This window comes from Ancylomarina sp. 16SWW S1-10-2 (assembly GCF_009669305.1).
Taxonomy (GTDB): Bacteria; Bacteroidota; Bacteroidia; order Bacteroidales; family Marinifilaceae; genus Ancylomarina.
This window is the reverse complement of record NZ_SADB01000002.1, coordinates 1-57,671: the sequence shown is the minus strand read 5'-3', so window position 1 is coordinate 57,671 and position 57,671 is coordinate 1. Positions and strand designations below refer to the sequence as shown.

45 protein-coding genes (1 of these 45 running past the window's edge) are annotated in these 57,671 nt (G+C 33.7%); 28 read left to right on the top strand and 17 right to left on the bottom strand.

Translation table 11 applies throughout. The features are described from left to right. From EMN46_RS02325 to EMN46_RS02315, 3 genes are all read right to left on the bottom strand, one after another. A protein-coding gene (locus tag EMN46_RS02325; protein WP_154199067.1) for a Nif3-like dinuclear metal center hexameric protein crosses the window boundary here: on the bottom strand, positions 1-847 show its 5' portion. 248 nt of this gene lie to the left of the window's left edge; only the first 847 of its 1,095 coding nucleotides appear in the window; it begins with the start codon at positions 845-847; the stop codon falls past the left edge of the window. 39 nt (positions 848-886) lie between these two features. Next, complete coding sequence (locus EMN46_RS02320; protein WP_368667485.1) at positions 887-1,222, bottom strand: MerR family transcriptional regulator; 336 nt, start codon at positions 1,220-1,222, stop codon at positions 887-889. Positions 1,223-1,352: 130 nt separating this feature from the next. Continuing rightward, positions 1,353-2,321 carry a M23 family metallopeptidase gene (locus EMN46_RS02315; RefSeq protein WP_154199066.1) on the bottom strand — a complete coding sequence of 323 codons (969 nt, stop codon included), beginning with the start codon at positions 2,319-2,321 and terminating at the stop codon, positions 1,353-1,355. A 130-nt stretch (positions 2,322-2,451) separates the two neighbouring features. Between EMN46_RS02315 and alaS the strand changes: the two genes are divergently transcribed. Beyond that, positions 2,452-5,085 carry an alanine--tRNA ligase gene (alaS, locus tag EMN46_RS02310; protein ID WP_154199065.1) on the top strand — a complete coding sequence of 878 codons (2,634 nt, stop codon included), beginning with the start codon at positions 2,452-2,454 and terminating at the stop codon, positions 5,083-5,085. A 108-nt stretch (positions 5,086-5,193) separates the two neighbouring features. Here alaS and EMN46_RS02305 read toward each other — a convergent pair whose 3' ends face one another. From EMN46_RS02305 to nrfH, 5 genes are all read right to left on the bottom strand, one after another. Continuing rightward, the gene (locus EMN46_RS02305; protein WP_154199064.1) at positions 5,194-6,615 is read right to left on the bottom strand and encodes a P-loop NTPase fold protein; all 1,422 of its coding nucleotides are present in this window, start codon (positions 6,613-6,615) and stop codon (positions 5,194-5,196) included. Between the two features lie 82 nt (positions 6,616-6,697). Beyond that, positions 6,698-7,474, bottom strand: a complete 777-nt coding sequence (gene ccsA / locus EMN46_RS02300) for a cytochrome c biogenesis protein CcsA (RefSeq protein WP_154199063.1) — start codon at positions 7,472-7,474, stop codon at positions 6,698-6,700. A gap of 69 nt (positions 7,475-7,543) precedes the next feature. Continuing rightward, positions 7,544-8,935 (bottom strand): cytochrome c biogenesis protein ResB, encoded by a 1,392-nt coding sequence (locus tag EMN46_RS02295; RefSeq protein WP_154199062.1) that lies wholly within the window; start codon positions 8,933-8,935, stop codon positions 7,544-7,546. A 145-nt stretch (positions 8,936-9,080) separates the two neighbouring features. Beyond that, on the bottom strand, positions 9,081-10,592 hold the full coding sequence (gene nrfA, locus EMN46_RS02290; RefSeq protein WP_154199061.1) for an ammonia-forming cytochrome c nitrite reductase: 1,512 nt from the start codon (positions 10,590-10,592) through the stop codon (positions 9,081-9,083). Positions 10,593-10,608: 16 nt separating this feature from the next. Further along, positions 10,609-11,148: a cytochrome c nitrite reductase small subunit gene (nrfH, locus tag EMN46_RS02285; RefSeq protein WP_229130247.1), complete on the bottom strand. Its 540-nt coding sequence runs from the start codon at positions 11,146-11,148 to the stop codon at positions 10,609-10,611. Positions 11,149-11,936: 788 nt separating this feature from the next. Here nrfH and ccsA (EMN46_RS02280) point away from each other — a divergent pair. Continuing rightward, positions 11,937-14,996: a cytochrome c biogenesis protein gene (gene ccsA / locus EMN46_RS02280; RefSeq protein WP_154199059.1), complete on the top strand. Its 3,060-nt coding sequence runs from the start codon at positions 11,937-11,939 to the stop codon at positions 14,994-14,996. A 455-nt stretch (positions 14,997-15,451) separates the two neighbouring features. On the opposite strand, the gene rlmB is transcribed toward ccsA (EMN46_RS02280), so the two are convergent. Next, the gene (gene rlmB, locus EMN46_RS02275; RefSeq protein WP_154199058.1) at positions 15,452-16,195 is read right to left on the bottom strand and encodes a 23S rRNA (guanosine(2251)-2'-O)-methyltransferase RlmB; all 744 of its coding nucleotides are present in this window, start codon (positions 16,193-16,195) and stop codon (positions 15,452-15,454) included. A 186-nt stretch (positions 16,196-16,381) separates the two neighbouring features. Between rlmB and EMN46_RS02270 the strand changes: the two genes are divergently transcribed. From EMN46_RS02270 to EMN46_RS02250, 5 genes are all read left to right on the top strand, one after another. Then, a complete protein-coding gene (locus EMN46_RS02270) occupies positions 16,382-16,876 on the top strand; it encodes a hypothetical protein (protein WP_154199057.1) in 495 nt (164 codons plus the stop codon). 157 nt (positions 16,877-17,033) lie between these two features. Next, positions 17,034-19,151 (top strand): prolyl oligopeptidase family protein, encoded by a 2,118-nt coding sequence (locus tag EMN46_RS02265; protein ID WP_154199056.1) that lies wholly within the window; start codon positions 17,034-17,036, stop codon positions 19,149-19,151. A gap of 140 nt (positions 19,152-19,291) precedes the next feature. Then, complete coding sequence (locus tag EMN46_RS02260; protein WP_229130243.1) at positions 19,292-19,927, top strand: deoxynucleoside kinase; 636 nt, start codon at positions 19,292-19,294, stop codon at positions 19,925-19,927. 102 nt (positions 19,928-20,029) lie between these two features. Further along, positions 20,030-21,754, top strand: a complete 1,725-nt coding sequence (locus EMN46_RS02255) for a tetratricopeptide repeat protein (RefSeq protein WP_154199054.1) — start codon at positions 20,030-20,032, stop codon at positions 21,752-21,754. A 214-nt stretch (positions 21,755-21,968) separates the two neighbouring features. Beyond that, positions 21,969-22,775 (top strand): hypothetical protein, encoded by an 807-nt coding sequence (locus tag EMN46_RS02250; protein WP_154199053.1) that lies wholly within the window; start codon positions 21,969-21,971, stop codon positions 22,773-22,775. Between the two features lie 130 nt (positions 22,776-22,905). Here the strand turns inward: EMN46_RS02250 and EMN46_RS02245 are convergent, their stop codons facing one another. Then, positions 22,906-23,436 carry an RNA methyltransferase gene (locus EMN46_RS02245; protein ID WP_154199052.1) on the bottom strand — a complete coding sequence of 177 codons (531 nt, stop codon included), beginning with the start codon at positions 23,434-23,436 and terminating at the stop codon, positions 22,906-22,908. Between the two features lie 419 nt (positions 23,437-23,855). On the opposite strand from EMN46_RS02245, the gene EMN46_RS02240 reads away from it, so the two are divergent. From EMN46_RS02240 to EMN46_RS02230, 3 genes are all read left to right on the top strand, one after another. Then, entirely contained in the window at positions 23,856-25,742 is a 1,887-nt protein-coding gene (locus EMN46_RS02240) for a DUF262 domain-containing protein (RefSeq protein WP_154199051.1), read from the top strand. 544 nt (positions 25,743-26,286) lie between these two features. Beyond that, positions 26,287-26,499 (top strand): PLD nuclease N-terminal domain-containing protein, encoded by a 213-nt coding sequence (locus EMN46_RS20355; protein WP_154199050.1) that lies wholly within the window; start codon positions 26,287-26,289, stop codon positions 26,497-26,499. 225 nt (positions 26,500-26,724) lie between these two features. Next, a complete protein-coding gene (locus tag EMN46_RS02230) occupies positions 26,725-27,408 on the top strand; it encodes a 4-hydroxythreonine-4-phosphate dehydrogenase (protein ID WP_154199049.1) in 684 nt (227 codons plus the stop codon). 80 nt (positions 27,409-27,488) lie between these two features. On the opposite strand, the gene EMN46_RS02225 is transcribed toward EMN46_RS02230, so the two are convergent. Then, positions 27,489-28,778, bottom strand: coding sequence for an arginine deiminase family protein (locus EMN46_RS02225; RefSeq protein WP_154199048.1), 1,290 nt, complete (start codon positions 28,776-28,778; stop codon positions 27,489-27,491). Positions 28,779-29,186: 408 nt separating this feature from the next. Between EMN46_RS02225 and EMN46_RS02220 the strand changes: the two genes are divergently transcribed. After that, complete coding sequence (locus tag EMN46_RS02220; RefSeq protein ID WP_154199047.1) at positions 29,187-29,840, top strand: DUF4294 domain-containing protein; 654 nt, start codon at positions 29,187-29,189, stop codon at positions 29,838-29,840. A gap of 1 nt (position 29,841) precedes the next feature. Here EMN46_RS02220 and EMN46_RS02215 read toward each other — a convergent pair whose 3' ends face one another. Next, positions 29,842-30,417 (bottom strand): hypothetical protein, encoded by a 576-nt coding sequence (locus EMN46_RS02215; protein ID WP_154199046.1) that lies wholly within the window; start codon positions 30,415-30,417, stop codon positions 29,842-29,844. Between the two features lie 216 nt (positions 30,418-30,633). Further along, positions 30,634-31,287, bottom strand: a complete 654-nt coding sequence (elbB, locus tag EMN46_RS02210; RefSeq protein WP_154199045.1) for an isoprenoid biosynthesis glyoxalase ElbB — start codon at positions 31,285-31,287, stop codon at positions 30,634-30,636. A gap of 161 nt (positions 31,288-31,448) precedes the next feature. On the opposite strand from elbB, the gene EMN46_RS02205 reads away from it, so the two are divergent. From EMN46_RS02205 to EMN46_RS02195, 3 genes are all read left to right on the top strand, one after another. Next, a complete protein-coding gene (locus EMN46_RS02205; protein WP_154199044.1) occupies positions 31,449-32,093 on the top strand; it encodes an MBL fold metallo-hydrolase in 645 nt (214 codons plus the stop codon). A 91-nt stretch (positions 32,094-32,184) separates the two neighbouring features. Next, positions 32,185-33,099 carry a DMT family transporter gene (locus tag EMN46_RS02200; RefSeq protein WP_154199043.1) on the top strand — a complete coding sequence of 305 codons (915 nt, stop codon included), beginning with the start codon at positions 32,185-32,187 and terminating at the stop codon, positions 33,097-33,099. 139 nt (positions 33,100-33,238) lie between these two features. After that, positions 33,239-34,906 carry a nucleoside kinase gene (locus tag EMN46_RS02195; protein ID WP_154199042.1) on the top strand — a complete coding sequence of 556 codons (1,668 nt, stop codon included), beginning with the start codon at positions 33,239-33,241 and terminating at the stop codon, positions 34,904-34,906. Between the two features lie 592 nt (positions 34,907-35,498). On the opposite strand, the gene smpB is transcribed toward EMN46_RS02195, so the two are convergent. Continuing rightward, positions 35,499-35,945 carry an SsrA-binding protein gene (smpB, locus tag EMN46_RS02190; RefSeq protein WP_154199041.1) on the bottom strand — a complete coding sequence of 149 codons (447 nt, stop codon included), beginning with the start codon at positions 35,943-35,945 and terminating at the stop codon, positions 35,499-35,501. Positions 35,946-36,176: 231 nt separating this feature from the next. On the opposite strand from smpB, the gene miaA reads away from it, so the two are divergent. Continuing rightward, a complete protein-coding gene (gene miaA / locus EMN46_RS02185; protein WP_154199040.1) occupies positions 36,177-37,091 on the top strand; it encodes a tRNA (adenosine(37)-N6)-dimethylallyltransferase MiaA in 915 nt (304 codons plus the stop codon). 23 nt (positions 37,092-37,114) lie between these two features. Here the strand turns inward: miaA and EMN46_RS02180 are convergent, their stop codons facing one another. Beyond that, positions 37,115-37,744, bottom strand: coding sequence for an isochorismatase family protein (locus EMN46_RS02180; protein ID WP_154199039.1), 630 nt, complete (start codon positions 37,742-37,744; stop codon positions 37,115-37,117). Between the two features lie 146 nt (positions 37,745-37,890). Between EMN46_RS02180 and EMN46_RS02175 the strand changes: the two genes are divergently transcribed. The 12 genes from EMN46_RS02175 (at position 37,891) to lpdA (ending at position 55,081) form a co-directional block, all read left to right on the top strand. Then, positions 37,891-38,955 carry a sensor histidine kinase gene (locus EMN46_RS02175; RefSeq protein ID WP_195715162.1) on the top strand — a complete coding sequence of 355 codons (1,065 nt, stop codon included), beginning with the start codon at positions 37,891-37,893 and terminating at the stop codon, positions 38,953-38,955. An 82-nt stretch (positions 38,956-39,037) separates the two neighbouring features. Next, on the top strand, positions 39,038-39,739 hold the full coding sequence (locus EMN46_RS02170; protein ID WP_154199037.1) for a LytTR family DNA-binding domain-containing protein: 702 nt from the start codon (positions 39,038-39,040) through the stop codon (positions 39,737-39,739). Between the two features lie 179 nt (positions 39,740-39,918). Then, a complete protein-coding gene (locus EMN46_RS02165; RefSeq protein ID WP_154199036.1) occupies positions 39,919-40,752 on the top strand; it encodes a hypothetical protein in 834 nt (277 codons plus the stop codon). Between the two features lie 192 nt (positions 40,753-40,944). Further along, positions 40,945-44,070, top strand: coding sequence for an ATP-binding cassette domain-containing protein (locus EMN46_RS02160; protein WP_154199035.1), 3,126 nt, complete (start codon positions 40,945-40,947; stop codon positions 44,068-44,070). Positions 44,071-44,136: 66 nt separating this feature from the next. Then, on the top strand, positions 44,137-45,528 hold the full coding sequence (locus EMN46_RS02155; RefSeq protein ID WP_229130242.1) for an aminopeptidase C: 1,392 nt from the start codon (positions 44,137-44,139) through the stop codon (positions 45,526-45,528). Positions 45,529-45,762: 234 nt separating this feature from the next. Next, positions 45,763-46,866, top strand: a complete 1,104-nt coding sequence (locus EMN46_RS02150; RefSeq protein WP_154199034.1) for a pyridoxal phosphate-dependent aminotransferase — start codon at positions 45,763-45,765, stop codon at positions 46,864-46,866. Positions 46,867-46,901: 35 nt separating this feature from the next. Continuing rightward, positions 46,902-47,882, top strand: a complete 981-nt coding sequence (locus EMN46_RS02145) for a lytic transglycosylase domain-containing protein (protein ID WP_154199033.1) — start codon at positions 46,902-46,904, stop codon at positions 47,880-47,882. Positions 47,883-47,979: 97 nt separating this feature from the next. Further along, entirely contained in the window at positions 47,980-50,817 is a 2,838-nt protein-coding gene (uvrA, locus tag EMN46_RS02140; protein WP_368667490.1) for an excinuclease ABC subunit UvrA, read from the top strand. Between the two features lie 142 nt (positions 50,818-50,959). Then, complete coding sequence (locus EMN46_RS02135; RefSeq protein WP_154199031.1) at positions 50,960-51,829, top strand: metal ABC transporter solute-binding protein, Zn/Mn family; 870 nt, start codon at positions 50,960-50,962, stop codon at positions 51,827-51,829. 120 nt (positions 51,830-51,949) lie between these two features. Then, the gene (locus tag EMN46_RS02130) at positions 51,950-52,687 is read left to right on the top strand and encodes a metal ABC transporter ATP-binding protein (RefSeq protein ID WP_154199030.1); all 738 of its coding nucleotides are present in this window, start codon (positions 51,950-51,952) and stop codon (positions 52,685-52,687) included. Positions 52,688-52,729: 42 nt separating this feature from the next. Continuing rightward, positions 52,730-53,563, top strand: a complete 834-nt coding sequence (locus tag EMN46_RS02125) for a metal ABC transporter permease (RefSeq protein WP_154199029.1) — start codon at positions 52,730-52,732, stop codon at positions 53,561-53,563. Positions 53,564-53,686: 123 nt separating this feature from the next. Beyond that, positions 53,687-55,081, top strand: a complete 1,395-nt coding sequence (gene lpdA, locus EMN46_RS02120) for a dihydrolipoyl dehydrogenase (RefSeq protein ID WP_154199028.1) — start codon at positions 53,687-53,689, stop codon at positions 55,079-55,081. Between the two features lie 639 nt (positions 55,082-55,720). Here lpdA and EMN46_RS02115 read toward each other — a convergent pair. Beyond that, complete coding sequence (locus EMN46_RS02115) at positions 55,721-55,978, bottom strand: Txe/YoeB family addiction module toxin (protein WP_154199027.1); 258 nt, start codon at positions 55,976-55,978, stop codon at positions 55,721-55,723. Continuing rightward, entirely contained in the window at positions 55,978-56,229 is a 252-nt protein-coding gene (locus EMN46_RS02110; RefSeq protein ID WP_154199026.1) for a type II toxin-antitoxin system Phd/YefM family antitoxin, read from the bottom strand. The genes EMN46_RS02115 and EMN46_RS02110 overlap by 1 nt, the downstream gene beginning before the upstream one ends. A 927-nt stretch (positions 56,230-57,156) precedes the next feature. Here EMN46_RS02110 and EMN46_RS02105 point away from each other — a divergent pair. Next, on the top strand, positions 57,157-57,671 hold a 515-nt coding region (locus EMN46_RS02105), incomplete at its 3' end, for an IS30 family transposase (RefSeq protein WP_195715161.1).

Below are 57,671 nucleotides of genomic sequence, written 5' to 3'. Positions count from 1 at the left end.
GGGCTATTTTTCTAATTTTATTTTTTACAATTGGCGTATGACGAATAGCTCCACAGTGGAATAAATCTTTCAACTTTTTCATAAATTCAAGACTATCCATAGGTGTTTCTAATTCACCAATCATACCCAAACCAACTTGATGATTTTTATTCTCCAATGAATAAATATCATAAGCAACCTCTTCATAGGGATGTGCGCGTAACAATGCGCTAATAACTTTTCCTTGTAAATGTTTAGGAAAAATGGTCTCTATACGTACCTCTGATTCATAATGCAACTCTCCAGCCTTGCCAACATACGGCTTAGCCAAATCGTTAGCTCTAAAAGTTCCTTCTCCTTTTGTATTAAAACTGCATGAGTCATAATTACCTATTCCACCAGCTCCAGATTCAAATAAAGAAGTTCGGACTTCATCTGCTTTATCAGATGGTACATAAGTCACTAGTTTCTTTAAATCCTCATTTACTGGATCTAAAACCTTACGATTTACAAGACCTAACACATCACACATTTTATCACTCACGCCTCCTATTACAGAATCTAAATTGGTATGAGCAGAATAAATCGCAATATTATTTTGAATAGCTAATATGACGGTACGTTCTACGTAATTGTTCCCATTAAAGCGTTTTAATCCTTTAAAAACAATTGGATGATGTGATATGATAAGATTTAATCCTTTTTCGATAGCCTCTTGAACAACTTCCTCAACAACATCTAAACAAATTAGAGCTCCCGTTAATTCCCAATCATATTTCCCCACAATAAGACCAGCATTGTCGTAAGACTGCTGATAAGATAAGGGTGCTATATCCTCTATCGCAGCTACTATATCTTTTACTTTCAATTCTATAAAATTTAGTGATTATCTATCTAACAAGGCAATTCAGATATTTTCTTTCATCTCAAGCAGAAGAGCTTTAATATCCTTAAGCCTCGATACAACTTCGAAATTATTCTGAGTATCTTCCTTATTTTCCTTTAACTTCAACTTAGCACCATTGAGAGTCATTCCTCTTTCTTTTACCAGATGATAAATCAAATGAAAATTATCAATATCGGCCTTGGTAAAAAAACGATTCCCTTTTTTATTCTTCTTTGGCTTTATAATATCAAACTCTTTCTCCCAATAACGTATATGAGAGGTATTAACCGAGAACATCTCAGCAACTTCTCCTATGGAATAATAAAGTTTTTCTATTTTCGTTTCACGATATGGCACAGCGACTCTTTTTCAAACAATTATGACAGATGCTTAATTTATAAGCTTTTACTAAATTAAACAAAAAAATGACACGAAGTTAAATTTTTCGTGCCACTTTTTTATGTTTGCTAAAATCTTTTTGATAGAACTAATCCATTGTTTGACCAGTATTAGCAGCAAAGGCTACCATCCGATCATATTCATCAGCACTTAAGTCGTTAAAATAATAATTTATTGGATCCACATGTCTGCCCGATTTTCTAACTTCATAATGAACATGAGGCCCAGTAGATTGACCTGTATTGCCTAAAAAAGCAATTACTTCGCCACGTTTTACTTTTTGTCCACGTTTTACATTATACCCATTTAAGTGAGCATACAAAGTTGTGTAACCAAAACCATGATCTAAGATAACAGTTTTACCATAGCCTCGGATTTTACCAACCTTTTGAACTACCGCATCGCCTGTTGCATAAAGAGGCGTTCCTGTTTTTCCCGTAAAATCCATTCCATCATGAAATTTACGTGTTTTATAAATTGGATGAACTCTCCATCCGTAACCAGCTGATATTCGATTAAAATCTTTAATAGCAATTGGCATAATAGCGGGAATAGCTGCTAAGAGTTTAAACTTATTCTTAACCATAGATTCAACTTCATCGTATGATTTGGTTTGAACGTATATGGATTTTGAAAGCTGATCTAACTTCTTAGCCGTAGAGATAACGAGATCGGCATTATCCATATTTTCGAGATTTGCATAACGATTAACACCACCAAATCCTGCTTTTCTAACATTACTATGGATGGGTTCTGCTTCGAAAATCACACGATAAATATTATCGTCACGTTGTTCTAAATCACCTAAAACAACACGTGCTTTATTAAGATCATCATTTAATCTTTCGTAATTAGAAAGTAATTTTTGATTTTCACGCTGAAGTGAACGTTCCTTTGGAGAGCCAAAATAGTTGAATAAAATAACAACCATTATAACAGCAAGTACCAAGCTAGAAGCTATATGTTTTAAAAAACCTAATACTCTCGTCTTAAAGCTCGATTCAACTTTTTCATAGCTAATAGACTCAGGATTAAATTGATATTTGGTTTTTGCCATGGATTAATATTCATTTATTTTTTTCAGAAAAACACTCAATTTTTCTTCACACATGTGAACAAAATTAAGGAAATAATCTAACTTTGCAAGCTAAGCATCGAAATCCCATTGATTTAAAATATATGAGTATATGAATTCTAGCGAGATTAGACAAACCTTTTTGGATTTCTTCGAGTCCAAACAACATAAAATCGAATCATCAGCAGCAATGGTGATCAAAGATGACCCAACATTGATGTTCACAAACGCTGGTATGAACCAGTTTAAGGATGTTTTTTTGGGCAACTCCCCTATTAAGTATAAGAGAATTACTAACTCTCAAAAATGTTTGCGAGTTTCGGGAAAACATAACGACTTGGAAGAAGTTGGGCATGACACCTACCACCATACCATGTTCGAAATGCTAGGAAACTGGTCTTTTGGTGACTACTTTAAAGAAGAAGCCATAAATTGGGCTTGGGAACTTTTAGTAGATGTATTTAAACTGCCTACTGATCGTTTATACGCTAGTGTTTTTGAAGGTAACGAAGAAGATAAGATCGAACGCGATAACGAAGCTTCATCTTATTGGGAAAAGCACCTTCCTTTAAGTCATATCATCAATGGAAATAAAAAAGACAATTTCTGGGAAATGGGTGATGTTGGTCCTTGTGGCCCTTGTTCTGAAATTCATATCGACCTTAGAACTGATGAAGAGAGAAAACTTGTTGATGGTAAAGATCTAATTAATATGGATCACCCTCAGGTTGTTGAGATATGGAACTTAGTTTTCATGCAATTCAACCGTAAGGCTGATGGTTCATTGGAAGCTCTACCTCATCGACATGTTGATACAGGAATGGGATTTGAGCGTCTTTGTATGGCAATGCAAAAAAAACAATCGAATTACGATACTGACGTTTTTCAACCAATTATTCAAGCCATTGCTAAAATGTGTGGTAAGACTTATGGCGAAAACGAAGAAGTTGATATCGCTTTGCGTGTGATTGCTGACCATATTAGAACAATTTCATTTGCAATTACTGATGGTCAATTACCATCTAATAATAAAGCTGGTTACGTCATTCGTCGAATTCTTCGTCGTGCTGTGCGTTATGGTTACACTTTCCTTGATTTGAAAGATCCTTTCATGTACCGCTTGGTTGAGGTTCTTATTGATGTAATGGGTAAGCATTTCCCAGAACTAATCAAGCAAAGAGATTTGATCGAGAAAGTCGTAAAAGAAGAAGAAAATTCTTTCTTGAGAACTTTAGCAAATGGTATTAAATTACTTGACCAGATTATAGAAAAAACAAAAGCAGACGATTTTAAAGTCGTACAAGGTAAAGTTGCATTTGAACTTTACGATACTTACGGTTTCCCATTAGATTTAACTGAATTGATTCTTAAAGAGAACGACCTTGTCGTGAACAGAAGGGAATTTAATGATGCAATGGAAGCTCAGAAAAACCGTTCCCGTTCTGCTACAGCAATGGAAACTGGTGACTGGATAGAGATTCTAAAAGATGATGTAGAAGAATTTGTAGGTTATGATTATATAACAACTGATGTAAAAATTACGCGTTACCGTAAAATGAATATCAAAGGAAAAGATTTATTCCAACTGGTATTCAATATTACACCATTCTACGGCGAAAGTGGTGGACAAGTTGGTGATACAGGTTATATCGAAGCAAATGGAGAAAAAATCTCTATTACTGACACAAAAAAAGAAACTGGTTTAATCATACATATTACTGACGAATTACCTAGCGATCCGACTCTAACTTTTAAAGCTGTTGTAGACGCAAATAACCGTCAATTAATTGCAAATAATCATACCGCTACTCACCTATTACATGCTGCACTTCGTGAAGTATTAGGAAGTCATGTTGAGCAAAAAGGTTCTTTGGTTAATTCTGATCATTTACGTTTCGACTTTGCTCACTTCCAAAAGTTATCTGAAGAAGAAATTGCTAAGGTTGAAGAAATCGTGAATCAAAAGATTCGTGAGAATGCAACGACCGAAATCAAAACTGATGTTCCTATGCAGGAAGCTGTTGATTTAGGTGCTATGGCTCTTTTCGGAGAGAAATATGGTGACTTAGTTCGTGTTGTGAAAATAAACAAATCCGTTGAGCTTTGTGGTGGAACTCACGTTAAGGCTACTGGACAGATTGGTTTATTTAAGCTTACTTCAGAAAATGCTATTTCTGCTGGTGTACGTCGTATCGAAGCAATTACGGCTATTAAAGCAGAAACGTATATCAATGATAAACTAAACACACTTAAAGAGATTGAACATACTTTTAAGTCGAATCAAAATCTTCTTAAAAATATCGAAGCTTTAATTACTGAAAATTCAGAAATGAAAAAAGGTCTTGAGTCTTTCCATAAGGATCAACTTAAGCTTGTGAAAAATGCTTTAAAATCTGAAATATCTGTAACCAACGATGTCAATTTCATCAGCAAAAAGATGAATGTGAAATCTGCAGGTGATATTAAAGATATTGCCTTCTCTCTTAAATCGGAAGTTGATAACTTGGTATTTATTGCTGGTGCTGATCTTGGTGGTAAAGCTAACCTGACTATCATGTTCTCTGACAACTTGGTTAAGAAATATGATTTGAATGCTGGAGCAATTGTTCGCGAGGCAGCTAAAGAAATTAAAGGTGGTGGCGGTGGCCAAGCATTCTTTGCATCAGCTGGTGGTAAAGATCCACAAGGACTTGATGCGGCTATTAATACAGCTAAAAAAATGATTCTACACAAGATTGAAGCTTAATCTCAAGCTTTAATTTTAGATATCTAAAAAGCGACTGCCCAATGGTGGTCGCTTTTGTTTTATTATAGTTTTGACGCTGATTTTCACAGATGAAATATGATTGATAAATCACGCCTTAATATAAGCTGAAAATTTTTGATTAAGTATTTTTAATTCGTCATATAATACATCACCTGAATTTCTCACATCAATATTATCAAATGTTAAATTCACCACTAGATCACCTACAATATGCTTATTAATTGCAATTCTAGTGTAGCTACTTGCACCTTTAGAGGTAGGAATATTAATTATGTCTGTACCAATATTGCAATTTTCACTAAAATACATTGCAACTCCAATAATCGACATAAAGTGATTTAAATTTCCACCATATAATGGGCTGGAAACAGATATGAAATTTAAATTTAATCGTTTGAGAATCACTAAAAATCTTGTAAATGAATTAACAGATGATATCTGGACATCCTTATTTACTAAATTTACATCTATTATTTCTTCGTCTATATTAGTAATTAGTCTAACTTTTTCACGAATACTTAACCTCTCTATAGCAGCTTTAACAGGTTTCATATTAAGAAGGAATTCTTTAGGAATCTGAAATAAAGCAGATAATGAAGCATTAACGAAGTCATATGATATTTGTTCTAATGTATATTTAAATTCCTGCCTTGTCACAAATTTTGTAATATATCCATTGAAATCAGTCCCAGATCCATACAAATGATGAAAAATGGTCCTCACATTCTCAATATCGAAAACAGTAATAATATGATCGAAATTAAACTTGTTATTACCAACTCCAACTTCAATCTCTTTTAGCAAAACAACTTTCCTATCGATATGAGCAGTTAAAACATTAAGAATTCTAAAAAGATGGGCAGGGTCTATTCGATCTAAATCATCAATAACTAAGACAACTTTCTTTCCCTTTTTCTGAATTGCTTTAATAATCCTTGTAATCAACTCTGAAATAGAATCATACTCAGCTACACCAGTTTCTTGCTCAAATTTTGAAAGGTATTTTTCTATTAGTTCGCTTTTACTAGCTTTAAAGTCGGTTTTATCATCTTTATATTTCTTTAGATGCTTAAGAGATTTCTGAATGATTTTGGCAGGAACTTTAACTGCTGGAACATCACTTAAAATATCAAGAATAATATCAGCTCCATTATTAAACAGATAGTTTTGAGCGTAAATACTTTCATCAAAGAAATCTTCATCCTCTATTAAATCATTTGCTAACAAATGAATTAGAATATCTTTCTTGATTAACTCGAAGATATCTTTATTATCTGCAACCTGATAATTGACTGGGAAAATCCTAATAGCTTCAAATTCATCTTTGTGTTCCTCAAAGAACTTATTCAAAAAGTATGTTTTACCATCACCAAATTTTGCAGAGAAGATGATTCTTTCATTATAGCTCAGGTGATTATAAAAATCTAGAAGTGATTTATCAATTGGAATTACCTTTATTTCTGGTTCTAATGAAATTTCTTCTGCAACTTGAATGAGATCTTCTGCCATGAGTTTATTAAAATTACGTTTCACTTAACGAAACATAAATTTAATAAATAAAATAACACAATCATCAGTAAACTTAAGATGGCTAACTATAGGTATGAACGGAGAATTGTGCCGATGGTAAATAGTTGACTCCAAACCAACAGACCAGCAGAATCACAAAAGCTAGGGCAAGAATCCAAAGTGATGATTTAAATACGTTCGGCATATGGTAACGGCGATGGATATAGATCAAATACCCTAACCAGGTGATAAAAGCCCATGTTTCTTTAGGATCCCAAGTCCAATAGTGCCCCCAAGCTTCTTTTGCCCACAAGGCACCAAAGAGTAAACCTAAACTTAAGAAGGCAAAACCTAGGTACACCAAATTATCAGCCATAAGCATGACTTTACGATCTAGTGATTTATAATAATGTTGATACAAACCACGAACAGCAACCAAAGATGATGCAGCCAAAAAGGCATAGGCAAAAATATACACAACTACATGCGGTACGAACCAAGGACTCTGAAGAGCTGGCATAAGGGTTTTAGAGTAATTTTCGGGATGTATGTAGTTTATTCCAAGGAAAAGTAAAGCTAAACCCAAGCTGTAGAAAAGCATCCAATTGTAACGCCAACGCATATAGGTTATCATGCCAATGACTGGAAGAAAAAACGCGTACAACAAACGTGTTTCACCAAGAGTCCGTAAGGGTGGTCGTTCTAACTTAATCCATAAGAAAACAATAAAAGCACCTATGCATGTAATTCCTAGAATGATGAATAATCGTTTTAAAAGCTCCTTTTTGTATAGCACAAGAGCTAATAACCACAATAAAGTGCTGCTAAGTAAAACGAATATAAAGTTGGACCAAATCATGGTATAATGAATTAAAGAGTATTTATAAGTATTTATAAGTATTTATGAGTGCCTAAAGTTATTTATTACTCATGACTCTATTTTTGCTTCTCGTCCCTTCCAAAACATATAGATAGCACCAATCATCATCATAAAGACGCCTAAATAAACATAGGGTTGCCATGGATCGCGTACAAGTTCTAAAATCGATTTATCGGAATACCGACCCATCTTATCGTCATAACTCAATTGATATATTTTCCATCCGTTTACGGTGACAGGTTTATTTACCTCAAGCACAACATCACGTTTTTTACCATCGGGTGTCATAAATGTAACATCAGAATAAAAACGTTTAGGCTCAGGAACAGTCATCACCAAAGAAAGTTCATCGTTAAGTTTTAATGATTCGTGTGGACGATTGAAACTACCACAAGATATCCACCCTTTTAAAGTATCATTCTGTGCTGATATAACTTGAACCTTGGCAGCTGGAGCAGCACCAAAATCAGATAGTTTGTAATATCGATTGCCTGCCCTACCCGATGTGACATAGAATTCTTCCACCTTAACCTTCCAAGTTTGCAAATCGCAGACTAAGCCTTTTTCTATCATGATCATTGATGGCTTTTGAGCCTCGTACAATTCCCCAGATTCATTTTCCACAATAGCCAACTTCGGATTAAACTCATCAATTTGAAAATCGTTGAGCTTTATAGCCAATGGCATTTCATAATACCGATTTTGCTCGTCGTAAGAACGCCATTCCATTTTATGTTCATACACATCCATTTTTAATCGACGCAAATCACCAGAACCTAAACCACCCGCAAAAATTACAATCCATAATCCCCAATGACTAAATATAAATCCCCAATTTTTAAGCTTAAATGGGAATGTCTTTTTTAAACTGACGAAGCCAAGAATAATCAACAAAAAAAGATTGATCATTAAAAATGGATAAGAGCTCGTCATTTGATTAAAGCCCAATTGCTGAACCAAACCATTCTGACCACTTGGAATTTGAGGTAGAATTCCCATTATAATAACGAGAATACCAAGCACCGAAATTAAACTTATAGTCAATGGAATACTCGACAGAAAAGAATGGATCTTAGTCTTCCTAAAAAAGAAATGATAAAGAATTATGAGAACAAATAAGCAGGATCCTAATATGATATTTATGGGAAATACTAGAGTCGATGGCGTTTGGGGCAAAACCAACTCGAATCCAAATCCAATACATAAAATACCAAATAAAATAGTGAAGCTCTCAGCATATCCCCAAGGCTGCTGCCAAATAGGTTTCTTTATTGACATATGACGTATATAATTAGACTTTTGGAATTCAATTTTCTTAATATCATTTTTTACTTTACCTAAATAGGAATGAAACAAAAAATCAATTTGTTGAGCTTTACCTAAATAGGAATGAAGCAAAAAATCAATTTGTTGAGCTTTACCTAAATAGGAATGAAACAAAAAAGCAATTTTTTAAGCTTTACCTAAATAGGAACGGAGCAAATAATCAATTTCTCAGGCTTTACCCATATTGGTATCAATTATCTAAAATATAGAAAAAATGCTACCCAAATTGGGCAGCATTTTAATAAATATCTATCTCATATTATTTCTTAACCTGATAAGTACTTTCACGCTCCTCAGCTTTCTTTTCCCACTTAGGAATAAGATTCTTCTTAAAATCTGCTTTTTCCTTATTCAACTTATCCATATCCAAACCAATATATTTCTGAGCTTTGGCTTTTGTAGTGATATCAGGATAAGCAACTTCCTTGTTAAAATCGTACTTCGCAAATATTCGAGCTAAGGAAAGTCTAGCTTCTTGAGCCTGAACAATACCTGTAGAAATCACACGGCCTATTTCTGTTGGAGCATGGAAAGATCCACCATGAGAAGCCGCTGCATAATCCCAACGCCATTGTCCGTGACGAATATCCATTAATACAGGCTTCATCTCATCTTCTGTAGCGCCCAAATCCCAGGCTTTCTTAGCTTCAACGTGAGCACGAACCAATAGTTCTTCCAATTTATCACGATTTTCAATAATCTGATCCTGACGTGTATAAACATTCTTGATCAACTTCTCAGTTTCTTCACGATGACAAACCTGACATGAGTTGGCAACATTATTTAATGGAGATTGAATATGATGATCAGTAAATTTCTGTCCGCCTTCTGATTTATATGGCATATGACAGTCTGCACAAGCAACACCACGATCGGCATGAATACCCATTGAATATATTTCGTAACCAGGGTGCTGTGCTTTCAACATAGGAGTCCTACTCAACTGATGAGTCCAATCCGAAAAATTAATATTGTCGTAATATTCTTCCATTGCCTCTGCGGTAGTTCCATTATCCCAAGGTAAAGTCAAATAATTTGCTCCTTCTACTCGTTTCTTATCAAAATAGTACTCAACGTGACACTGGGCACATACTAAAGAACGCATCTCTTGATGAGTTGCCTCTTCGATATCTTTTCCTTGACGTTGAAAAGCTTCAACTAAAGCTGGACGAGTGATTTTCAAATTCATTGTTTCAGAATCGTGACAATCACCACAACCAATTGGGTTTACAACTTCGTGACCTTTTCCGGCCCACTTGCCTTTATAAAATTCCGCAACCCCAATTTCGTTCATCAAACGAGGTACATCAGGACCCTTACAAGTCCAACAAGTTGCTGGCATAGGACCATCATTTTCATCTACAGGTCCACCAGTTCGTAAAATATTTCTCACATCTTTAACTGCATAGTAGTGACCACGTGCTTGGTTGTATTCTTTTGAAAAGCTATAACCTGCCCAAAGCACAACCAATCTAGGATCAACTTCTAGCATGTCAATCATTGCATTACCATTATATTTACTTCTAAATGAAGTATCCTTAGTATTATAATAAGTTTCAAATTCGCGAGGGAAATTCTCACCCCAAACCTCATTACGAGGCTCCCACTGATTATAATTAACCTGCGGTATATAAGCAAAAACAGATTCAGCTCTTCTTTCCATTATGGAATTAGCCAAAATTCCCAACAAGAAAACAACAATTAGAGAAGTTACGAAAATAAGCCACCCTAACATCGGTTTTCTTTTTACAGATTCATTTATAGGCTTCATAGTTTATTTTTTAGATTTATTTGGTATCAGTTTCATTTAAATATTCTTTCATCCAATCGGGTATTGGACTTGAAGGTACAGGAACTCGTGCGTTTGGAACACTCGAAAGACTATTAACCCTTCCATGCGGTACTTCCCTATGACACTCCCAACACGCTCTATCTTGAGTATTCTGCGTGTGCTGTGGAACTTGAGTTGCTAATTTAGGATCGGTCAATGTTTGACTATGACAACGAATGCAGTTATTATGAACGACTTCGCTTCCTTCATCCAAAATAAAGATGACCTCTGGTTCCATTCTTAAGGCAAATATTGATGCATGCCTTAAACCGTCTTTTGCCTTAAATAAATACTTATTAACCACATTATTGTGCGGTACATGACAGTCGTTACATGTGGCAACTTCACGATGCGAACTGTGCTGATAGGTCGCATATTGCGGAGCCATAACATGGCAATTGACACAAGTTTTAGGTTCATCAGAAAGATAAGACAGTGCCTTTGACAAATAAAGCACATGAATAGCTAAGCCGACAAAAGCACCCAAGACAATCATCACGGGGAATCTCCATTTTGGTGGAGGGCTTAATAATTTGAATAGTTTTACCATTGGCTATTAGATTCATTGTGACTAAAAATTACTATCCTCGCCTTTTATAAACGATCAAAAAGATCAAATCATTTTAGATAATTAGGTTTTAATACTATCGTCATCGATCACCTGTTTGGAATTTTGCCAAATTGACTTTCATACAATCTCACATAAAGATTAAAACAAACGCTTAATAACATGACTATGTGAACCAAACATAAATTCACCTTTTGAATAATTTAAACTACCGTAAACATTATACATTCCGACATCATGTAATTGATGTCTACTGCTTACAATCTAAGCCTACGAAACAATATTAAACCTAAATATCAATTCTAATTTAAATTTGTAAAAGGAATAAAAGCTTCTATTTTTCATTACAAAACGAAACCCAACAAACTGTCATTCAAGTTCCTAATATTTTACATCATTTACAATACTAAAGAGTACAAAGATGTATTTCAACAAAAACAAGGCTTATTAAAACTCATTATTTAAAACACGAATACTCTTTCTTTAACTGAATATCAATTATTTAGGAAAAACAAAGATCTATCTAACAGACTACTAATTAGTTCCATTCTTAATAAGCAAATTATCCTATTGTGCCCATCTAATTAGTGCAAGACTATTTTCTGAAATGTCTATTTTTTATAGTTCTATTAAAATGAAAATCTTATATTCAAGTCCATAAAAAAATTATTTCCATCCCATATAAACATAAAAGGTTCTATTACAGATATTATTATATGAAAAAACGATTCAATTTTCTCTTCTCAATGCAAATGATGGGAACTTTAATTGCAGCTTTTGCTATTTCTATTGGTGTAGCTACATTTATCGAAAATGACTTTGGCACACAAGCTGCTAAATCTGCGGTTTACAATGCAACTTGGTTCGAAATATTACTCTTTTTTATAGCCATAAATTTAATCGCCAATATTAAGAGATATAAACTTTATACCAAAAAGAAATGGTCAATGGGACTGTTTCATCTTGCATTCATTATCATCCTTATTGGTTCGGGAATTACAAGATATGTGGGTTACGAAGGCAGTATGCACATTAGAGAAGGAAAAACATCAAGCCAAATAACTACTACCGACAACTATGTCAACATTATAGTTGAAGGAGAAGGCGAAAAAGCTGAAGAATCGACAAAACTAAACATGAGCTCATTAAGCTCGGTTAATATTAATGAGAACTTATCTCTAAACAACAAAGATATTGAGCTTAGTCTTAAGCATTATATTCCTAACGCATCAACCAGTCTGATAAAAGAAGCTGGCGGCATACCCGTAATTACCTTTGTAAGTTCTTCGGACAGTCAAATGCAAAGCATGCAAACTTTCACTCTTGATTACAACAGCAACAAAACTATTGGTGAGAATGTATTCGCATTTGGTAATGAGGAAACAGAACAAGCTACGAATTTTTCTTACACTGATCGTTTAAGAATGAAAAGTCCCTATTCTATTACCGAATTAAATATGATGGGTACTGATACGATCAAGCTGGAAAGCAACAAATGGCACATCATTAGTCCTCGCAAACTATATGATATAAATGGAATACATTTAATCATAAAAGACTTTTTCCCATCAGCTAAATATAAGTATGTAAGTACTCCTGATAAGAAAGCACCAACAGTTCTAATCTTTAATATTAAAAGTGGCGAGCAAGAAAAAGAACTCATCGTAAAAGGATTTAAGAATTATGTGGGAACTCCTGAGAAAACTCAAATTAATGGTTTAGACGTTTCGGTATCTTATGGATCAATGCTCATCGACTTACCATTTTCTATCCAGTTAAATGATTTTCAACTCAAACGCTATCCTGGTTCTAAAAGTCCGTCTTCATTTGCAAGTGAAGTCACTTTAATTGATACTTTAAACGCTGTAAAGAAAGACTATCGCATTTATATGAATAAGATTTTAAAATATCGTGGATTCCGATTTTATCAATCGTCGTATGACGGTGATGAAGGTGGAACAATCTTGTCGGTGAACCATGACCATTTAGGAATGATGGTAACTTACTTTGGTTATTTCCTAATGATTGTTGGTATGGCTTGGTCGCTGCTTGCATCGGGAACGCGTTTTAGAGCTTTGAGTAAAATGAAAAGTAAAAGTCTAAAAACAATTTTAATTCTAGTTCTTGCCCTAGGAGGAAGTCTAACAACTTACGCTCAAAATCAGAAACGAACTGAAGTTCCCTTGGAACAAGCTAAACATTTTGGGGAATTGGTTGTGCAAGACAATACAGGTCGATTTGAACCGGTAAACACACTTGCAAGTGAAGTTATCCGTAAAATTAGCAAGAAGAGTAGAATAGATGGTTTAAATGCTGACCAAGTATTCCTTAGTATGATTATAGATCCTCAAAACTGGGAAGAAACACCTCTTATAAAAGTTAGCAACTCCGATTTAATTAATGAAATTGGTGGAAGTGGCAAATATGCTAGCTTTAATAGTTTTCTTGATGCTAGCGGCCAATATAAACTTAGAAAAAAAGTACGGGATGCCTATTCTCGTAAACCAGCTAATCGAACTTCTTACGACAAAGAAATTATTTCGGTAGACGAAAGAGTTAATGTTAGCTATATGGTTTTCTCGGGTGAATTCTTAAAACTGTTTCCAGATCCCCAAGACTCAAACCATGCTTGGTATCAGCCTAAAGAATTTATTCAAGTTAAAGGGAAGGATTCATTATTCATCAAGAATTCAATATCCTTGCTAAGCCAAGCGATGACATCTAAAGATTACGATTCGGTTGACACCTACATTAAGGGAATAAAGAAGTTTCAAAAAACACATGGTAAAAATGTAATGCCTTCGGAGAATAAACTTAAGACAGAAATACTTTACAACAAAGTCAATATTTTCAAGAGGTTATTCCCTTACTATCTTTTAATTGGTTTTATCTTGATTATTGCTTTGGTAGCAAAAATCATTAAGCCAAATATGTCAATCAAATGGCTATTTCGAATTTCATTTGCTATTCTAAGTGTTGCTTTTCTGATACACACAATTGGTTTGGGTGCTCGTTGGTATATTTCTGGTCATGCTCCGTGGAGTAATGGTTTCGAATCAATGACTTATGTCGCTTGGGCCTGTCTTCTAGCAGGATTTTTATTTACGCGTAAATCAAAGTTTGCTTTGGCTGCAACATCTCTATTGGCTGGACTAAGCTTATTCGTTGCCCACTTATCGTGGATGAACCCTGAAATTACAAACCTCGTTCCAGTTCTTAAATCGTACTGGTTAACTATTCATGTTGCTATCATTACAGGTAGTTATGGTTTTCTGGCATTAGCTGCTATTCTTGGTATGATTAGCCTCTCATTAATGATACTGAAAAACAAGAAAAATGAGACTAGAATAGATACTACAGTCCTTGAATTAAGTCGAATTAATGAAATGACAATGATTATTGGCCTTTACACTTTAACTATCGGAACTATTCTTGGTGGTATTTGGGCAAACGAATCATGGGGACGCTATTGGGGATGGGATCCCAAAGAAACTTGGGCTCTTGTTAGTGTGTTGGTCTATAGCTTTGTTCTCCACATGCGCCATATTCCTGGTTTAAAATCCATTTTCACTTTCAACTTAGCTTCCATTTGGGCATACAGCTCAATTCTCATGACTTACTTTGGAGTAAACTATTATCTTGCGGGACTTCACTCCTATGCAAAAGGTGATCCTATTCCGATACCAAATTGGGTTTATTATACAATTGGAATACTTATTGCGTTAAGTATAGCTGCCTATTACAATTATCGGAAATATAAAGCTGTTGAAAAGTAAAATATTTTTATCAACATAAGTAATACGACAGATGTAATGACGAAAAAATAAACATGTTTAAATAAGCATATTATTAATGTCCTTACCGGACGGGATTGTACTTTTTTCTTGAAATAAAAGTACCAAAAATTCAAGACTACAACACTCGGTGACCCATTACGCATCAAAGTCTAAAAAGACTGAACTCGCTCGTTCCTCACTCAAACATCATTCTTTTTTTAACGACTTTTTCAGCGATGGGTTCCCCACCTACGTTGTTGATGCCAGAAAAAATAAGGAAGAAAACCAAACACTATTCATATTTGATTCAAAAGCTTAATTAAGATCTCTGAGTGAAATTATAAACATGTCAATAATCACACACAAATACTTAGATTGAAAAAAAAGTCATTCGGTTTTAAATCGAATGACTTTTCTTATTTGAAATATTTTGCTTTGTTAGCTAGGCTAACATTTTATAAACTTCTTTGTCTTACCGCTTCATAAATCATAAGTGAAGCAGCAACAGATACATTTAATGATTCAATAGATCCCAAAATTGGAATCTTTACTTGTTCATCAGCAAGACGTAATAAAGCATCTTCGATACCAACATCCTCTGATCCCATAATAATAGCTGTTGCCAAAGTCAGATTAGCCTCAGTGTACATGATTTCTCCTTTTTCAGTAGCTGCTACAATACGAATACCTTCTTTCTTAAAATTACGAACCAAAGTTTTTAAGTTTTGTACACGACAAACTGGAATATTGTATAAAGCACCTGCCGATGTTTTAATGGCATCAGGAGTTACCTTAGCCGAGTTTTTGAAAGGTATTACAATAGCCTGTACACCTGCACACTCAGCAGAACGAGCAATTGCACCAAAGTTTCTAACATCAGTAATTTGATCTAGTACCAAAATCAGAGGAATTTTTCCGCTCACCATTATCTCTGGCAATACATCTTCAATTTCTTGATAAGGAATTGGTGCAATAAGAGCAACAACACCTTGATTATTTCTTTGATCCAATGCATCAATCTTCTCCTTAGGAACAAATTGATATGGTACATCTTTTTCACGAACCAATTCGAAAAACTCATTGTACAATGGTCCAGCAAGACCGCTACGAATCAATACTTTCTCAATTTCCTTTTCGCTATTAATCGCTTCCATTGCTGCTCTAATACCGAACAGCATTTCTTGTCTTTGCTTTGCCATTTATCTTCTTATTTTTCTATTTTTCTGAGAGGACAAAGATAGTAGGTAAATCCCAATCATACAACTAAGTAAATACATATCCCAAAAATCATTATAATGATAGTTTTAAACAAGCCGTCAGCTAGTGATCAAGTCATGAACGATTCTCTCTTTATTTCATTAAATTTGTTCAAAATATTTTATTCTATGCAAAAATCTTGGCTCAACAGCATCCATACAAATATTGATAATCAAATTGAACTTTATATTTCAGTTAAGGATTATCGTTTTTATCAAATCGAAAAACTAAAACGAATTGCCACCTTACTTGATCATGTAAAGCAAAAGAATTGTTTAGACTGCAAACACGCTAAAATAGAATTAGAAAACATTGTAGATGAACTTGATCGGTTGATTAATAAATCTGGTGTAAACCGAAGTGAATACGAAAAAAGAGTCGAGAAAATAATCATGCATCTTAAAGACACGCATCAAATTTACCAAGCACAACATTTTACTTATACCTACTCTGGCACGCATACGCTAGTTGGTATTGCTCTTGGTCTGGTATTAAGTTACGGCATATTTTATAGTTTTAACCCTCATATCTTTGTTGCATGTGCAGGTATGGGAATGCTTATTGGAAATATTCGTGGCGCAAGAAAAGATAGATATCAAGCCAAAATGGGACGCCAATTGTAACCCATTTATCGTCTTCAATAAACATCTAACTCTTGCTAAGCATTTTATATTGAGTAATTAGATTTAAATTTCTTAATTTAGACAATCGATTCAAAGTCAGACAAATATCCAACTGACCAGAATAATCTAATCTCAAGTTTAATTTTAAATTCAAAGCATGAAGAAATTAATTATCCCATTATTCTGCTGCTCAATAATGGTTTCCTGTTCAAACGAAAGAACAAAAATGAACTACCCTATTTCAAAAAAAGTCGATACGACTGATACTTATTTTAAAACAAAAGTAGCCGACCCTTACCGTTGGTTAGAAGATGATAATTCTGACGAGACTAAAGCTTGGGTTGTAGAACAAAATAAGGTCACCGATAAATACTTAAAAGCCATTCCTTTTAAAGCTAAAATAAAAGAACGATTAACCGAGGTTTGGAACTATCCAAAAGTTGGAGTTCCCTTTAAAAAGGGAGATTTATACTTCCATTACCGTAATGATGGCTTACAAAACCAATCGGTATTATACGTTCAAACAAATTTGGAAAACGAAGCTCGTATTCTTCTCGACCCCAACAAATTATCGGATGATGGTACTGTTGCACTTGCAGGCATATCGGTTTCAAACGATAGTAAATATCTTGCCTATTTAATTGCTCGTTCCGGATCGGACTGGAACGAAGTGTTTGTTAAAGATATTGCAACAGGTAAAAATGTTTCAGATCACTTAATGTGGATTAAATTCTCAGGCGTTTCGTGGTATAAGGATGGCTTTTTTTACGGCGCTTACGATGCCCCTGAAGCAGGTACGGAATTGTCAAATTCAAACGAATACCATAAAATTTACTACCATAAATTGGGCAGCAAACAGTCGGAAGACGAGCTGATATACGAAAACCCAGAATTTCCAAAACGTTTATATGGCGCATCGGTTACCGATGATGAGAAATACCTGATTCTTTCGGCCATGTCGGCATCACACGGGAATGCACTCTATTTTAAGGAGCTTGACAAAAAAGGATCGGAATTCAAACTGATTACTGACGAAATGACTTTCGATCACAATATTATTGATGATGTAAACGGAGGTTTGTTAATGTATACCAATAATGATGCTCCAAAATACCGTTTAGTATCGGTTGATGTTAAAAATCCATCAAAAGAAAATTGGAAAACTGTTATTCCCGAAAAGGAGAATGTTTTAAGCAGTGTGAAACTGGCAGGAGGTAAAATGGTAGCCAACTACATGCAGAATGCCTATTCGAAAATTGAAATTCTAAACATAGATGGAAGCTTCGATTATGAATTAAAGCTACCAGGAATTGGTACAGCTGGTGACTTTTCAGGAAAAAAAGATGAAGACACAGCTTTCTATAGCTTTGAATCATTCACATCACCTGAAATTGCTTACAAATACAATTTTAAAACAAAAAAATCAGAGGTATTTTACCAACCAAAAATAAACTTCACTCCTGAAGACTTTGTCACCGATCAAAAATTCTACACCAGTAAGGATGGGACAAAGATTCCCATGTTTATCATTTATAAAAAAGGTACAAAACTAGATGGAAACAACCCTTGCCTACTATACGGCTACGGCGGATTTAATGTTAGTTTAACGCCTTATTTTACACCACGCCGCTTGGTATGGCTAGAGAATGGAGGCATTTATGTTGTTGCTAACTTACGTGGTGGTGGCGAGTTTGGTGAAAACTGGCATCAAGCTGGTACAAAAATGAACAAACAAAATGTATTTGATGATTGCATTTCTGCAGCTGAATATCTAATTGCAAACAAGTACACAAACCCGGAAAGATTAGCATTAAAAGGAGGTTCAAATGGCGGTTTACTTGTTGGAGCTGTAATTAATCAGCGTCCCGATTTATTTAAAGTAGCTATACCCGAAGTTGGTGTTATGGATATGCTCCGCTACCATAAATTCACCATTGGTTGGGCTTGGGCTGGCGATTACGGAACAAGCGAAGAAAGTGAAGAGATGTTCAACTATATCTACAAATATTCGCCTATTCACAATATAGCCAACAAAGATTATCCAGCTGTAATGGTTACAACTGCCGATCATGACGATAGAGTTGTGCCTGCTCATTCTTTCAAATACATGGCAACATTACAAGAGAAATATAAAGGAGATAATCCTGTTATCATCAGAATTGAATCGAATGCAGGACATGGAGCTGGTATGCCAACATCGAAACAAATTGAAGAATATGCTGATATTTGGTCATTTATTTTCTATAATATGGGCATCGATCCGAATATAGAATAAACCCAGATATAAAATCTGGATACATTAAGAATAGCCATTTTGATTTTTTTATCAACATGGCTATTCTTATTCTTTTAAAAAGTTTATTATTTAAACTTCATTTTATATTTTTACGAGTCCAAATCAGAAACACATATTTAATGGATTATAATTTTATCGTCATCGAAGGAAATATTGGTGCCGGGAAAACCTCTTTATCAAGCAAAATTGCTTCAGATTTTAATGCTAAATTAATTTTGGAACAGTTTGCAAAGAACCCTTTCCTACCTAAGTTTTATGAGGAACCTGAGAAATATTCATTCCCTCTTGAAATGTCTTTTTTGGCAGATAGATACAACCAACTTAAAAATGAGTTAAGTGAACAAGATCTATTTAAATCGTTCACTATAGCTGATTACTACTTTATGAAATCTTTAATTTTCTCTAAGCAAACGCTTAAGGATGATGAATATAAGCTGTATAGTCAGTTTTTCCATATCATATATAACTCTTTACCAAAACCAGACCTTTATGTTTATTTACATTCTGATGTAGATAAATTATTGAGCAACATAAAAAAAAGAGGTAGAAATTATGAACAGGAAATTACAGCTGATTATTTATTAAAGATACAGAACAGTTATTTTTCTTTTTTTAAACAACAACAAAACCTAAATTTCCTCGTTATTGACACCAATAACATTGATTTTATAGAGAACGATTCAGACTACACGAAAATTTGCGATGTAATCTTTAATAACAAACACGAGAAGGGTCTCAATAGAATCATAATTTAACAAATAAACATTAAATCATAAATATTTATTTGCTGAATTATTTTTTGTAAATTTGTTACCGTACCTTTTAATTTATTACAACAACATATTTAAGTTATTATCATGAAAAGAATCAAGTTTAATCACGTAGCTGCTATACTACTAGCTGGCGCCTTACTTTCCGGATGTGCAGGAATGAGTAAGATGAAAAAAGATGCAAGTGACATTGACTACAATGTAACTCCTGAAATTTTAGAAACACATGCTGCCAAGGTAGATGTTGCAGTTAGCGTAAGAATACCTGCTAACTATTTCAACAAAAATGTAACTTTAGTTGCAACGCCTGTATTAAAATACGATGGTGGAGAAAAAGCTTTCGAACCACAAACATTGCAAGGTGAAAAAGTTCAAGGAAATGCAACTGTTGTACCTTATGCAACTGGTAAAACTATCAATTACAAATCATCTATCGATTACGATAAAGCGATGCGTATTTCTGAGCTTGAAGTAAGAATTACTGCTCAAAAAGGTGAAAAATCTTTAGATTTCGATCCTGTGAAAATTGCACAAGGTGTAATTGCTACTGCAACTCTTGTTCAAAACGATCCTGCTAACATTATTGGTAAGGATGCTTTCCAAAGAATTATTGCTGAAACTAAAGAAGCTGATCTTCATTACCTAATCAACAGCGCTAACGTTCGTTGGTCAGAAATGAGAAGCGAAGATATTAAAGCTTTAAGCGACTATTTCAAAACTGTTGAAGGCGACGCTAAAAAAGAATATAAAGGAATTGAAGTTTCTGCTTATGCATCTCCAGATGGTAAAGAAGATTTTAATGAAAAATTAGCTGGTAAACGTGAAGTTTCTTCTTCTAAGTATGTGAAGAAATCAATGAAAAAAGCAAAACTTGCTGATTACACTAGCGAAGAATTTTTCAAATCGAATATCACTCCTGAAGATTGGGATGGTTTCAAAAAATTAATGCAAGCTTCTAACATTAGAGATAAAGAATTAATTCTACGTGTTCTTTCTATGTACTCAGATCCTGAAGTACGTGAAAAAGAAATCAGAAATATTTCTTCTGCTTTTTCTGAAGTTAAAGATGAAATTCTTCCTCAATTAAGAAGAGCTAAATTCTTAGTTAATGTTGATAACATTGGTAAATCTGACGAAGAAATTAAAAATCTTGTTAAAAATAATCCTGCTGAATTAAACGTAGAAGAAATGCTTTACGCTGCAACACTTACAAAAGTAGCTAGCGAAAAATTAGCAATTTACGAAACAGCTAAAAAACAATTTGCTAGCGATTGGAGAGCACATAACGATGCTGGTATGATTCTTTTTGGAATGGGTAAAACTGAAGAAGCTAAAGCTAACTTCGACAAAGCAGACCAACTTTCTGCTAACAATCCTGTTGTTAAAAATAACTTAGGTGCTATTGAACTAGTAAAAGGTAACACTGCTGAAGCTGAAGTATTATTTGGAGCTGCAACTGGTGCTGGTAAAGAAGTAAACTACAACTTAGGTATCGTTGCTGTTAAAAAAGCTCAATACGATTTAGCTACTCAACAGTTTGGTGACTGCTATGCAGTAAACTCTGCTTTAGCTAACATTCTTGCTAAAAAATACACTGTTGCTCTTGAAAAATTAAACAAGAACACAAGTGACGATGCTATGGTTGACTACCTTAAAGCTATCGTTGGTGCAAGAACTAACAATAATAACTTGATTTTCTCTAACTTGAAATCAGCTATTGCTAAAGATGCTTCTTTGAAAGCTTTTGCTAAGTCTGATCTTGAATTCTATACTGTTTTTGAAAATGCAGAATTCAAAGCTATTGTTGAGTAATTAAACTCATACATAAAGTACACAAAAACGGCTCTTTTCAGAGCCGTTTTTTTTATCCCCCAACATTAATTAAACAGAAGTAAAAATTCAAAACTGGCTTTAAAACATATCACTTTCTAATAGATATTTTTATATCTTACATGCCACTTAAATTTCACCATTTGTTAATAGGAAAGCATCATTTTAAACAAATTGAAATCAACGCAAGTCCAATATGGAAATTACTATCCCCAAGAAACTAACTAATAATTTTCAGAGCCACCTATTCTTTACAGAATTACAAGCCTCTACTAAACGATTGATTCAAGACGAAATTATTCTAAATTTCGAAGAAACTAAACTCATAGAATCCAATCTATTCGCGGTATTAGGAAGCCTTATTATGGATCTTGAAAGGCGTAAGAATAAAGTGCGTTTAATTAATTTCCAAGACTCCATTCTCAACCTTTTTTATACCAAGAAGATGATTAAAGGTGGAATGAAAAAAGATGTATGGAAAAGCCTTATTAAATGTCAGTTTTTTAAAAGTGACGACGAAAGTGAACTAACAGATTACCTAGAAAATAAAATATTCCCTGAACGTCCTGATGTTGCTTTAAACCCACAACTAAAGATGGCAATTGAACTTTGTGTGGCAGAAATATTCAGAAATGCCTTTACGCACAGTAACCGTAAAGAGGTATTTATCTCCCACTACGTATCGGTTCACAACAAGAAGCTTATTATTAGTATTGTTAGTAAAGGAGTAAATATACAGCAGTTGGCTACATCGGTGCTTAAACAAGCTCAAAGTGGCATGGGAGCTATTCAATGGGCTGTTCAATCAGGAACCACATCAAAACCATTTAAACACAAAGGCATGGGTTTATTTACCATTCGTCAGTTTATAGAGCAAAACGATGGCAAAATTCAGATTATTTCGGGGAATGGTGTTTGGAAACAAGTGAAGAAACGACAATTTTCGAAGCTTACTCGCAAAGAGTATCCAGGTACAATTGTAACACTGGAATTCAACGTTTAAACTACAGTCCAAATAAATTTCACGCAAAGCTCGCAGAGAAAAATATATGATAACGCAAAGATTTAACAACAGTAGATTATCTCTTTGCGACATCTGCGAAAAAACTTAGCGCTCTTTGCGAGAAATAAAACTAGTATCTTAATTTCGAGAATAAGTCCCAAAGTACAATACCACAACTTACCGAGATATTGAAAGAGTGTTTGGTTCCAAACTGTGGAATTTCAATGCACGACTCCGAAGCATCAACAATAGTTTGTTGCACGCCTTTTACCTCGTTACCAAAAACAAAGGCATATTTTTTAGCTGAATCAATTTGAAAATCAGGTAATGAAACCGAGTTCTCTGCTTGCTCAATAGAATAAACATCGAAACCCTTAGACTTTAGATCAGCAACTGCATCTTCTGTCTTCTCAAAGTATTTCCAAGCTACAGAATCTTCAGCACCCAAGGCTGTTTTGTGCAAATCGCGATGTGGTGGCGTTGCCGTAATGCCACACAAATAAATAGCCTCAACCAAAAGAGCATCAGAAGTACGAAAGACCGAACCAATATTGTTTAAGCTACGCACATTGTCCAACACAATGATAAAAGGTGTTTTCTCTGCCGTTTTAAACTCATCAATACTTTTGCGATTCAATTCGCTATTTTTCAACTTCCTCATCTTGCTATTTGCTTTTGATTATGGCGCGAATTTAATACTAAAAAACTAAACCACCCTATCTGCCTACAAAAACATGGGAAACACTATCCAAACGATCTCTATATTAATTAGCTTCTCTAATTTTAAAGATTGACAGACTTAACCAAGAATAGCAATCCGAACGAGTTTGTAACCTCTAATGCGAAAAATAAACCTATATAATACCCATAGTCTCAACGGCATTGTCCAACTATGTTTTATCCTTTATTTGTCAGTATATATATCATAAAAGGAAACATAACGAAATCATAATTCTCTTTTTTTATTAACTTCGACAAACGAAAAGATGAAACACTTTTGAGTTGTTATTATTTATATCAAAGAAGCAGAACAATTATCTTATGATAGTTAATTAAGAAATAAACAAAATATATAATACAATGGACAATTACAATTTAGATACAGGGAAACGATATATTAAAGATATTTTTGCTCCAGAATGCTTTTATAATATACCGGAATATCAAAGGCCTTATGTTTGGGGGAGTGACCAACTTACTGCCTTACTTGATGACTTAACATCCGCGATAGAAAATGATGATAATAAGGAGTATTTCTTGGGGTGCATGATATGGAATACTAAGAAGGTAACCACATCTGGAATAGATTATATCTATCAAGATATTCTTGATGGGCAACAAAGATTTATTACATTATTCTTACTTCATGGAGTAATTAGAGATATGTCTGATGATAAACGCTTAAAAAAGAAAGTACTTACTAGATTAAGACAAGAAGAAGACGTTTATGATGGAGTACCAGAAAGAAACCGAATTGTTTTTGAGATAAGAGATGATAAGGATTTCTTAGATAACTATTTATTAGCGGAAGGAGGGACTAATAAAGAAGATGAAATCTTAAAAATATCTGAAACTAAAAAAATATCTAAATCAGTTAAAAATATGGCATTAGCCATTTTATCCATGAGAAAATGGTGGTATGGAGTAAAAAAAATGAAAAGTAACGAAGATGAATATCAAGAATTTATACAACAATTCTTCCAATATCTATCTTCAAAGGTTTTAGTTCTTTATTTAGCTACTCCAAATAATTTAGATGATGCATACAATTTATTCACTGTATTAAATAGTCGAGGTCTTCAACTTCAAGTTAGTGATATCTTGAGAGCTCAAAATTTAAGAATCATTTCTGATAATAAAGAAAGAAAGAAATATGCTGAAAAGTGGGCAAGCTTTGAAGACAATATTGGAGCACCATTCTCTGGATTCGACGATTTTCTTTGGTCTTTAGTTTTTATTAACATGAAATACCGAAGCGATGATAATCAAAGCCTTCCTAAAGCTTTTGAATTTATGTGGAAACGTAATATACTAAAGAAAGGAATCTCAACGTTTGAATTTGTTGAAAGGTATGTGGATCACTACGAAGCCATTACAAATGGAAGTATTACATCGAAATCAACAGGCTGTTTATTCTCTAACTTAAATTTAATTTTAACATCTGTTTTCGGGAATCAATATATGACCCCCTTGATGTATTATAGAGATTGTTTTGGCGAATACAGAATAATCGATTTTATAATTAAATTAGATAACCTTCTTTCTATACCATGGTTAACAGGGAAAAGAACCTCTCAAACTCGTGTTTTTATTCTTCTTAGAAAAATGAGCGAGTTTAAAGGAGAAAATTATGATAATGCATCAGTTGAAACTGCAGCAGATAGATTTTTAGATAGTAAATATTTAAGATATGACTACCAGGATGAAAAAGCTGCTACGAAATTAGATGTAAATGAATTATTCCAAATATTGGATACAGAAAATTGGGGTAATTATGCAGGTACTAGAATTAATAAAACAAGATATCTTCTTCTTAAACTTGATTTATTACTAGGTAACTTTAATACTAGCTTGCAATTTAATAAGCATAATTCTTCAGTAGAACATTTAATACCTAGAAAAATTGCAAATACTTCATGGGATATTAACGAGCAAGAACATGCTGAATGGCTTCATAGATTAGGTAACCTAGTGCTAATTGATCGAAGAAAAAATGCATCCCTCAGCAATCGTATATATTCCGAGAAAAAAGTTAGGTATCAAGGTGCTATAGAAACTAGAGCAAATACTAATTTTATTTTTATGACTAATAGTGAGTGGAATATTCATTCAACAAAACTAAATCATTATCGTGTAATTGAACTTCTTAAGGACTACTATATAGGAAATAGTGTTGAAGCAGTAATCGCTATTAAGAATAAGGTATCAAAGCATGATAGTTCATTAATTAAGATGCCTTTAAACTAAAAACAACACACAATACGCGCTCATATAACATATTCGGGCAGAATGTTTTAGAATATTTTTACTTTTAATGAGCAACGGCAAGATAGCCATTTTGAATAGTTATAGTTAAATGGAATCCTAAAATAGCTACCTTGCCTTTTTATGAATTTTGAAACATAAATCAACTAAGTCTCCTACGTTACATAGGACCACAGTAAACATTATAGAAAAAGCCTGGAGACTTGAAAGGATGCCAATTGATAGAATCACACTTGTTCTTGAAAAGAAAAAAGATTTGAAGAAGCTTTTGAATTACTTGAATGGTACAAATCCTTTAACGATTATCGAGGTTTAACATATGAGTCACAAAAAATGATAGAAAAACGATACGAAAGATTAAATAATAAATTGAATAAAAAGGAATAAAGCACAAAAACACAACAAAAGCTAAATTTCATGGGCGATGATGCGCAGTTAGAAAGCTTTCCAGTTTGTAGCTTAGTTCAAGAAAGAGACTTAAAATCAATAATTATTAATATCTTAAAACAATTTAAAAACTAAATATATGGGACTCGTTACACCAGAATTAGGCACAGCAATTTGGCTAATATTGTTATTACTAACAATGTTATTTCCACTTATCTGTTTAATAAGCATACTCAGGAATAAGTTTAAAAATCAAGACAAACTAATATGGGTTATTGTAGTCATCTTTCTACCCTTTCTTGGCCCATTACTTTATTTAATAATGGGTAGAAACCAACGAATCATCAATTAGAAATAGTTATCACACGATTTCTTAAATGTAGGAAACACATCTTATAGCAATCAATTAAAAGAAAGCCTTGCAAATCACAGATCTGTAAGGCTTTTTCTATAGTATATTATTAGCTTACCAACAAAACACTTCTTCGATTAATTATTGATAAAAATAAATAAAAGAAAACTTAATAAAACATTACTTTTGTTTATACAAACAAACACTAACAAACATAAAGGACAAATGAGTACAAGAAGTATCGATTTTATATTTATGCTGACTAAGGATGATCAGACTGTAACTGATGCAAGAGCATATATAAAAGAAATTGCATCGGAAGGTGTTAAGCATATGGGTTTCAAAGATATTGGTTTACCCTTAAATGAATTAAAAGAAATTACCAAAGATTTAAGAAATGAAGGTGTTAAGGTTTATCTTGAAGTGGTAAGCTTGGATGCTGAGAGTGAAAAACGATCAGCTAAAATAGCCATAGATTTAAACGTTGATTATTTATTGGGTGGAACTCGACCTGAGCTGATTGCTCCAATAGTTAAAGATCACAAGCTAAAATATTACCCTTTTGTTGGGCAAATTGAAAGTCATCCTAGCATTCTTAAGGGTACTATTACCGAGATTGCAAATCATGCACAGCAAATTTCTGCTATAGACGGCGTAGATGGTTTAGATCTTTTAGCCTACCGATTTACAGGTAAAGATGTTCCTTTATTGATTCGTGAGGTTTGTAAAAAATCTACAAAACCAGTTATTGTAGCGGGTAGCATCGATAGCAAGGAGAGAATTGAGGTTGTTAAAACCACTGGAGCTTCTGGCTTTACTGTTGGAACTGCAGCCTTCGGCATGAAATTCCCATCAATAAAAGCAGGCATTGCAGGACAAGTTCAAAGCATCTTAGAAATGAATGCCTAGTAAAATAGAAATAACGAAATAAAAAGAAAGCCTTGCAAATCATAGATCTGCAAGGCTTCTTTTATAGTATATTATTGGGTTTACCAGTTAACCGATTTACGACGAATTGGCATCGTCATACAGCGAGCACCACCACCACCGCGAGGTAGTTCTGATCCTTCAAGTGTAATCACATACTTTTCGTAGTCAGCCAAGTTAATTTTATGACTTATGACATCGTCAGCAGGAATAATATCAAAACCATTCTTATCCATTTCATCCATAGTATGAATGTTACGAGCATATCCAACAACTTTACCTGGACCTACTGCAAAAAAGTTAGCACCTGAATGCCATTGTTCTCTCTCTTGGTTCCAAGGCTCTGTTTTTCCACCACAGTAAATTGGCTTAAGCTCCATACCTAATTTTTTAAGAGCTTGTAGTAAGTTATTCTCATTCTTGATACTTACAACTTTGCCATTCTGAATTGTAATATGAACCGTTTGGTATTTATTTGGACGAATAATCAGTGGCTCATAAACCATACACTTATCCTTATCAAGTAATGTAAACACCATATCGAGGTGAATAAACGACTCTGGATGCGATGGTAACTCCTGAACTAAAATATGACGAGGCTTCTCTTCTTTTTGAGAAAGTAGTTGAGCTAAAATAAAATCGATTCCTTGAGTTGAAGTACGATCACCGTTACCGATAACTAATATATCTTCACGAGCAATTAAAACATCTCCACCCTCAATCGTACAATTAGGATCCATATTTGGATTCTCAATTGGGTTCACCGTTTTTGCTTTGAAACCTGGCGTGTAATCGAAAATAGCCTGCATAATTAATGACTCACGGTCACGAACAGCACTTGCCATTTTACCAATCAAAACTTCATTACCAAGCGACATAGATGCGTCACGAGTAAAGAAAAAATTATGAAGCGGACGCATTGCATAACGTTCCTTACTTAAAAATTTAGTTAGGTTATCGCGTGTTAAGGTTACACCTTCGATCAATAATGAAGCTAAATCTTCAGCCTTTTGATCTAACAAAGTATCTTTAATACAATACGTATTTCCTTTAACAGCAAGTGCAGGCTCTATCTTACAAACCTTATCAATAATAATTTCCTTAACCTTATTATCCTTAAGGATATTTGCTAATAATTCTTTTACCTGATAAGTTTGAGTAATCTCATTCAAAGATTCACTAAGCTGCTTGTATTCTTTTTTTGCTACTGCAAGATTAAGAATATCGCTATAAAGAGCGCGTTCAGCATTTTCAGGAGTCATATTCTCGACTTCCGATCCTGGAGTATGAAGAATAACACCTTCTAGTTCTCCAATTTCTGAGCGAACATCTAATTCTACGTACTTTGTCATGCGTGTTATGTTTTTGTTTCAGTCATTAAATGACTGATGTTTTTGTTGTGTATTTATGCTTAATATTTTGCAAATGAAAGAAAAATAATGTGCATTGGAAAGGATTGTGATAAAGATTTTTCATTCAAAAAAAATTTAACAAGTAAAAGAGATCTATTCGCTCATGCCTAATTACTTAGCTCAAAATCGATAAGCAAAAATTACTGTTATATAGATTATTTTAATATCTTTTTCAAAAATGCTTCTAAACATACGACTATTAGTCTAATAGAAAAAATAAACAAGTCATAATTTAGATTATAAACACCGTAAAAACACATTTTTTTATTTCTATTTCACTGAATCAAATTAAGTCCTTAATCAAATTCGTATTTTAGCAGAAACAAATAGCAGATTTCAAGGTTTATCATGAAAAATAAAGTCCTCATCTCGTTTATTATATCAATTGCATGCTTCTTTGGTGTGCCATCCAACGGGATTGGACAAGTTCTTAGAACAGATAGTCTGGAAATATCGAATAGTATTCTTCATATTGACCTAAAAGAAGTTAAAATAAAAGGGCGAAAACGTAACAAAAGAAAATATTATAGATCGACCCGAAGATATAGACGTACAATTCGGAATATAAGAATCGTTTACCCCTATGCCCAAATGGCAAATCAAACCATAAGAGATCTCAATAAGGAATTGGAATTAATTTGCTCCAAGAGTAGACGTAGAAAACTGATTCGAAAAGAATATAAAGGGCTAATGAAAGTCTACAAAAAACCCATGATGAAACTAAAAATTTCACAAGGAAAACTCTTAATGAAACTTATAGACAGAGAAACGGGCAGCTCTTCTTACAAACATTTACAGGAATTAAAGGGATCGACAACAGCTTTTTTCTGGCAAGCTGTTGCTAGTATGTTTGGCACTTCATTAAAATCAAAATATCAACCCGAAGGTAAAGATTGGATGGTAGAAGAAATTCTTGACCGAATGAGAAAAGGAGAATTATCTCCTCCCCGAAAACTTCGAATAAAACCCCAAGAATACAAACTTAATACGAAGCGCAAGTAAGCTAATTCTTAGAATTCCTCAACTTTGCTATCATAGCATCAACACCAGAATCAAACATACCAATTGTATCGAGGTAATCGGCCGCTTTATCTAAATCTGTATCACTCAAAAATTCTGATAAGATTTCACCATTTGCAATTTTATCGGCTTCAATCGTCATTCTATAATTAATTAACTTCGCCTCAAACGCCTTTTGCCAAGCATAAGTTTTCATTATTATAGCATGAATAACATAAGCAAGAACCGCAAATAAAAGAATAATTGTTCCGAATGAGTGTTTGTCACTTAAAAACAACATAACTAAACCAAAACAAACGGAAGACAAAAAAGCAGAAAGCATCCCCATACTAATTGTTATGTCATTGAAATATTGAGAATAGAGTTCTAACTTCTTTTTAGTAGAAGCATAATAAATTGTCCAAACAAGAAGTAGATTGAGTGCCAATGAATAAAGGATAGCCGCAACCTGTGGCACCGAATTCATGGAGAAAAACACAGCCACAAATAAAGATATATTTGAAAAAATAAAAACATAAATATGATTTGCGCCAACGTCTTTGGTATTCCTATTCTTCATTCTAAATAAATTTTCAATTACAATAAAACGATCTTAAAAGTAAATTAATTCCCTAGAATGACATAATTTCCAGGATATGCATATTAAAATATTTTGTCAATTATGAGAATGTTGTCATTCTGTGAATATTTTTTCGGACATGCTATCTCAGGACGATAAAAAGAGGATGCTAAAGCTATTTTATACATCCTCATTGTTTCCTGAAATTCTTGAAAATTACATCTCCATTAATGTCTTTACAACATTTTCAGCACCTTCTCCAATTTGTGCAATAGTTGCATCAAGCATATAACAAGGTGTTGTAACAATTTTATTCTTAACATCAATCACAACTTCACCATGTCCGGCTTGCTTATGATGAGATCCCATGGCTTCAATAGTTTCTTCAGTTCCCTTATCACTACCAATCGTTACTTCTGATCCGGTAATTACTTTGGCAATTAAGGCCGGTGCAATACAAAGAGCCGCAATTGGTTTCGAAGCTGCATGCATTTCTTTTATAACTCTCTCAACATCAGAATTCACTTTACAATCGGCACCATCAAAAGCTAAAGAACAAAGATTCTTAGCAACACCGAATCCCCCAGGTAATAAAATGGCATCAAAATCATTCGCATTAAATTCTGCCAAATCTTTAATATCTCCTCTTGCAATTCGAGCAGACTCAACCAAAACATTTCTTGTTTCGTCCATTTCCTCACCTGTTAGGTGATTTACAACATGATGTTGATCGATATTAGGTGCAAAAATTTGATATACACCCCCATTTTTAGATATGGCATATAAAGAAAGTGTAGCTTCGTGAACCTCAGACCCATCATATACACCACAACCTGATAATAAAACTGCAATTTTCTTCATTTTTTTCATAATAAGTCAATTTAATATTTTTATATTTCGAGCAGATAAAATATTCATTCTACAGCAATAAAGATAAGTATTATGAGATGTTTTAACCAAAATAGACTAATTCTTTTGTTGACTAAAAACATTAGACTTAGATTTAAAGTTTAAATAAATAATTTGCTGATATGATTACTATACAAACTCTGGTTTTTAACCAATGGCAAGAAAACACTTATTTATTATATGATGAGACAGGAGAAGCTGTACTTATAGACTGTGGTGCTTTTTATCAAGAGGAACACAATAGAATAAAAAGTATCGTAGAGCTAAAAGGACTTAAAATCGTTCATTTATTAAATACACATCTACATATCGATCACGTTTTTGGTAATCAATTTATGAAAGATGAATTTGGTTTATCGACCAAAGCACATAAAGCTGATGAGTTTTTATTAGCTGAAGCGCCTAATTATGGCGTTCGCTTAGGTCTAAATAATGTTGTTGAACCGCCACCAATGGGTGATGCTATTAAGGAAGGAGACATTATTCGCTTTGGAAATTCGGAACTGAAGGTTCTTCATGTTCCTGGTCACTCACCAGGTCATGTGGTTTTTTATAACGAAGCGCAAAAATTCGTTATTGCAGGCGATGTTTTATTCCGCGAAAGTATTGGTAGAACTGACTTTCCTTACGGTAACTTTGACGATTTAGTTACAGGTATTAAAACCAAACTTTTTGTTTTGGATGAAGATGTTATCATTTATCCTGGTCATGGTCCGATAACAACAATTGGCCACGAAAAAAGGAATAACATCTTTTTGAAATCTTAATTGATTTATATTACAAATCTCAAATCAGACATATAGAATTAAATCCCTTCACTACGAAGGGATTTTTCATAGCATATAACGAAGTAAAAGAATGAAAAAACGTCTCCTTTCAACCAGCTTTTTAGCCATAGTTGCCTGTCTACTCTGGGCAACTCCATTTGCCGCCATAAAAATTGGTTTGAAATATACGACGCCTCTTAATTTTGCAGGTCTTCGTTTCTTTATTTCTGGTCTTATCATTCTGCCATTTATTCCCGATTTTAAAACTAAAGTTCAAGCCTTAAGTTCCAAATCATGGAAATTAATTGTTAAAATTGCCATCTTACAAACGACACTTTTATATGGTTTACTCTATACAGGCATTAGTTATTTGCCGGGAGCTTTAGCTGCTATGCTTATTGGAACTCAACCACTATTTGTAGCAGTAATGGCTCACCTTATGATGAAGAATGACAAGATGAGTTGGTCTAAACTTTCATCCATACTTTTAGGAATGCTTGGGGTTTGTATCATTAGTTTAGGCAGATCCGATTTTATTTTCACAACTACAATTCCTTTAGGTGTTGGTATTCTTATACTCAATAATATTGTAGGAAGTACGGGAAATGTAATGGTTGCACGCGATGCGGGAGAAATTCCTCCTCGTATTTTAGCATCATTTTCAATCATTTTGGGTGGACTATTACTCATTCTCATTTCTATTCCCATAGAAAATCCTCAATGGATAATTCAACCAACCGAATATTATCTATCATTAGGATGGCTAGCTATTGTCTCATCTATGGCAATTACCATTTGGTTTGGTTTACTGGGACGCGAAGGAGTCAAAGTCTCCAACCTAAATATATGGAAGTTTATCATACCTATTTTTGGTGCATGCCTCAGTTGGATACTTCTACCCAATGAATCTCCCGATCTGCTTTCTATATTTGGTATGCTTGTAATTGCGTGTAGTTTGTTACTACTAAACTATTACAACAGAAAAAAAGCCAAACTCAAATTGTAAATCATTATTAAACAATTCCACAGTAAAGATTTACTAACAAGCTTTTTGATTTTAATTAACAAATAAAGCATTTTTAAGAAACCTATAATTACTATCTTTAATCGAATAAAAGTTCAGTAAAAAGAATAAAAACTCGATTATGAGAAAACTTGTCAACATATATTTAGAAGATTTAAATGAAAAAAGGTCTTATTCTGTAGGTACAAACCTGCAGACTATTCTTAACGACATATCCCCTCTTTTGGGCACAAAAGTATTAGGGGCAATGGTGAACAATAAATTAAAAGAACTCACCTACGAGATTTATAAACCCAAGAATGTTAAATTTATTGATTACTCCCATCCTGATGGAAAACTTTTGTATTCTCGCTCGCTCACTTTCATTCTCTACAAAGCTGTAAAAGAAGTTTATCCTGATGCAGGATTCCGAGTTGAACATGCCATATCTAATGGCGTATATTGCAGGTTGACAAATAAAAACACCATACTAACCGAAGAAGGTGTACAGCAAATAAAAGCTCGAATGAAAAGTATAGTTGAAGCAGACATGCCTTTCGAAAGAGAAGAAATAGAAACAGAGAAAGCCATTGAACTCTTTGAATCACAAGGATTAACAGAAAAAACGAAACTACTTAGAACTCGAGGTAACCTCTATACTTCAGTATATAAAATAGAATCAGTCGTCGATTACTTCTATGGTTTCTTACTTCCTAGTACAGGGTTTATAGATATGTTCGATCTACTACCTTATTACAATGGAATGCTCCTTTTAGCTCCTGATCAAGATAATCCAACGGAACTAGCATCTACGCTTCCACAAGAAAAAATGCTTCAGATTTTTAGCGAATACAAACGCTGGGGCAAAATATTGGGCATATCAAATGTCGGCGATCTCAATAAAAGTGTCGAAAATAAAGAAATCTCAGAACTTATTAAGATTTACGAGGCCATGCATGTGAAAAAGATTTCTCAAATTGCAGATCGCATTCGTAAAAAATGGAAGAAAATTAAAATAATCTTAATTGCTGGTCCTTCCTCATCAGGTAAAACAACCTTTGGAAAAAGATTGGCTATTCAACTAAAGGTGGCTGGAATTAAACCTATAAACTTATCACTCGACAATTACTTTGTGAATAGAGATCAAACGCCTCTTGATGAAAATGGTGAATACAATTTCGAATCGATAGAGGCTCTTGATGTTAAGCTTTTCAATGAAAACCTACTCGATTTGCTCGAAGCTAAGGAAGTCGAGATCCCAAAATTCTCTTTTGAAAAAGGGGAACGTTATTACGATGGTGAGAAACTAAAAATTAATGGAAAAAACGTACTCGTTATAGAAGGCATACATGCTTTAAACCCAAAATTAACCTCTCTTGTTTCTGATGAAGTTAAGTTTAAGATCTATATTTCTGCCTTAACATCAATCTCCATTGATGGACACAACAGAGTGCGTTCAACAGATAACCGTTTAATTCGAAGAATTGTTCGAGATCATCGTTATAGAAACTATTCTGCTCTCGAAACCATTAAACGATGGCAATCGGTACGTAATGGTGAAGAAAAGTACATATTCCCATTTCAAGAGAATGCCGATGTCATGTTCAACTCAGCATTGCCATACGAACTTGGCGTACTTAAGAGTCATGCCGAACCAATTCTTAAAGAGGTTCAGCCCAATCAAACTGAATACTCCGAGGCTAATCGTTTATTAAAGTTTTTCTCTTATTTTCTACCAATTCCTGACGATGAAATTCCTCCTACTTCCTTAATGAGAGAATTCTTAGGTGGCAGTACTTTTGACTATTAATAAAAAAAACGAATATTAAATCGCGACTATAAACATCAGTTTATGGTCGCTTTTTCATTTTAGAAGAATCAATACTTACAGAATTATCAATCTTTAAAATCATCCATTTTCACCACAAAATTTCTCAAAAAAACAACTAAAGAAAGCAGCTACTGAATGAAACGACCACAAACAGAGATCATTCAAAAATTAACACCTGTAAATCTCTTTTTATTTAAGTTCAAAAAATCATCCTAAGCATACTAAGTCCCATTCTAAATTAGGATTGTTAACAAGTTTATCAATCGTTTATAAGTGGTGATGAAAATTGTTGATAAGTCTTTAATTATCAAAGGCTATTTTAGCCAATTAATAGCTGCATCATAGGAAAAACAAGGGCACACAAAAGTTATCAACAAAATACTAACACTGTTAATATCTTGTTAATATCCAGCAAGTAAGTCGATTTTTAAAACAACTTATTTTTACTAAATTTTAGGGAATAAAAATTCCCATTTCCTGGCGAAAATGGGATTGCAAATATAGCCTTATTAGCTTAATAAAAAAGCTCTATTTAAACTCTTTTTTAAGGAATTTACACCTCACAGCGTAACTACCTCTTCATCATACGATCCATCTCTCTTTTAGAATCTTTTTGTTTCAAACTTTCCCTCTTATCGTAGTTCTTTTTACCTCTACACAAGGCAATTTTCAACTTGGCAAAGCCTTTTTGATTGACAAAAAGACTAAGTGGCACAATAGAAAGACCCGATTCTTTGGTTTTTCTGTCTAATTTGTCAAGTTCTTTTCGATTAAGTAACAATTTACGTTCACGTTTTTCTTCATGATTGTAATAACTACCAAAACGATATTCGGCAATGTGCATACCTTTCACAAACAATTCATTATTCGAAAAATAACAGAACGAATCAACCAAACTAGCTTTACCAGCTCGAATAGATTTGATTTCTGTACCAAACAATTGAATTCCTGCAACGTATTCATCAATGAATTCATATTCAAAACTGGCACGCTTATTTCTTATATTGATTTTTTGCATTTTAAGCTAATTCTATATTTTATTCGTCTCACATTACTTCGAGACTAAAAGTACTCTTAACTCTTTTAAGAGTCAACATCGATTTGCAACAAAGTTAGTATTTATCTCAAAAATATTCGTAGATCAGGACTTAAACCATCTAAATACATATTGATCAAATTTAGATAATGATTCTAATTATTCAGAAAACTTAGCGTAATTTTGTGACAATTCAACAAGAAAGAAAAACTTATGCAATATAATTTATTAGTCGTACTAGGAGCAACAGCAACAGGAAAAACAAGTTTAGCTGTCAATCTTGCCAAAACTTTTGATGCCGAAATCATTAGTGCCGATTCAAGACAAATTTACCGTGGAATGGATTTAGGCACAGGAAAAGACATTGAAGAATATACGATTGATGGACAAAAAATTCCTCATCATTTAATTGATATTGCTGATGCTGGATATAAATATAACGTCTACGAATTCCAGCGCGATTTTGTTGAATCATTCGAGGATATCCAAAAAAGAAATCACCTACCTCTTGTTTGTGGCGGTACAGGTATGTATCTCGAAGCTTGTTTAAAAGGCTACAAACTTATTGCTGTTCCAAAGGATCAAGATTTTCGTGACACCTTATTAGATAAAAGTTTGGAAGAACTAGGTGATATACTTCGAGGCTATAAAAACGTACACAACAACTCCGATCTTGAGACTAAAAAACGTGCTATACGTGCTATTGAAATAGAACGCTACATAAGTTCTCATCCTGAAATTGAGATGAAACATCCAGAACTTAAACCTCTACTTATTGGTATTAAATTCGACCGAGAAAACAGAAGAAGTCGAATATCTCAACGCTTGAAGGAACGACTAGATTCGGGAATGATTGAAGAAGTAAAAGGTCTTATTGAATCAGGCATAAGCCCCGAAGACCTTATCTATTACGGATTAGAATATAAATTTCTAACCAAATATGTCATTGGAGAATTGACCTACGATGAAATGTTCACCCAATTAGAAATTGCCATTCATCAGTTTGCAAAACGACAAATGACTTGGTTCAGAAAAATGGAACGTAGCGGGTTCGAAATCCATTGGTTAGATGGATTTATGCCATTAGACGAGAAAATAAAAACAGTACAAGAGCTTTGGAATGCCTAATATTCCAAAACTCTAATCAACATCTAAATATATTTCTCAATTTCAGAGAATTTTATTTGATTTACACCTAAAGTATCCCATTTTTCGAATGGTAAGGGGATATTGGGTAGCTCTTTTATAGCATCATTAATCACAAACACTTGAATTCCCTGTTTAACCAAACCACAAACCGCACAGTCGACACAAACATTAGTCGTTACACCGTAAACAAAAACTTTCTTTGGAGATAAACTATTTACTAGGCTTAAGGTATTAGGATTACCCTCGAATACATCAAACACATCCTTATAAACCACCAAATTTCGAGACTTAGTCATTACCTCAATTTCCTTACTTGAGTACAACTTATTCCATTCCAATACAGATGGATTTTCTGGTTGTACTTCTACCATATAATCAGCCCCAATTGTATTAGCCATACAGTGTGGTGGAAAAGTTGAAATAAAATCAGGCGTATCCGACAGTTCTTTTGCATCGGCAAAATGGTGATCTGCCGAATTAACAACCTGTATATTGGCTTTTTTTGCAAAAGAAGTTATATGTTTCAGGAGAGGTAAAATTTCTTCAGAACCGGCCACATACAATTTACCCTCTTTATTCATAAAATCGAATTGAGTATCAACATTCCAAAACAAAAGCTCTTTTTCAAACATAACGTGTGATTAATTAGATTCAAACGAAACTAATAAAAATAGTACAAAACACCATCCTTAATAGCCATAATCAATCTTATTTAGATATTTATTTCGTATAGTGCTGATTGTTTTTTATTTTCATGCTGCATTTTGAAACACCTTATATGTCTACTCCAATATTAATGACCCGAAGCAAAAATATTTATCATATCATTTTCTGGTCTGTTTCTCTTTTCTTTTGGCTACTATCGATGTACGTAGCTAGTAATTTTAAAAATGTTCTCACACTAGAAACCATATCTTTAGCAATTGCTTTTAACCTTTGCTTCGCAACAGCAGTTTATGTCAATCTTCGAATTCTAATACCTACATTATTCAAAAAGAAATCATTTATTTTATTCTCACTTGCCCTCATTACATCTGTCGGTTTATCGGCTTTGTTAATACAATTTCTACTTATATATCCCTTAAACAGTTTTGTAGTCAAAGATGACGGATTTAAATCCTTCATTTTTTCTGATTGGTTCAACTTCTTTTTCTTTTCGTTTATTTATGTTGGCGTAACCAGTATTTTTTCTCTAACTAGAGAGTGGTTTATTCTCCAAAAAATATCGAGCCAATTAAAAGATATCGAGAAAGAAAATCTAGAAGCTGAGCTTAAGGTTCTAAAAACACAAATCAAACCGCATTTTTTATTCAACTCCTTAAACAACATTTACTCTTTAGCTTTAGACAAGTCTGACAAAACAGCTGACGTCGTTCTTCAACTATCAGATTTAATGCGATATATTCTTTACGATTGCAATGAGAAACTAGTCGACATTAACAAAGAGCTTGATTTTACTAGAAATTACATCAATCTTCACAAAATAAGATTGGACGAAAACACACCAGTCAATTTAATTATAAATGGTCATTTTGATGGACATAAAATTGCCCCACTACTGTTCGAACCATTTATAGAGAATGCATTTAAGCATGGATTATACGGGAAAAATTCAGATAGTTTTATCAACATCATATTCAATTTTGATGAAAATAATCAGATGGAACTTATTATTGAAAATAGCTACGATGCCAATTGGGAAAACTATAAAAAAGGCAGCGGCGGCATAGGCATTCAAAATGTAGTTAGACGACTTGAACTCATTTATCCTCAGAAACATAAGATAGATATTAACAAAGGAGAAAAGACATTCAAAATCACTCTAACGATTGGACTTTCGTAATTGTTTAAAAAAATGACTAATTTGGTTGACCGATACCGACTAACTTAAGACTAACCACCAAGTCTTTACAAGAAAAAAAAATATGAAATTAAGATGCTTAATAATTGATGATGAACCGTTAGCACAACGTGTTTTAGAAAAATACATTGCTGAACTTTCAGGTTTAGAATTAGTAAGTAAGTGTGGAGATGCTCTCGAAGCCATAGAGGTTTTAAAAGAAGAAACAATTGATCTCATATTCTTAGATATTAACATGCCTCGATTAAATGGAATCAATTTTCTTAAAACTTTAAAAAATCCGCCATTAATAATTATAACAAGTGCTTACACTGAATATGCTGTAGAAAGTTACGAACTTAATGTTCTCGATTACTTAAAAAAACCATTTGCGTTTCAACGTTTTCTTCAAGCCATACAAAAAGCTGAAGAAAGACTAAAACTACAAGAACAGCAAGAAGAGGTTAAAGGTGATATGGAATATATATTTGTAAAGGCTAATAAAAAAACAATCAATATTAGCTTAGATAGTATTCAATACATTGAAGCTTTGGGTGATTACGTGAAAATCTACACTGATACTGAACACATTGTCACTTATCAATCCTTAAAGGGAATTGAGAAACTATTGCCAACTCAGAAATTTTATCGTGTTCACAAATCCTATATTGTTGCACTAGCTAAAATTAAATCGATAGAAGGTAATATGGTTCACATGAACAATAACACCTTGCCCATTGGCAATAACTACAAGCAAGGCTTTCTTCAGAAAATTCATATTAATTAATTCCGAATAAGATTCTCAAAATAAACGAAACCCTATCTTAGTTTTTTAAGTTTAAAAAAAAGGAACAAGCTTAGAAAAAAGGTGAAAAATATAATCTAATTTAAGTTCATATTGTACAGCCTTTTTGCTAAATTTAGACTGAAAAATTGAATATATACTGATCTATAAATTTATAACGAATGAAACGACTAAAAGTGAGCCCATATAGCCTAATAATCTTAGGATTGATATTAACAATTAACATCACAGGTTGTAAACCTGTAGATAAAAAAGCAAACAAAGAAACTCAAACTGAAAAGCCATTACTTAAAAAAGCAATAGCCAAAGAGATTGAAGACGTCGTTTATCCTCTTCCATCAACTTTCGAATTAACCTCAATGTTGAATAGAATTGGAGCTGATTATATTTTAGGCATCTCAAATTCGACTGAAAATGCTGATAAATATTTCACTGAAAAAGCTAGAGCTTTAAATCTTGGTGTTTACAGTGCTGACTTAAGTTACGCAAGTACATATCGCAGAAAACAAGAAACAATGTTGTTTCTAAAAGCTTCCAAAAAAATCATTGATAATCTTGAAATTACTTCAGCTTTCAATAAAACATTAGTTAGCGATGTAGAAAAGAATCTAGATAATAAAGACGAATTGGTTAAGATTATCACCAACTCTTTTTACGAAACATATTCATTTCTAAACAAAAATGGCAAAGCAAACCTTTCGCTTTTTGTTGTTAGCGGTAGTTTTATTGAAGGATTATATATTGCAACTCACATTTCTGAAAATACTTTCTCAAACGCTGAAATTGTAAAAGTAATTTTCGATCAGAAAGAGTCTTTGGAACGCTTACTAGAAGTGCTTCAACCAGAAATTCAAGATCCTAACATTGCCAAATTAGTTGCTGATTTTAATGGCTTGAAAGCTAGCTATGATAAAATTGATGAAAGCATGACTAAAACACAATTGATAGAAATAACTGCAAATGTTACTAAACTAAGAGAAGCAATTGTAAAATAATCTTAGACACAGTGTCATACAGTTTATAATATATAAAGCTGCAATTCGAATGAATTGCAGCTTTTTTTATGTCTTAGTTTTTTCAAAGCAATTCAAGTTTTCAATAAATAAATTGTATTTTTAGATCTATTCAATGGAGTCTATCTAAGCTTTAAATGGCTTAAATATTTATCACTAAATGCAACTCTTCAAATGGGAGAATCGATACTAAATGCGCTAATGCACCTTTTTGCCATTGTTGCAAACGCCAAAGAAGAAGGTGTTTCTAACAAAGGAAAGGATATTGTAGACAGTTTTCTAAAGCGTTATCTTAGTGAACAAGATGAAGTTGAATACATGAATTTATTCCAAAACTACTATGAGTTCTATCATAGAGAAATGGAATATCAATCGAACACACCTGAAAAGACAGCCAATATTATTTCTCTATCAGAGGCTGCAAATGTGTGCATCAGAATTCGCTCCGAGTTAATTCAAGAAGAACGACTTATTGTTCTACTTCGATTATTAGAGTTTATTTACGAAGATGGGATTGTTACTGAAGGCGAATTTGAATTTATTAGTATTGTTGCAGAAAACTTCAAAATTAAGCGTAATGAGTTTTTAAATGCAATAGCATTTATAATAGGTGACGATTACCTTGATGATTTTGACAAAGATAAATTTCTGATTATAAACAATCAGATTACGGAATGGTCTGAAAATCTCTCTTGGTTTATGAAGAAAGATCAAAAATCTAATCTTAATAAAACCAAACACCTCTATTGCGAAAATCTATATGGCAAACTCATCACCCTTTATTTTCCGTCAGCAAACCTCATCGTATTTAGATATTTAGGTGAACTTAACTTATATGTAGAGGGAAATAAAATTATAAAAGAACAAAGCTATAGACTCAAACATGGTTCAATCATTAAAGGACCAAACATCAAACCCATCTATTATTCTGATCTCGCAAGTATTTTTCTTAAGGAAGAAAACCAGGAGAACATCGTCTTTACAGTAAAAAATGCCATCTTCAGGTTTAGGAACTCATTTAATGGGATTCATAATTTCAATATCTCAGAAAAAAGCGGACAACTCATTGGTATTATGGGCGGTAGTGGTGTTGGCAAATCAACGCTTCTTAATGTGCTAAATGGGAACTTACCTCTTAATAGTGGTGAAATTTTTATTAACGATTTCGAAATACATAGAAATAAATCAGTCATTCAAGGTCTTATTGGTTTTGTACCACAAGACGACCTTTTAATTGAGGAACTAACAGTACTACAAAACCTGTATTATAACGCAAAGCTTTGTTTTAAAGAATACACCAAACGTCAAATTCTTAAAACAGTTCACACCCTACTCCACGATTTAGCTTTGTACGATGTTCGAAATCTTAAGGTAGGAAATCCTTTGAATAAATTCATAAGTGGCGGTCAGCGTAAGCGTCTAAACATTGGTTTAGAACTAATGCGCGAGCCTTCTATCCTATTGGTTGATGAGCCAACATCTGGTCTTTCATCTACCGACTCGGAGATGATTATGAATTTGCTTAAACAACAAACCCTCAAAGGAAAACTCGTTATTACTAATATCCATCAGCCCTCATCGGAGATTTTTAAGATGTTCGATAAACTTTGGATTATGGATAAAGGTGGTTACCCTATTTACACAGGTAACCCTATTGATGCCATTGTGTATTTTAAAACGCAAAATTCACAAGTTAACGCAGCTGAGAGTGAATGTATAACCTGTGGAAATGTAAATCCTGAACAAATTCTTCAAATAGTAGAAACTCGTAAGATTGATGAAAATGGAAAACCAACACGAGAAAGAAGAGTAAGCCCTAAAAGTTGGAACGAAAAATACCATCAAAATATTGATAAACAAGTTGAGCCTGTTAAATCTAAGGCTAATTTGCCAAAGAGTGATTTTAAGGTTCCAAGTAAGGTGAAACAATTTTCTGTTTTTTGGATTCGGAATTTTTTATCCAAACTCACAAACAAACAGTATTTAATTATCAACCTATTTGAAGCACCTCTTTTAGCATTTATCTTAGGCTATTTTACCAAATACACTCCGGCAAGTGGCTATGTTTTCGGCGATAATAAGAACTACCCCGTATTTCTATTTATGTCTGTAGTTGTTTCCATGTTTATTGGTTTAAGTGTAAGTGCCGAAGAAATTATACGTGATAAAAAGATACTTCAACGTGAAAAGTTTCTAAACTTATCTAGGAATGCTTACCTCCTTTCGAAGATTTCTTTTCTATTTCTACTCTCAGCCATACAAACATTAACCTTCGTTCTTTTAGGCAACTACGTTCTCGAAATTCAAGGCATGACAATGTCTTTTTGGCTCATTCTTTTTACAACATCATGTTTTTCAAACATGGTTGGCTTGAATATTTCTTCAGGTTTGAATTCTGTCATTACAATCTACATACTTATACCATTAATTTTGGTTCCACAACTGCTATTGGGTGGGGCTATGATAAAGTTTGACGATCTTCATGAAGGCATCACCAATAAGGTTTATGTACCAATTATAGGCGATTTGATGACAACAAGATGGGCATACGAAGCCATGGCCGTTACTCAATTTAAAGATAATGAATTTGAAAAAAGCTTCTTTGCTTTCGAAAAAGGGGTTAGCGATGCTTCTTTTACTAGTTCGTACCTAATTCCAAAAATAGAATCTATTCTTATCAATTGTGAAAGAAATATTGAATTTGATAAGGATTCCATTGAAACAAATGATCATTTTATTCTTCTTCAAAATGAAATAACTCAATTAACAGAAGAAGCCGGATTTAAACCTTTTTCACAACTTAAAAAACTAAATTCGCTCGATTTCAATCTAGATATACTTGAAAAAACCAATCAATACCTAGATGGCATTAAGCTACATTTTATGGGTATTAACAGTGAATCGGGATACAAAAAAGATTTTCAGTATTCAAGATTAGTTGATTCTCTTGGTCGTGATGGCGTATATGATTTCAAACAAAAATATTACAATCAAGCCTTAGCCAATTTAGTTTTAAACAGAACTGAAGTCAATAAAATGATAGAGGTAAATCAGAGGCTTATTCAAAAGAAAGACCCAATCTTTATGTATCCAGATTCTAGATTTGGACGTGCTCATTTTTATGCTCCCGTAAAAAGAATATGGAATTATTATATTGATACCTATTGGTTCAACCTTTCGATTATTTGGTTAGGAACAGCTCTCCTCTTTTTGATTCTTTGGCTCGATTTACTTCGTAAGTTTGTTGACTTTTTTGAAAGTCTTAAATTGGTACATCGTGAAAAGAAAATAAAACCTTAAGCTCTTTTTTTTCTATAGATTTCTTATGTTTGTACTTATTAAAATTGACAACCAAAACACACAAACATGAATTTTAAATTTTTAATGCTTCCTGTTTTAGCACTAGCAATATCAGGTAGTAGTTTGGCACAAACGAAAAGTGTTATCAATAACAAAACGCTTAACGAAATTCGTAACAGCTTTAATAATGATGCTTCGACTAAAGCAATTACAAATGCAATTACCAACAGTAAAAGCATTCGTGATTTAGCTTTAAACCATAGTAAAATAGGAGCTACTGATCATTTTTTCAAATACAAAGTTGATGTAAAAGGAATTACCGATCAAAAAAGTTCTGGACGTTGTTGGATGTTCACATCAATGAACACAATTCGCCCAAACGTTATAAAAGATTTAAATCTTAGCTCTTTCGATTTTTCACACAACTACAGTTACTTCTGGGATATTTTCGAAAAATCTAATCTATTCTTAGACAACATTATTGCGACTGCTGATAAAGATATTACCGACAGAGAAGTTGTTCGTTATTTGAGTAGCCCTGTTGATGATGGTGGCGTTTGGAATTCATTTTTCAATATTGCTAAGAAATATGGAGTTGTACCAGCTAATGTTATGCCTGAAACAACAATTTCGAATAACACAGGTCAGTTAAACCGTATTGTTAACGAAAAGCTAAGAGGTGAAGCCTACAAAATTCGTCAGCTAGCAGCTAAAAAAGGAAATACAAAAGAAGTTGAAGCAGCTAAAATTGAAACATTAAAAGATGTGTATCGTATTTTAGCTCTTTCATTAGGTCAACCTCCCGTTAATTTTACTTGGAGATACAAAGATGCTGATGATAAAATAAGCGAAACTAAAACATACACACCACTAGAATTTCTAAACCTTGTAGCTCCAGAATTTGCTAAAGATCAAATGGTGATGATCATGAATGATCCAACTCGTGAATATTACAAAGTTTATGAAATTCAAAACTACAGAAATGTGGCGGAAGGCATCAACTGGACTTATTTAAACTTACCTAATGATGTGATTAAAACATTTGCATTGGCTTCTATTAAAAATAACCAAGCCATGTATGCTTCATGCGATGTAGGAAAACAACTTAATCGTGAAGATGGTATTATGGATATAAATACATACGACTATGAATCTCTTTTTGGAGTTAAGTTCGACATGGATAAAAAAGCTAGAATTTTAACCCGCCAATCAGGTTCATCTCACGCTATGACTCTTATTGGAGTTGATGTTGATGAAAATGAAATACCAGTAAAATGGGAATTCGAAAATTCTTGGGGAGCAACTGCAGGTCATAATGGCTACTTAACTTTTACTGATGAGTGGTTTAGCGAATATATGTTTCGTGTTGTTATCAACAAAAAATATTTAAACGAAAAAGCAATCAAAGCTCTTAAAAGCAAACCTATTCAACTTCCTGTTTGGGATTATATGTTTTAATTCGACGTCAATAGACTTACAAGACAAACAAAACAATATAGCTAACGCCTCAAAACAATGTTTTGGGGCGTTTTTTATATATCAACAGCTAAACTTATAGAATAACTGTAAATAAATTATATCACAAACAAGTGTTAAAACTAGATATAAGCTGTTCTCAGAACAAGAGATATTATTATCTTTGAATTATTCTAAATAAGCACCTTACACAAACCTTCATAATCAGAAATAACTATGCAAATACGAAAAAGTGGAGCTAAATATTCAGCCATTGTTGGTATTGGGGAAAAAATTAGAAAACAGAGTTTAGAAACAAGTGAAGAATATTTATTACTTAATCGTGGTGTAAATGCAGTATGTCATATTGAGCTAGATTCAATTATAAAAGATATTGATTTTAACAGCAACGACATGCAAGTATATCCTCCTTCTCAAGGTCGACAAGAATTACGTCAAGCTATCAACAATCATTATTTTAACAACAAAACAAGTTTATCAAACATTAGTGTCAGCGGTGGTGGCATGTCTGCTCTCGATCTCGTATTCCAGACTCTAGATGTCGATCAGATTATTTTGCCAGAATTCTATTGGGGCTCCTACTTTCAGGTTATGACAATTCGTGATATTGAATCTGGAACTTACACTGATTTTGATAATTTATTAAATCGACTCGATGAGATTAAGAACTCTGCAGTTATTATTTGTGATCCCAATAATCCAATTGGTAATAAAGTTGATGATGAAAACTTATTAAAGACAATTAAACTACTTAATGATAATGGAACAACTGTAATTGTTGATTGCCCTTACCGACGAATTTTCTGTGACCAAGAAGACACTTTTTTTCAAAACCTACTCGATTTTGAGAATGTAATTATTGTAGAAAGTTTCAGCAAATCTATAGGCCTTAGTGGTCAACGACTTGGATTCATACATTCAACAAATACCGATTTTAACACAGAACTTGGTATCAGATTAATGTATGCCACCAATGGTATTAACGCATTTTCTCAGATTTTGGTTACCCAAATTTTAATGTCAGAAAAAGGGAAACAAAGCAGAAAACAATTTAAAGAAACTACCGTTAAAGGAATACGTCAGAATATTGAATATTTAAATAAAAAAGGTTTACTCGCATCTGAATTTTACAAGGAAGGCAAAGCTATTGGCATCTTTGTAGTTGTAAATAAATCAGAAGAAGAACTACTTGAAAAGAAAATTGGTTCAGTCTCTTTAAGCTACTTTACCAAAACTAAAAAAAATGAAGCTGCAAAATATGCGCGAATATGTGTTTCTGTACCTTCTGATAAATTTGAAAGCTATTTCAAAAAGTTTTAAGCTATAGCAAATACTACAACGAAAAATATCGATCTATGTTTAAAAATAACACCTTTAAAAATATAACACTCACACTTATCTTATTAGCTTGTGGCTATATAGTTGCCCAGTTATTCAATTACTCTAAACTATCAGACAAAGAGCACGTAGCGACTGAGTATATGGATAAGTATAATGTTTATGCATTAAAAATGCCTAATAAACTTTTCTTCGCTGAAGAAAAAGTTCCCTTAGAGAGGTGGGACGTTAAAGAATCACTCGATAGAGAAATGCTTGTAAATACATACTGGCAATCACAAACCTTATTGTTTTTGAAACGTGCTAACCGATATTTTCCTATCATAGAACCTATTCTAAAAGAAGAAAACGTACCTGATGATTTTAAATATTTAGCACTAATAGAAAGTGGTTTAATTCCAACTGTTGTTTCTCCAGCAGGTGCTGTAGGCTTTTGGCAATTTATGACACCTACTGCTAAAGATTATAAACTTGAAGTAAACAGAGAAGTTGATGAGCGTTACAATATAGAGAAATCGACTCGTGCTGCTTGCAAGTATTTAAAAGATTCCTACAAAAAATTCGGAACATGGGCTTTAGTTGCTGCCTCGTATAATGCTGGCAGAACCCATATACATACTCAAATGAAACTTCAGGATGCAGGGACTTATTACGATCTACTTTTAGGAGAAGAACCGGCTCGATATCTTTTTAGAATTCTAGCAGCCAAATGCATTATGGAGAATCCTACTAATTTTGGTTTTAGATTTCGTAATTCAGATTTATATCCAAAAATACCTACTCGTAAGATAAAAGTTAAAGGCGAAGTAAAGAGTTTTGCTGACTTTGCTAAAAAAAATGGTGCTAATTATAAAATCCTTAAATTCTTTAATCCTTGGTTAAGAAAACCCTATCTCACAAATAAGTATAAAAAAGAGTACGAAATTACACTTCCTGCCAAAGGATATATTAATTTTGCGTTTTCTGAATACAAAAAACCTGAAGAAAAAAAGAAGTAGGTGTTGGCACATAAAGCCTCATACATAAATTAAGCAGGAATAAAATTGAGGATTTAAATCATAAGGAGATTGTAGATTGAAAGACAAAACTGAACAAATAATAGATAATGAACTATTAGAAACTGAGAGCATTGAGGTTCTTGGCGCTAGAGTTCATAACCTTAAAAATATTGATGTAAGTATTCCCCGCAACCAACTTTCGGTAATTACCGGATTAAGTGGTAGTGGAAAATCCTCATTAGCTTTCGACACCATTTATGCCGAAGGCCAACGTCGCTATATCGAAACTTTCTCCGCCTATGCTCGTCAGTTTCTTGGTGGCATGGAGCGTCCTGATGTCGATAAAATTACAGGACTAAGCCCCGTAATTGCCATTGAGCAAAAAACGACCAATAAAAACCCACGTTCAACCGTAGGAACCATTACCGAATTATACGATTTTCTTCGACTTTTATATGCAAGAGCAAGTGTTGCTTATTCGTATAATACGGGCGAAAAAATGGTTAAATATACCGATGAGCAAATCATCAAACTTATATTTGATAAATTTAATGAGAAGCGAATTTATATACTCGCTCCCATTGTAAAAGGGCGTAAAGGTCATTACAAAGATCTATTCGAACAAATCAGAAAAAAAGGATTTTTATACGCTAGAGTTGATGGAGAAATCGTTGAATTACTTCACGGTTTCAAAGTCGATCGATACAAAAGTCACACCATCGAAATCTTAATTGATAAGTTAGTGGTTGACGAAGTTGGTAATAAGCGCTTAAAAGAATCAATCCAAATGGCTATGAAACATGGTAAAGGAATTACCATGATTATGGATAAAGATAGCGAAGAGGTAAAATATTACAGTCGCCTTTTAATGTGTCCAAGTACTGGTCTTTCTTACGATACGCCTGCACCTCATAGTTTTTCTTTCAATTCACCACATGGAGCTTGTCCTAAATGTAAAGGCTTAGGTCAAATTAGTGCGATAGACATTGAAAAAATTATTCCCAATGATAAATTAAGTATTCACTCTGGAGGAATAGTCCCCTTGGGAAAATATAAAAACAGCTTAATATTTTGGCAAATTGAAGCCATTGCTCGCAAGTACAATTTCGATCTAAAAACACCAATTAAAGGTATTCCTGAAGAAGCATTAAGTATTATACTTGATGGATCTAGCGAAACCTTTAAACTAGAAAACACACCTTTAGGAAGCTCATCCAATTACTTCTTGAGTTTTGATGGTGTCTTAAAATACATCTCAAATCAGGAAAGTAATACCACTTCGAAAAAAGCTAAAAAGTGGGCTGAGCAATTTATTAAAACAACCTTGTGTCCCATTTGCGAAGGACAACGCCTAAAGAAGGAATCTTTATATTTTAAAATTTACGATAAGAACATCACCGATCTTGCTCAAATGGATCTTAGCCTTCTAAAAGATTGGTTTGAGAAGGTTGAATCACACATGAGTGACAAGCAGCTTAAGATTTCAACAGAAATTCTAAAGGAGATAAGAACTCGTCTCGATTTTCTACTTGATGTTGGTTTGGAATATCTTTCACTCAATAGAAGTTCCGTTAGTCTTTCAGGTGGTGAATCGCAACGAATTCGTCTTGCAACTCAAATTGGATCGCAACTCGTAAACGTACTTTATATTCTCGATGAACCAAGTATAGGTCTTCATCAACGCGACAATCAAAAATTGATTCAATCCCTCCGTCAGCTTCGCGACTCAGGCAACTCTGTTATTGTTGTTGAGCACGATAAGGATATGATTAAATCAGCTGATTATGTGGTCGATATGGGCCCCTTTGCTGGTAAACATGGTGGCGAAGTTGTTTTTGCTGGCACGCCCGATAAAATGCTTCATGGTGATAGCCTCACTTCGCAGTACATTAATGGTAAAAAAGGTATTATTGTGCCTTCCGAAAGAAGAAAAGGCAATGGCAAAACGATTGAACTAAAAGGATGTAAAGGAAATAATCTAAAGAATGTTGACGTGAGCTTTCCTCTTGGAAAATTCATCTGTGTAACAGGTGTATCTGGAAGTGGCAAGTCTAGTTTAATAAATGGAACGCTTCAGCCTATCCTTTCCCAGCATTTCTATCGATCTGTAAAAGATCCTTTAGCTTACGATACGGTTGAAGGCATCGATAATATCGATAAAGTAGTTGAAGTAAACCAATCACCTTTAGGCAAAACGCCACGATCAAATCCAGCCACTTATACAAACCTATTTGGTGACATTCGAAAGCTCTACGAAAAGCTTCCCGAATCTTTAATTAGAGGTTACAAAGCTGGACGATTCTCCTTTAATGTAAAAGGTGGGCGTTGCGAAACTTGCCACGGCGCAGGTGTTCGTGCAATTGAAATGAATTTTTTACCCGATGTTTATGTCCACTGCGATGAATGTAATGGTAAACGATACAATCGTGAAACTTTAGAAGTTCGTTACAAAGGAAAATCGATTGGCGATGTTCTAGAAATGACCATCAATCAAGCCGTTGTTTTCTTCGAAAAAATACCCAACCTACTTCCTAAACTTAAAGTTTTACAAGAAGTAGGATTGGGATATATCACACTAGGACAGCCATCTACTACCCTTTCGGGAGGTGAATCGCAACGTGTTAAATTAGCTACTGAACTTGCCAAACGCGATACAGGTAAAACACTTTATATTCTCGATGAACCAACAACAGGTTTACATTTCGAAGATATTCGAGTTCTGCTTGAGGTATTACAACGTTTAGTTGACAAAGGAAACACTGTTATTGTGATTGAACATAACATGGACGTTATAAAAATTGCAGATCACATAATCGATGTTGGTAAAGAAGGTGGCAGAAATGGTGGTGAAATAATATGTATAGGTACTCCTGAAGAAATCATAAAACATGACGAATCTTACACGGCTAAATTTTTAAGAGAAGAACTACTTTAATTTGTAATTGTGATTGTTAATTAAACAAAATCCTTTATATTTATTATTTAAAACTATTATAAATTGAAGCATTACAATCAAATGAACAAAATCCTTTATATTTATTATTTAAAACTATTATAAATTGAAGCATTACAATCAAATGAACAAAATCACTCTTATTCTTTTACTTATAGGGTTTAGCCTAGGTTTTCAATCATGTGACCTAAACAAAAATAAAGTTGATAACAAACTCATATCAGTTAGTATTCTACCTCAAAAGTACTTTATAGAACGTATTGCAGGTGACGATTTCAAAGTGAATGTGCTTATTCCTCCAGGAGCAAGCCCTGCTAGTTACGAACCTACACCAAAGCAAATGAAAGATATGTCCAAATCTTCTTTATATTTAAGAATCGGCCATATACCATTCGAAAAAGCTTGGTTAAATAAACTATTTGAAGGAAATGACCATATTAAGAGTCTTGATATGTCTGAAGGTATTGAGCTACTAAAGGGGCCGAAAGTACAACATGGAGATCATTTCCACCAAGATGGCATCGATCCCCATATTTGGTCATCACCTAAAACAGCCAAGCAACTAATTGCTAATACTTATAAAGTTTTGGTTCAATTGGCTCCTGAAAAAACACAAGAATACACGACTAACTATATGAAACTCATGTCGGATATTAATGTCATGGACAAGGGTGCAGAAACGATATTTGCTCAAAAATCGAAAAAAGCTTTTATGATTTACCATCCAGCTCTTTCGTATTTGGCTAGAGATTATGGTCTAACTCAAATTTCAATTGAACACGATGGAAAAGCACCATCTCCAGCTCATATGAAAAATATAATTGATTTAGCTAAAGAGAACAATATCAAAACCATTTTCATTCAAAAACAATTCAATATTGAGAATGCAACGGTTATTGCTAAAGAAATTAATGCCGAATTAGTTCAGATAGATCCACTTAGCGCAGATTGGCTAACAGAAATGAACCGTATTATAAGCTACTTGAAAAACTAAAAAGATTATAAATCTGAAAAGAAATATTTTATAAAATTGATTTTCGGTATTAACTTCATATAATCTTACTTATTGCAGAATACATTGTATTTTATATATGCTTAAATCCACAACAATAAAATGACCAAATTACTGGAATTAAAGTCTCTTTATGCTGGTTACGACGATAAAGTTATTCTTAGAAATGTCGACCTTATAGTTAATAAAAATGATTTCCTTGGTATTATTGGTCCCAATGGCGGTGGTAAAACTACCCTTCTGAAAGTTATTTTAGGCTTAATAAAACCTTTTAAAGGTTCAATTAAATTCAACAATGCCGACGATAACCTAATCGGTTACTTACCACAAATTAATACCATCGATCATAAATTTCCGATACCAGTTCGCGAAGTTGTTTTATCTGGTTTAATGTCTCATAAAAAGTTATTTGGAAGATACCGAAATGAGGACAAGGAAAAAGCCAAAGGTTTAATGGATCAAATGGGAGTTCTTCACCTTAGAGATAAGAATATCGGCGAGCTTTCAGGAGGTCAATTACAACGCGTTTTTCTTTGTAGAGCCATTATTTCTGATCCACAAATTTTGATCTTAGATGAGCCGAACACTTACGTAGATAATAATTTTGAAGCAGAATTATATACAATCTTAAATCAACTCAACGATCACATGGCCATTATCATAGTATCTCACGATATTGGAACCATCTGTTCACATGTAAAAAGCATTGCTTGTGTTAACGAAACGCTTTGTTATCACGATTCTAATATTATAAACGAAGATCAACTTAAAACATACAACTGCCCTATCGATTTGATTACTCATGGTGACTTACCTCATCGCGTTTTAAAAAAACACTAATCCAAATCAATAAGGTATCAGATAATAAGAAATCAGAATTTCATGAACGAAATCATTGAATTATTAAATTATAGTTTTTTCCAAAATGCCATGGGAGCAGCCATTCTAGCTAGCATATCTTGTGGAATTATTGGAACTTATATTGTAGCTCGTCGCATCGTATTTATTAGTGGTGGTATAACACATGCATCCTTCGGAGGAATAGGCATAGCTTGGTTTCTAGGCTTAAATCCAATTTTAGGAGCTACTGTTTTTGGTGTATTATCAGCCCTTGGAATAGAATGTATATCTAAAAAAACAGATGTTCGCCAAGATTCGGTTATTGGCATACTTTGGGCATTAGGCATGGCATTGGGAATTATATTCATATATCTGACACCAGGTTATGCTCCTAATCTATTATCCTACCTTTTTGGTAGTATTCTAACCGTTTCGAGCCTCGATTTATATTTGCTTTCAGCATTATGCGTACTCACCATACTCATTTTCGCCTTTATGATGCGACCTATTCTTTACATGGCTTTTGACGAAGATTACGCACAAACACATGATACACCCGTGCAATTTCTCAATTATTTAATGATTGCTTTAGTTGCCTTGGCTATTGTATTAAATATTCGTGTTGTGGGTATTATTTTGGTCATCTCATTTTTAACCATTCCACAAACCATCGCTAATATGTTTACACAAGATTTTAGTAAAATGATTTTTGGAGCCATTGGTTTTGGCATACTAGGCTCTCTTTTTGGTCTCTTTATGGCTTATAAATTGAATGTCCCATCAGGTGCAACCATTATATTCTCTTTTGTTATCTTATTCATCATAGCAAAATTGATTCAACTAAGTCTTTTAAAACTAAAGAGAAAAGCGAGCTAATTCCTTTTATTTAGAATTAATATTAATAAATTAGCAGATAATTAGCCAGATCACGTTTATAGAATACAATTAATAAAAGATCTGAAACAAAGAAATATTTACAAATTAAACAACAAAATAAAAATGATCTACGATTTAATAGTAGTAGGAAGTGGACCAGGTGGTTATGTTGCTGCCATTAGAGGTGCACAATTGGGTATGAATGTAGCAGTAGTTGAACGTTCTGAACTAGGTGGAATTTGTTTAAACTGGGGTTGTATCCCAACCAAATCGTTATTAAAATCAGCTCAGGTTTACGATTACATGAAGCATTCTGCTGATTATGGTATCGCTGTTGAAGGTGAAATTAAGCCTGATTTTGAAAAAATAGTTGCTCGTAGCCGTGGTGTTGCTGAAAAAATGAGTGGTGGTATTCAGTACTTACTTAAAAAGAATAAAATAACTGTTATCAACGGTTTTGGTAAATTAACTACCAACAAACAAGTTGAAGTTACAGCTGAAGATGGTAGCAAAACAAACTATGAAGCTAAAAACATAATTTTAGCTACTGGTGCACGCTCTCGCGAATTGCCAAACTTACCACAAGATGGTAAAAACATAATTGGCTACCGTAAAGCTTTAACGCTTGAGAAACTACCTAAAAGCATGATTATTGTTGGTTCTGGTGCAATTGGATCTGAGTTCGCTTATTTCTATAATAGCTTAGGAACTAAGGTTACTCTTGTTGAATTTTTGCCAACTATTCTTCCTGTAGAAGATGAAGAAGTTTCTAAACAAATGGGACGTTCTTTCAAGAAGAATAAAATTAACGTCATGGTTAACTCATCGGTTGAATCTGTTGAAGGTAGCGATGGTAACTTGAAAGTAAATATTAAGAATAAAAAAGGTGAAATTGAAGTTCACGAGTGTGAAATCGTTCTTTCGGCAGTAGGTATTACGCCAAACACAGAAAACATTGGTCTTGAAGAAGCAGGTGTTGCAACCGAAAGAGGACGTGTTGTTGTTGACGACTATTACCGTACTAATGTTGAAGGTGTTTATGCCATTGGTGATATTATTGCAGGTCCTGCTTTAGCCCACGTTGCTTCGGCAGAAGGGATCTGTTGTGTTGAGAAAATCTCAGGAATGAAAGTCGATCCTATCGATTATACAACAATTCCTGGTTGTACTTACACAACACCAGAAGTTGCTTCAATGGGACTTACTGAAAAAGCGGCTACTGAAGCTGGTCACGAAATTAAGGTTGGTAAATTTCCATTCTCTGCTTCGGGTAAAGCAAGTGCTGCTGGTGCAAACGAAGGTTTCGTAAAACTGGTTTTCGATGCCAAATATGGCGAGCTTTTAGGTGCTCATATGGTAGGTGCTAACGTAACCGAGATGATTGCCGAATTGGTTACAGCTCGTAAACTTGAAACTACAGGTCACGAATTAATTAAAGCTATTCACCCTCACCCAACAATGAGTGAAGCGATAATGGAAGCTGCTGCAGCTGCCTACGACGAAGTGATTCATATCTAAAATAATCTAGACACAATTATATAATAGGAAAAGCCACGATAATCTCGTGGCTTTTTACGTCTGTAGGTTTCAAAATTTCTTACCCCTAATCCCCTGAAGGGGACTTTAAAATGACTACACAGAAGCCCTTTAGGGGTTTGGGGTATTGCTAGATATACACTCAAAATGACAACTGTCCTATAGTCATAGAGCCTGACTTATTATCCACCAAGAATTTGTTTTTCCCTCTAATATAGATAGATCTAAATTATTTTCCATTTTTGAAATTAATATATTCAACAAGTTGAAATACAAAAGGAATTGTTTTAGTATAAACGATAACAAATTGCTTTCTATTTCGCCACAAAGTGGCAATTTACTTAAGCCCAAAGGCAACGCCTTGGGTAAAAAGAATACAAAATACAATTTGCGCCCTGAAAGGGCAGCTTAAAAAAATGCGCTTCGATGATGAATATTTATGGCATAATTAATACGAAGCTGCACTTTCAGTGCGTATGGTAAATCCTTAACAAATCCCGAGGCTTTGCCTCAAGCTGAATTAATATGGGCTTTCAGCCCGCAAAAAGGAAAAAAATTAGCATACTCACTGCAAAAAAAGTTCTATTAAAAAAAATAGGACCTTCTATATCAAATAGGGAGTTAATCGTAATGAAATCTACATTTAGCAATCAAAATTTCATCATCTCGCATCTGATAAATTAAACGATGCTCGTCGTTAATTCGCCTAGACCAAAAACCCCTATATTTATGTTTTAACGCTTCAGGTTTACCGATCCCCGTAAATGGAGTTCGTGAAATATCTTTTAACAAGGCATTAATTCGTTTCAGCATTTTTTTATCAACCTTTTGCCAATACAAATAATCCTCCCACGACTCATCAACAAAAACGTATTTCATTATTCCGAAAGTTCTTTAGTAAATGATGAACCTCCTTTTAATTTTTCAATTGCAGAATCTAATCTTTGTTCGTTTCTTTTTGTTGACATTTCGTACTGAGTAGCACAGAGCGAGTTATATTCCTCTAAAGAAATGACAACCACTCCTGAATCTTTTCCTCTATTAATAATCAGAGTTTCAAAATCATCATTCACCTGATTAAAGTACTTTTTTATATCCTTTCGGAAATTAGAAATTGTTGTTGTTATCATGGCTTGTGATTTTTTGTGATACCTACTTCAAAACACACGTACTTTTAAACGTACATTATATTGTACAAATATAGTGTTTATTATAGACATTTAATAATAAATGTCATGAATTTTAGCTTTATAACATCTATTCCTTCAGTATTTAAGCTGAGTCCAGCCAAAAATACTTTTTTTAAAAAAAAAACAGATAAAAATTCAGTTGTCAAGGATTACTCAATAACAGCATCTGACGATAAAAAACATGAAACAAAACATAAACCTGCCTATTAATAATATTTATGCAAAAGACAAGGTGGAATACAAAAGGAATTGTATTAGTATAAACGATAACAAATTGCTTTCTATTTCGCCACAAAATGGCAACTTTCTTAAGCCCAACGGCAACGCCTTGGGTCAAAAAGAATACAAAATACAATTTGCGCCCTGAAAGGGCAGCTTAAAAAAATGCGCTTCGATGATGAATATTTATGGCATAATTAATACGAAGCTGCACTTTCAGTGCGTATGGTAAATCCTTAATTCAGCCAGAGGCCTTGCCTTCAGGCTGAATTAAAATGGTCTTTCAGCCCGCAAAAAGGAAAGAAAAACAAATTAGTATACACACGGGACGACAAGGAAAAACCCGATAATTTAAGCCATCGAGTTTCTTAATTCTAGCTAATGGATAAACTAGTCGCTTTCTTTTTCGCCACAAAGTGGCAACTTATTTAAGCCCAACGGCAACGCCTTGGGACAAAAAGAATACAAAATACAATTTGCGTCATGAAAGGACACTTAGATTCAAGTAACAAATGCAACTGAGGTGATTTTAGATAAAAGAAGGGGAGATAATTTTTCAAGACAATGAGGAGAAAAAGTCTCACCCATTGTCTATGTGGAATAAAAGTCTTTTTTTTACCACAAAAATCGTCAAACTCAAGTTGTAAAATGGGACAATTAACCAGAGAACAAAGATATACTATTTCGGTAATGAAAGAAAGGGGCTATCAACAAATTGAAATAGCCAAAGCCATCGGAAAGGATAAATCAGTAATAAGTAGAGAATTAAAGAGAAATTGCGATCTGAGAAATAGAGAATACAGATATGAATTAGCTCATAACAAATATTTAAACCGTCTTTGTACTAAGGCAAAGCATCGAAATTTTACTCCAATATTAAAAACTCAAGTAGAGCTTTTGATCAGAGAAGATTTTAGCCCAGAACAGATTGTTGGTCGCCTGAAAGCACAAGGACAAGCCTGTGTCTCTCATGAGTGTATTTATCAACATATTTGGGCTGATTTAAAAGCTGGAGGTGATCTTTATACACATCTACGAAGAAATAAGAAGAGGTATCGGAAACGAGGAGGTTCTAAGGATACTCGTGGTCAAATAAAGAACCGTGTTGGTATCGAAAAACGTCCAGCAATAGTTGATCAAAAATCGAGGTTTGGTGATCTCGA

Bases quoted from the DNA above. Each gene is read 5' to 3' on its own strand.
- EMN46_RS02315 (WP_154199066.1), bottom strand. From the start codon at position 2,321: ATGGCAAAAACCAAATATCAATTTAATCCTGAGTCTATTAGCTATGAA.
- alaS (WP_154199065.1), top strand. From the start codon at position 2,452: ATGAATTCTAGCGAGATTAGACAAACCTTTTTGGATTTCTTCGAGTCC.
- EMN46_RS02305 (WP_154199064.1), bottom strand. From the start codon at position 6,615: ATGGCAGAAGATCTCATTCAAGTTGCAGAAGAAATTTCATTAGAACCA.
- ccsA (WP_154199063.1), bottom strand. From the start codon at position 7,474: ATGATTTGGTCCAACTTTATATTCGTTTTACTTAGCAGCACTTTATTG.
- nrfA (WP_154199061.1), bottom strand. From the start codon at position 10,592: ATGAAGCCTATAAATGAATCTGTAAAAAGAAAACCGATGTTAGGGTGG.
- nrfH (WP_229130247.1), bottom strand. From the start codon at position 11,148: ATGATTGTCTTGGGTGCTTTTGTCGGCTTAGCTATTCATGTGCTTTAT.
- ccsA (WP_154199059.1), top strand. From the start codon at position 11,937: ATGAAAAAACGATTCAATTTTCTCTTCTCAATGCAAATGATGGGAACT.
- rlmB (WP_154199058.1), bottom strand. From the start codon at position 16,195: ATGGCAAAGCAAAGACAAGAAATGCTGTTCGGTATTAGAGCAGCAATG.
- EMN46_RS02270 (WP_154199057.1), top strand. From the start codon at position 16,382: ATGCAAAAATCTTGGCTCAACAGCATCCATACAAATATTGATAATCAA.
- EMN46_RS02265 (WP_154199056.1), top strand. From the start codon at position 17,034: ATGAAGAAATTAATTATCCCATTATTCTGCTGCTCAATAATGGTTTCC.
- EMN46_RS02260 (WP_229130243.1), top strand. From the start codon at position 19,292: ATGGATTATAATTTTATCGTCATCGAAGGAAATATTGGTGCCGGGAAA.
- EMN46_RS02255 (WP_154199054.1), top strand. From the start codon at position 20,030: ATGAAAAGAATCAAGTTTAATCACGTAGCTGCTATACTACTAGCTGGC.
- EMN46_RS02250 (WP_154199053.1), top strand. From the start codon at position 21,969: ATGGAAATTACTATCCCCAAGAAACTAACTAATAATTTTCAGAGCCAC.
- EMN46_RS02245 (WP_154199052.1), bottom strand. From the start codon at position 23,436: ATGAGGAAGTTGAAAAATAGCGAATTGAATCGCAAAAGTATTGATGAG.
- EMN46_RS02240 (WP_154199051.1), top strand. From the start codon at position 23,856: ATGGACAATTACAATTTAGATACAGGGAAACGATATATTAAAGATATT.
- EMN46_RS20355 (WP_154199050.1), top strand. From the start codon at position 26,287: ATGGGACTCGTTACACCAGAATTAGGCACAGCAATTTGGCTAATATTG.
- EMN46_RS02230 (WP_154199049.1), top strand. From the start codon at position 26,725: ATGAGTACAAGAAGTATCGATTTTATATTTATGCTGACTAAGGATGAT.
- EMN46_RS02225 (WP_154199048.1), bottom strand. From the start codon at position 28,778: ATGACAAAGTACGTAGAATTAGATGTTCGCTCAGAAATTGGAGAACTA.
- EMN46_RS02220 (WP_154199047.1), top strand. From the start codon at position 29,187: ATGAAAAATAAAGTCCTCATCTCGTTTATTATATCAATTGCATGCTTC.
- EMN46_RS02215 (WP_154199046.1), bottom strand. From the start codon at position 30,417: ATGAAGAATAGGAATACCAAAGACGTTGGCGCAAATCATATTTATGTT.
- elbB (WP_154199045.1), bottom strand. From the start codon at position 31,287: ATGAAAAAAATGAAGAAAATTGCAGTTTTATTATCAGGTTGTGGTGTA.
- EMN46_RS02205 (WP_154199044.1), top strand. From the start codon at position 31,449: ATGATTACTATACAAACTCTGGTTTTTAACCAATGGCAAGAAAACACT.
- EMN46_RS02200 (WP_154199043.1), top strand. From the start codon at position 32,185: ATGAAAAAACGTCTCCTTTCAACCAGCTTTTTAGCCATAGTTGCCTGT.
- EMN46_RS02195 (WP_154199042.1), top strand. From the start codon at position 33,239: ATGAGAAAACTTGTCAACATATATTTAGAAGATTTAAATGAAAAAAGG.
- smpB (WP_154199041.1), bottom strand. From the start codon at position 35,945: ATGCAAAAAATCAATATAAGAAATAAGCGTGCCAGTTTTGAATATGAA.
- miaA (WP_154199040.1), top strand. From the start codon at position 36,177: ATGCAATATAATTTATTAGTCGTACTAGGAGCAACAGCAACAGGAAAA.
- EMN46_RS02180 (WP_154199039.1), bottom strand. From the start codon at position 37,744: ATGTTTGAAAAAGAGCTTTTGTTTTGGAATGTTGATACTCAATTCGAT.
- EMN46_RS02175 (WP_195715162.1), top strand. From the start codon at position 37,891: ATGTCTACTCCAATATTAATGACCCGAAGCAAAAATATTTATCATATC.
- EMN46_RS02170 (WP_154199037.1), top strand. From the start codon at position 39,038: ATGAAATTAAGATGCTTAATAATTGATGATGAACCGTTAGCACAACGT.
- EMN46_RS02165 (WP_154199036.1), top strand. From the start codon at position 39,919: ATGAAACGACTAAAAGTGAGCCCATATAGCCTAATAATCTTAGGATTG.
- EMN46_RS02160 (WP_154199035.1), top strand. From the start codon at position 40,945: ATGGGAGAATCGATACTAAATGCGCTAATGCACCTTTTTGCCATTGTT.
- EMN46_RS02155 (WP_229130242.1), top strand. From the start codon at position 44,137: ATGAATTTTAAATTTTTAATGCTTCCTGTTTTAGCACTAGCAATATCA.
- EMN46_RS02150 (WP_154199034.1), top strand. From the start codon at position 45,763: ATGCAAATACGAAAAAGTGGAGCTAAATATTCAGCCATTGTTGGTATT.
- EMN46_RS02145 (WP_154199033.1), top strand. From the start codon at position 46,902: ATGTTTAAAAATAACACCTTTAAAAATATAACACTCACACTTATCTTA.
- EMN46_RS02135 (WP_154199031.1), top strand. From the start codon at position 50,960: ATGAACAAAATCACTCTTATTCTTTTACTTATAGGGTTTAGCCTAGGT.
- EMN46_RS02130 (WP_154199030.1), top strand. From the start codon at position 51,950: ATGACCAAATTACTGGAATTAAAGTCTCTTTATGCTGGTTACGACGAT.
- EMN46_RS02125 (WP_154199029.1), top strand. From the start codon at position 52,730: ATGAACGAAATCATTGAATTATTAAATTATAGTTTTTTCCAAAATGCC.
- lpdA (WP_154199028.1), top strand. From the start codon at position 53,687: ATGATCTACGATTTAATAGTAGTAGGAAGTGGACCAGGTGGTTATGTT.
- EMN46_RS02115 (WP_154199027.1), bottom strand. From the start codon at position 55,978: ATGAAATACGTTTTTGTTGATGAGTCGTGGGAGGATTATTTGTATTGG.
- EMN46_RS02110 (WP_154199026.1), bottom strand. From the start codon at position 56,229: ATGATAACAACAACAATTTCTAATTTCCGAAAGGATATAAAAAAGTAC.